General features: G+C 68.8%; 50 protein-coding genes and 1 tRNA gene. 2 read left to right on the top strand and 49 right to left on the bottom strand.

The features are described 5' to 3' along the window. The 49 genes from P696_RS0123875 to P696_RS0123630 all read right to left on the bottom strand — a co-directional run. The coding region (locus tag P696_RS0123875) for a preprotein translocase subunit SecY (RefSeq protein ID WP_425394164.1) at window positions 1-392 on the bottom strand (392 nt) is incomplete at its 3' end. A 189-nt stretch (window positions 393-581) separates the two neighbouring features. After that, on the bottom strand, window positions 582-1043 hold the full coding sequence (gene rplO / locus P696_RS0123870; RefSeq protein ID WP_026414319.1) for a 50S ribosomal protein L15: 462 nt from the start codon (window positions 1041-1043) through the stop codon (window positions 582-584). A gap of 1 nt (window position 1044) precedes the next feature. After that, window positions 1045-1227, bottom strand: coding sequence for a 50S ribosomal protein L30 (gene rpmD, locus P696_RS0123865; RefSeq protein ID WP_026414318.1), 183 nt, complete (start codon window positions 1225-1227; stop codon window positions 1045-1047). Next, entirely contained in the window at window positions 1224-1847 is a 624-nt protein-coding gene (gene rpsE, locus P696_RS0123860) for a 30S ribosomal protein S5 (RefSeq protein WP_026414317.1), read from the bottom strand. The genes rpmD and rpsE overlap by 4 nt, the downstream gene beginning before the upstream one ends. Before the next feature lie 34 nt (window positions 1848-1881). Continuing rightward, window positions 1882-2268, bottom strand: a complete 387-nt coding sequence (gene rplR / locus P696_RS0123855; RefSeq protein WP_026414316.1) for a 50S ribosomal protein L18 — start codon at window positions 2266-2268, stop codon at window positions 1882-1884. Window positions 2269-2270: 2 nt separating this feature from the next. Beyond that, window positions 2271-2807: a 50S ribosomal protein L6 gene (gene rplF / locus P696_RS0123850; protein ID WP_026414315.1), complete on the bottom strand. Its 537-nt coding sequence runs from the start codon at window positions 2805-2807 to the stop codon at window positions 2271-2273. Between the two features lie 17 nt (window positions 2808-2824). Next, the gene (gene rpsH, locus P696_RS0123845; RefSeq protein ID WP_026414314.1) at window positions 2825-3223 is read right to left on the bottom strand and encodes a 30S ribosomal protein S8; all 399 of its coding nucleotides are present in this window, start codon (window positions 3221-3223) and stop codon (window positions 2825-2827) included. A 127-nt stretch (window positions 3224-3350) separates the two neighbouring features. Continuing rightward, on the bottom strand, window positions 3351-3536 hold the full coding sequence (locus P696_RS0123840) for a type Z 30S ribosomal protein S14 (protein WP_018657585.1): 186 nt from the start codon (window positions 3534-3536) through the stop codon (window positions 3351-3353). 2 nt (window positions 3537-3538) lie between these two features. Beyond that, window positions 3539-4114 carry a 50S ribosomal protein L5 gene (gene rplE, locus P696_RS0123835; RefSeq protein ID WP_026414313.1) on the bottom strand — a complete coding sequence of 192 codons (576 nt, stop codon included), beginning with the start codon at window positions 4112-4114 and terminating at the stop codon, window positions 3539-3541. Between the two features lies 1 nt (window position 4115). After that, window positions 4116-4424 (bottom strand): 50S ribosomal protein L24, encoded by a 309-nt coding sequence (gene rplX / locus P696_RS0123830; RefSeq protein ID WP_026414312.1) that lies wholly within the window; start codon window positions 4422-4424, stop codon window positions 4116-4118. Beyond that, a complete protein-coding gene (gene rplN / locus P696_RS0123825) occupies window positions 4424-4792 on the bottom strand; it encodes a 50S ribosomal protein L14 (RefSeq protein WP_026414311.1) in 369 nt (122 codons plus the stop codon). Before rplN ends, rplX begins: the two co-directional genes overlap by 1 nt. A gap of 157 nt (window positions 4793-4949) precedes the next feature. Beyond that, entirely contained in the window at window positions 4950-5222 is a 273-nt protein-coding gene (gene rpsQ / locus P696_RS0123820; protein WP_026414310.1) for a 30S ribosomal protein S17, read from the bottom strand. After that, window positions 5222-5464: a 50S ribosomal protein L29 gene (gene rpmC / locus P696_RS0123815; protein ID WP_026414309.1), complete on the bottom strand. Its 243-nt coding sequence runs from the start codon at window positions 5462-5464 to the stop codon at window positions 5222-5224. Before rpmC ends, rpsQ begins: the two co-directional genes overlap by 1 nt. After that, window positions 5464-5883, bottom strand: a complete 420-nt coding sequence (gene rplP / locus P696_RS0123810) for a 50S ribosomal protein L16 (RefSeq protein ID WP_026414308.1) — start codon at window positions 5881-5883, stop codon at window positions 5464-5466. The genes rpmC and rplP overlap by 1 nt, the downstream gene beginning before the upstream one ends. 8 nt (window positions 5884-5891) lie before the next feature. After that, the gene (rpsC, locus tag P696_RS0123805; RefSeq protein ID WP_026414307.1) at window positions 5892-6746 is read right to left on the bottom strand and encodes a 30S ribosomal protein S3; all 855 of its coding nucleotides are present in this window, start codon (window positions 6744-6746) and stop codon (window positions 5892-5894) included. Continuing rightward, the gene (gene rplV, locus P696_RS0123800; RefSeq protein WP_026414306.1) at window positions 6746-7123 is read right to left on the bottom strand and encodes a 50S ribosomal protein L22; all 378 of its coding nucleotides are present in this window, start codon (window positions 7121-7123) and stop codon (window positions 6746-6748) included. Before rplV ends, rpsC begins: the two co-directional genes overlap by 1 nt. A gap of 29 nt (window positions 7124-7152) precedes the next feature. Beyond that, the gene (rpsS, locus tag P696_RS0123795; RefSeq protein WP_026414305.1) at window positions 7153-7434 is read right to left on the bottom strand and encodes a 30S ribosomal protein S19; all 282 of its coding nucleotides are present in this window, start codon (window positions 7432-7434) and stop codon (window positions 7153-7155) included. A 12-nt stretch (window positions 7435-7446) separates the two neighbouring features. Beyond that, complete coding sequence (gene rplB / locus P696_RS0123790) at window positions 7447-8280, bottom strand: 50S ribosomal protein L2 (protein WP_026414304.1); 834 nt, start codon at window positions 8278-8280, stop codon at window positions 7447-7449. 46 nt (window positions 8281-8326) lie between these two features. Further along, complete coding sequence (rplW, locus tag P696_RS0123785) at window positions 8327-8632, bottom strand: 50S ribosomal protein L23 (RefSeq protein ID WP_026414303.1); 306 nt, start codon at window positions 8630-8632, stop codon at window positions 8327-8329. An 11-nt stretch (window positions 8633-8643) separates the two neighbouring features. Continuing rightward, entirely contained in the window at window positions 8644-9243 is a 600-nt protein-coding gene (gene rplD / locus P696_RS0123780; protein WP_026414302.1) for a 50S ribosomal protein L4, read from the bottom strand. Then, window positions 9240-9890: a 50S ribosomal protein L3 gene (gene rplC / locus P696_RS0123775; RefSeq protein WP_026414301.1), complete on the bottom strand. Its 651-nt coding sequence runs from the start codon at window positions 9888-9890 to the stop codon at window positions 9240-9242. The genes rplD and rplC overlap by 4 nt, the downstream gene beginning before the upstream one ends. A 13-nt stretch (window positions 9891-9903) precedes the next feature. Then, window positions 9904-10212 carry a 30S ribosomal protein S10 gene (rpsJ, locus tag P696_RS0123770; protein WP_018657599.1) on the bottom strand — a complete coding sequence of 103 codons (309 nt, stop codon included), beginning with the start codon at window positions 10210-10212 and terminating at the stop codon, window positions 9904-9906. Between the two features lie 111 nt (window positions 10213-10323). Beyond that, window positions 10324-11517 carry an elongation factor Tu gene (gene tuf / locus P696_RS0123765; RefSeq protein WP_026414300.1) on the bottom strand — a complete coding sequence of 398 codons (1194 nt, stop codon included), beginning with the start codon at window positions 11515-11517 and terminating at the stop codon, window positions 10324-10326. Window positions 11518-11619: 102 nt separating this feature from the next. Next, the gene (fusA, locus tag P696_RS0123760; protein WP_425394163.1) at window positions 11620-13680 is read right to left on the bottom strand and encodes an elongation factor G; all 2061 of its coding nucleotides are present in this window, start codon (window positions 13678-13680) and stop codon (window positions 11620-11622) included. Between the two features lie 94 nt (window positions 13681-13774). Then, on the bottom strand, window positions 13775-14245 hold the full coding sequence (rpsG, locus tag P696_RS0123755) for a 30S ribosomal protein S7 (RefSeq protein WP_026414298.1): 471 nt from the start codon (window positions 14243-14245) through the stop codon (window positions 13775-13777). Beyond that, entirely contained in the window at window positions 14245-14619 is a 375-nt protein-coding gene (gene rpsL / locus P696_RS0123750) for a 30S ribosomal protein S12 (protein WP_019632621.1), read from the bottom strand. Before rpsL ends, rpsG begins: the two co-directional genes overlap by 1 nt. A 609-nt stretch (window positions 14620-15228) precedes the next feature. Continuing rightward, a complete protein-coding gene (locus P696_RS0123745) occupies window positions 15229-16938 on the bottom strand; it encodes a hypothetical protein (protein WP_026414297.1) in 1710 nt (569 codons plus the stop codon). Window positions 16939-17276: 338 nt separating this feature from the next. Further along, complete coding sequence (locus P696_RS0123740; RefSeq protein WP_026414296.1) at window positions 17277-21155, bottom strand: DNA-directed RNA polymerase subunit beta'; 3879 nt, start codon at window positions 21153-21155, stop codon at window positions 17277-17279. 21 nt (window positions 21156-21176) lie between these two features. Beyond that, on the bottom strand, window positions 21177-24653 hold the full coding sequence (gene rpoB, locus P696_RS0123735) for a DNA-directed RNA polymerase subunit beta (RefSeq protein WP_026414295.1): 3477 nt from the start codon (window positions 24651-24653) through the stop codon (window positions 21177-21179). A gap of 594 nt (window positions 24654-25247) precedes the next feature. After that, a complete protein-coding gene (locus P696_RS0123730; protein ID WP_026414294.1) occupies window positions 25248-26369 on the bottom strand; it encodes a hypothetical protein in 1122 nt (373 codons plus the stop codon). Next, complete coding sequence (locus P696_RS0123725) at window positions 26366-26896, bottom strand: hypothetical protein (protein ID WP_051468052.1); 531 nt, start codon at window positions 26894-26896, stop codon at window positions 26366-26368. Before P696_RS0123725 ends, P696_RS0123730 begins: the two co-directional genes overlap by 4 nt. Before the next feature lie 58 nt (window positions 26897-26954). Then, entirely contained in the window at window positions 26955-28397 is a 1443-nt protein-coding gene (locus P696_RS0123720) for an MCE family protein (protein ID WP_051468051.1), read from the bottom strand. Then, on the bottom strand, window positions 28394-29749 hold the full coding sequence (locus P696_RS0123715; RefSeq protein ID WP_026414291.1) for an MCE family protein: 1356 nt from the start codon (window positions 29747-29749) through the stop codon (window positions 28394-28396). Before P696_RS0123715 ends, P696_RS0123720 begins: the two co-directional genes overlap by 4 nt. Then, on the bottom strand, window positions 29746-31002 hold the full coding sequence (locus P696_RS0123710) for an MCE family protein (RefSeq protein WP_026414290.1): 1257 nt from the start codon (window positions 31000-31002) through the stop codon (window positions 29746-29748). Before P696_RS0123710 ends, P696_RS0123715 begins: the two co-directional genes overlap by 4 nt. Window positions 31003-31026: 24 nt before the next feature. Continuing rightward, a complete protein-coding gene (locus P696_RS0123705) occupies window positions 31027-32091 on the bottom strand; it encodes an MCE family protein (RefSeq protein ID WP_026414289.1) in 1065 nt (354 codons plus the stop codon). Beyond that, window positions 32092-33129 (bottom strand): MCE family protein, encoded by a 1038-nt coding sequence (locus P696_RS47595; RefSeq protein WP_034486354.1) that lies wholly within the window; start codon window positions 33127-33129, stop codon window positions 32092-32094. It lies immediately after the preceding gene. Then, window positions 33126-34484, bottom strand: coding sequence for an MCE family protein (locus P696_RS0123695; protein WP_051468049.1), 1359 nt, complete (start codon window positions 34482-34484; stop codon window positions 33126-33128). The genes P696_RS47595 and P696_RS0123695 overlap by 4 nt, the downstream gene beginning before the upstream one ends. A gap of 7 nt (window positions 34485-34491) precedes the next feature. Then, on the bottom strand, window positions 34492-35340 hold the full coding sequence (locus tag P696_RS0123690) for an MlaE family ABC transporter permease (RefSeq protein WP_026414287.1): 849 nt from the start codon (window positions 35338-35340) through the stop codon (window positions 34492-34494). Window positions 35341-35342: 2 nt separating this feature from the next. Continuing rightward, entirely contained in the window at window positions 35343-36239 is an 897-nt protein-coding gene (locus tag P696_RS0123685) for an MlaE family ABC transporter permease (RefSeq protein WP_245627780.1), read from the bottom strand. Further along, window positions 36239-37318 carry an ABC transporter ATP-binding protein gene (locus tag P696_RS0123680; protein ID WP_026414285.1) on the bottom strand — a complete coding sequence of 360 codons (1080 nt, stop codon included), beginning with the start codon at window positions 37316-37318 and terminating at the stop codon, window positions 36239-36241. The genes P696_RS0123685 and P696_RS0123680 overlap by 1 nt, the downstream gene beginning before the upstream one ends. Window positions 37319-37919: 601 nt before the next feature. Further along, window positions 37920-38306 (bottom strand): 50S ribosomal protein L7/L12, encoded by a 387-nt coding sequence (rplL, locus tag P696_RS0123675; RefSeq protein WP_026414284.1) that lies wholly within the window; start codon window positions 38304-38306, stop codon window positions 37920-37922. A 71-nt stretch (window positions 38307-38377) separates the two neighbouring features. After that, on the bottom strand, window positions 38378-38980 hold the full coding sequence (rplJ, locus tag P696_RS0123670; protein WP_026414283.1) for a 50S ribosomal protein L10: 603 nt from the start codon (window positions 38978-38980) through the stop codon (window positions 38378-38380). A gap of 306 nt (window positions 38981-39286) precedes the next feature. Beyond that, entirely contained in the window at window positions 39287-40174 is an 888-nt protein-coding gene (locus P696_RS0123665) for an SCO4651 family lipoprotein (RefSeq protein WP_026414282.1), read from the bottom strand. Between the two features lie 297 nt (window positions 40175-40471). After that, a complete protein-coding gene (locus P696_RS47590) occupies window positions 40472-41332 on the bottom strand; it encodes an SCO4651 family lipoprotein (protein ID WP_034486350.1) in 861 nt (286 codons plus the stop codon). Window positions 41333-41589: 257 nt separating this feature from the next. Then, entirely contained in the window at window positions 41590-42312 is a 723-nt protein-coding gene (rplA, locus tag P696_RS0123655) for a 50S ribosomal protein L1 (RefSeq protein ID WP_026414281.1), read from the bottom strand. Window positions 42313-42474: 162 nt separating this feature from the next. Continuing rightward, window positions 42475-42903, bottom strand: a complete 429-nt coding sequence (gene rplK, locus P696_RS0123650) for a 50S ribosomal protein L11 (RefSeq protein WP_026414280.1) — start codon at window positions 42901-42903, stop codon at window positions 42475-42477. A gap of 471 nt (window positions 42904-43374) precedes the next feature. After that, window positions 43375-44232, bottom strand: a complete 858-nt coding sequence (nusG, locus tag P696_RS0123640; RefSeq protein ID WP_026414279.1) for a transcription termination/antitermination protein NusG — start codon at window positions 44230-44232, stop codon at window positions 43375-43377. 173 nt (window positions 44233-44405) lie between these two features. Further along, complete coding sequence (gene secE, locus P696_RS0123635; RefSeq protein WP_026414278.1) at window positions 44406-44654, bottom strand: preprotein translocase subunit SecE; 249 nt, start codon at window positions 44652-44654, stop codon at window positions 44406-44408. Between the two features lie 102 nt (window positions 44655-44756). After that, window positions 44757-44829: transfer RNA gene (locus tag P696_RS0123630), tRNA-Trp, on the bottom strand. A gap of 242 nt (window positions 44830-45071) precedes the next feature. Between P696_RS0123630 and P696_RS0123625 the strand changes: the two genes are divergently transcribed. Further along, entirely contained in the window at window positions 45072-46283 is a 1212-nt protein-coding gene (locus P696_RS0123625) for a pyridoxal phosphate-dependent aminotransferase (RefSeq protein ID WP_026414277.1), read from the top strand. 306 nt (window positions 46284-46589) lie between these two features. Next, window positions 46590-47660, top strand: a complete 1071-nt coding sequence (locus P696_RS0123620) for an adenosine deaminase (protein ID WP_051468048.1) — start codon at window positions 46590-46592, stop codon at window positions 47658-47660. Window positions 47661-48198 lie beyond the last annotated feature (538 nt).

The following is a 48198-nucleotide window of genomic DNA, read 5'->3' as shown; positions in this document are numbered from 1 at the left end:
CCGGTGCCCTGCAGGATCGCCAGACCCACCGTCAGGTACCGCGTGTACTGCGTGATCTTCGTCGTCCCCGCCTGGCCCTCCTTCTTCAGGGCCTCCAGCCGGGGAATCACCACCGTCAACAACTGCAGAATGATCGACGCGGTGATGTAGGGCATGATGCCCAGCGCGAACACCGACAGCTTCAGCAACGCGCCGCCGGAGAACAGATCCACCAGACCGTAGAGCTGGTTGGACTTCTTGGCCGCGTCGGCCGTCTGCTTGAGCACCTCCACGTTCACGTTCGGAGTCGGCAGATTCTGGCCGATCCGGAACACCACGATCATCAGAAGCGTGAAGAACAGCTTCTTACGCAGATCGGGCGTTCTGAAGGCCCGAGCGAACGCGGTCAGCACCATTCCTCCTGCGGAGCTTGCGGAAAATCAGCCCATGGGCAACAACGGCGGGGGGCCTGACGCGCGAACGTCGGCCACCACCGCCGGGGAGACTCTAACAGCAGATGAGACCGGGGCCGGTCCCCACGCGGCGGGCCCACCGGCCCGGACACGTGGTGGACTCTGGCCCCGGTCTCACGGGTGTCGATCTCAGAGCTGCTCGGCGGTACCGCCGGCGGCCGCGATCTTCTCCTTGGCCGCACCGGAGAAGGCGTGCACCTTCACCTGGACGGCGACGGAGATCTCACCGGTGCCGAGGATCTTCACCGGACGGCCGGAGCGCACCGCGCCCTTGGCCGCCAGGTCCTCGGCGGTCACCTCTCCACCCTCGGGGTAGAGGGCGGTGAGCTTGTCCAGGTTCACGACCTGGAACTCGACCCGGTTGGGGTTCTTGAAGCCCTTGAGCTTCGGAATCCGGCGGATCAGGGGCATCTGACCGCCCTCGAACCCGACCGGAACGGTGTTACGGGCCTTGGTGCCCTTGGTGCCGCGGCCTGCGGTCTTGCCCTTGGACGCCTCGCCGCGACCCTTGCGGGTCTTCGCGCGGTTGGCGCCGGGGGCCGGACGCAGGTCGTGCACCTTGAGCGGGGTGCCCTCGGTGGCGTCGGCCATGTCAGTCGACCTCCTCGACGGAGACCAGGTGGTCAACCGTCCGGATCATGCCACGAACCTGCTGGGAGTCCTCACGGACGACCGACTGGCCGATCTTCTTGAGGCCCAGCGTCCGCAGCGTGTCACGCTGGTTCTGCTTCTCGCTGATCACAGACTTGGTCTGCGTGATCTTCAGCTGGCTCATGACGCGGTGGCCTCCGTCCGGGCCTCGGACCCGGCGGCCCGAGCCCGCAGCATGGCGGCCGGCGCCACGTCCTCGATCGGCAGGCCGCGCTTGGCCGCGATCTCCTCGGGACGCTTGAGCTGCTTCAGACCGTCCACGGTGGCGTGAACGATGTTGATCGCGTTGTCGGTGCCGAGCGACTTGCTCAGCACGTCGTGGATGCCGGCGCACTCCAGGACGGCGCGCACCGGGCCACCCGCGATCACACCGGTACCGGGGGACGCGGGACGCAGCAGGACGACACCCGCGGCGGCCTCACCCTGGACGGTGTGAGGGATGGTGCCCTGGATCCGCGGCACCTTGAAGAAGTGCTTCTTGGCCTCTTCGACGCCCTTGGCGATCGCCGCGGGCACCTCCTTGGCCTTGCCGTACCCGACGCCGACGGTGCCGTTGCCGTCACCGACGATCACCAGGGCGGTGAAGCTGAAGCGCCGTCCACCCTTGACGACCTTGGCGACACGGTTGATCGCCACGACCTTCTCGATGTACGACTGGCCCTTGTCGGCGCCACCGCGACGGTCATCGCGGCGGCCGTCGCGACGGTCGCCACCCTGACCGCCACCACGCCTCTGCGCTGCCATCAGTGGTTCCTCTTCTCGTTGGTCGTGAGAGCCATCAGAGCTTCAGGCCCCCCTCACGAGCGCCGTCCGCGACGGCGGCGACGCGACCGTGGTACTTGTTGCCGCCACGGTCGAAGACCACAGCGGTCACTCCGGCGGCCTGCGCGCGCTCGGCGAGCAGCTCGCCGACCTTGCGGGACTTCGCCGTCTTGTCGCCGTCGGAGGCGCGCAGGTCGGCCTCCATCGTCGACGCCCAGGCCACGGTGTGGCCCTTGGAGTCGTCGATGACCTGAGCGAACATGTGCTGGTTGGAGCGCGTCACGACAAGGCGGGGACGCTCGGCGGTGCCGAGGACCTTCTTGCGGACCCGCAGGTGCCGCCGCTTGCGGGCCAGCGCACGCTTCGACGTGGCCTTGCCGGCCAGGTGCTTCGTGCCTGCCATGACTACTTACCAGCCTTTCCGACCTTGCGGCGGATCTGCTCGCCTTCGTACCGCACACCCTTGCCCTTGTACGGGTCGGGCTTGCGCAGCTTACGAATGTTGGCGGCGACCTCGCCGACCTTCTGCTTGTCGATGCCCTCGACGACCAGCTGGGTCGGCTTCTCCACCGTGAAGGTGATGCCTTCCGGCGGCTCGACCGTGATCGGGTGGCTGTACCCGAGCGAGAACTCCAGGTTCTTGCCCTTGGCCACCACGCGGTAACCGACGCCCTGGATGACCAGGGTCTTCTTGTACCCCTCGGTGACGCCGACCACCATGTTGTTGATCAGCGACCGCGTCAGGCCGTGCAGCGCGCGAACAGTGTTGATGTCGTTCGGCCGGGACACGGTCAGCTGACCGTCCTCCAGCGCGACCTCGATCGGCTCCGCGACGGTCAGCGACAGGGCACCCTTCGGGCCCTTGACCGAGACATCACGACCGTCGACGTTCACCTCGACGCCACCGGGCACGGTGATGGGGAGACGTCCAATGCGAGACATTCTTCGAATCCTCCCCTCTACCAGACGTAGGCGAGGACTTCGCCGCCCACGCCGCGCTTGCCCGCCTGCCGGTCGGTCATGAGGCCGGAGGACGTCGAGATGATCGCGACGCCCAGGCCGCCCAGGACCTTGGGCAGGTTGTCCTTCTTCGCGTACACCCGGAGACCGGGCTTGGAAACGCGCTTGATGCCGGCGATCGAACGCTCACGGGTCGGACCGAACTTCAGCTCGACCAGGAGCTTCTTGCCCACCTCGGCGTCCTCGACGCTCCAGCCGGAGATGTAGCCCTCCTGCTGGAGGATCTCGGCGATGTGGGCCTTGATCTTCGAGTACGGCATCGACACCGAGTCGTGGTACGCCGAGTTAGCGTTCCGCAGACGCGTCAGCATGTCTGCGATCGGGTCGGTCATCGTCATGGCCTACTGGCCCTCCCTCGCCACGGTTTCCATCCGCCCGGCCCGCTCGCGGGCGGGACGGATGGACCTTTGGCGCGGTCATGGGCACCTTCGTCAGATGCCCGGTGGTTATTACAGGCTGGGCTGTTTACCAGCTCGACTTCGTGATGCCCGGCAGCTCGCCCCGGTGCGCCATCTCGCGGAAGCAGACGCGGCACAGGCCGAACTTGCGGTACACGGAACGCGGACGGCCGCAGCGCGAGCAGCGGGTGTACGCGCGCACGCCGAACTTGGGCTTCCGAGCCGCCTTGGCGATCAGGCTCTTCTTCGCCATGCTCAGTTCTCCTTGAACGGGAAGCCCAGGAGCTTCAGCAGCGCCCGGCCCTCGTCATCGGTCTTGGCGGTGGTCACCACGGTGATGTCCATGCCGCGGACGCGGTCGATCTTGTCCGGGTCCACCTCGTGGAACATGACCTGCTCGGTCAGACCGAAGGTGTAGTTCCCGTTGCCGTCGAACTGCTTCGGCGACAGGCCGCGGAAGTCGCGGATACGGGGCAGCGCGGTGGCGAGCAGCCGGTCCAGGAACTCCCACATGCGGTCGCCGCGCATCGTGACGTGCGCGCCGATCGGCATGCCCTCACGCAGCTTGAACTGCGCGATGGACTTCTTGGCCCGGTTGACGGCCGGCTTCTGGCCGGTGATCGCGGCCAGGTCGCGGACGGCGCCCTCGATCAGCTTGGCGTCCTTGGCGGCGTCGCCGACACCCATGTTGACGACGATCTTCGTCAGGCCCGGCACCAGCATGATGTTGCTGTAGCCGAACTGCTCCTGCATGCCCTTGACGATCTCGTCGCGGTAGCGGAGCTTCAGACGCGGCTGCGGGACGGGACGCTCGGTAACGGTCTCGGTCATCTCAGATCTCCTTGCCGCTACGGCGCGAGATCCGGACCTTGGTGCCGTCCTCGTTGACGCGGTAGCCCACCCGGACGGGCTTGCCGTCCTCGGCCAGGGCCACGTTGCTCACGTGGAGCGGCGCCTCGACGGTCACGCGGCCGCTTTCCTTGCCAGCTCGCTGCGCGTCGGCCTTGATGTTCTTCGTGATGAGGTTGACGCCCTCGACGACGACGCGCTCCTCACGCGGAATGACACGGATGACCTTGCCGGTCGCACCCTTGTCCTTGCCGGCGATGACGACGACCTCGTCGCCCTTCCTGATCTTCATCACAGCACCTCCGGCGCGAGCGAGATGATGCGCATGAACTTCTTCTCGCGCAGTTCACGGCCGACCGGGCCGAAGATGCGGGTGCCACGGGGGTCGCCGCCGTCCTTGATCAGGACGGCCGCGTTCTCGTCGAAGCGGATGTAGGAGCCGTCCGGGCGCCGGCGCTCCTTGCGGGTGCGCACGACGACCGCCTTGACGACGTCACCCTTCTTCACGCCCGCGCCGGGAAGGGCGTCCTTCACCGTCGCGACAATGACGTCGCCGACTCCCGCGTAGCGCCGACCCGAGCCACCGAGAACGCGGATGCAAAGGATCTCCTTCGCACCCGTGTTGTCGGCGACCTTGAGTCGCGACTCCTGCTGGATCACGTCAACTCCATTTCGTCACACCGGTTCTCCACAGAGCCTCGCTCGTGGAGCCTGGCGGAACCTTCACTGGTCTCCCCCCGAACGCGGGCCCTCTCGGGGAGGGCCCGCCCACGGGGAGTCTGTCGGGAGGCGCCCCGGATGGGGCGGAGCTCCCTGGTTACTTGGCCTTCTCGAGGATCTCCACCACGCGCCAGCGCTTGGTCGCCGACAGCGGGCGGGTCTCCATCAGGCGGACGCGGTCGCCGATGCCACACTCGTTGGCCTCGTCGTGCGCCTTGTAGTTCTTCGTGCGGCGGATGACCTTGTGGTACTTCGCGTGCTTGACGCGGTCCTCGACGGACACGACCACGGTCTTGTCCATCTTGTCGGAGACCACGAGGCCCTCGAGCACCTTGCGGGTGGTGCCGCGCGCTTCGGTCTGCTCAGCCATTACTTCTCGCCCTCCGCGGCGTCGTCGGCAACCGTGACGATGCCGAGCTCGCGCTCGCGCATGACGGTGTAGATGCGGGCGATCTCCTGCTTCACCGTACGCAGACGCCCGTGGCTCTCAAGCTGGCCGGTCGCGGCCTGGAAGCGGAGGTTGAAGAGCTCCTCCTTCGCCTCCTTCAGCTTGGTGACCAGCACGTCCTCAGGCTCGGTCCGCAGGTCGTCGGCGGTAAGACCCTTGGCCATCAGGACTCACCACCCTCTCGCTTCACGATCTTGCACTTCATGGGCAGCTTGTGGATCGCGCGGGTGAGCGCCTCCCGAGCGATCTGCTCGTTCGGGTAGGAGAGCTCGAACATCACGCGGCCCGGCTTGATGTTGGCCACCCACCACTCGACCGAGCCCTTACCGGAACCCATGCGGGTCTCGGCGGGCTTCTTGGTCAGCGGGCGGTCCGGGAAGATGTTGATCCAGACCTTGCCGCCACGCTTGATGTGACGGGTCATGGCGATACGCGCGGCCTCGATCTGCCGGTTGGTCACGTACGCGCTCTCGACGGCCTGGATGCCGTACTCACCGAAGGTGACCTTGGTGCCGCCCTTGGCCATGCCCCGGCGCTTCGGGTGGTGCTGCTTGCGGTGCTTGACCTTACGAGGGATCAGCATCGGTCGGTTCAGCTCCCCTCACCAGTCGGAGCAGCCTCAGAGGCGGGGGCCTGCTGCTCGGTGTTCTGCTGCTGACGCGGCGCGCGGTCTCCGCCGCCGCCCTGGCCGCCACGGCCGCCACGACCGCCACGGCCGCCACCGCCGCCGCCGCCGCGACGCTCACGGCGCTCGCCGCCACGACCGCCGCCGCCGCCCGCGGCGCGCTGCTGCGCGGCCTGGGCCTCGCGCTCGGCGCGGGTCTGGGCGGCCTCGCCCTTGTAGATCCACACCTTGACGCCGATGCGGCCGAAGGTCGTCCGGGCCTCGTAGAAGCCGTAGTCGATGTCGGCGCGCAGCGTGTGCAGCGGGACCTGGCCCTCGCGGTAGAACTCCGACCGCGACATCTCGGCGCCGCCGAGACGACCGGAGCACTGCACCTTGATGCCCTTGGCGCCGGACTTCATGGCCGACTGGATCGCCTTGCGCATCGCGCGGCGGAACGCCACGCGGGAGCTCAGCTGCTCGGCCACGCCCTGCGCGACGAGCTGGGCGTCGATCTCGGGGTTCTTGACCTCGAGGATGTTCAGCCGGACCTGCTTGCCGGTGAGCTTCTCCAGGTCGCCACGGAGACGCTCGGCCTCGGCGCCACGCCGGCCGATCACGATGCCCGGACGCGCGGTGTGAATGTTCACCTCGACGCGGTCACGGGTGCGCTCGATCTCGACCTTGGAGATGCCCGCCCGGTCCATGCCCTTGGAGAGCATGCGCCGGATCTGGACGTCCTCCTTGACGTAGTCCTTGTAGAGCTTGTCGGCGAACCACACGGACTTGTGGTCGGTGGTGATGCCGAGCCGGAACCCGTGCGGGTTGATCTTCTGACCCACTACCGGGCCCTCCTCGTCTTCTTACCGCCGGCCGCAGCGACCTCGTCACGCGGGGCGACGACCACCGTGATGTGGCTCGTGCGCTTGTTGATGCGGTAAGCCCGACCCTGGGCGCGGGGGCGGAAACGCTTGAGCGTCGGCCCCTCGTCCACGTACGCGTGGCTCACGACCAGCGTCTCGGTGTCGAGCTTGAAGTTGTGCTCGGCGTTGGCGATGGCACTCGCGAGCACCTTGCCCACGGGCTCACTCGCCGCCTGAGGGGCGAACCGCAGCACCTGCTGCGCCTCCGCGGCAGGCAGGCCGCGGATGAGGTCCACCACGCGCCGAGCCTTCATGGGCGTGACACGGATGAACCGTGCCTGGGCCCTGGCTTCCATCGCTGTTCCTCTCTCCTACAGATTCCTGCTCAGCCGCGACGGCTGCGGCGGTCTTCCTTGACGTGGCTGCGGAACGTGCGCGTCGGCGAGAACTCGCCGAGCTTGTGTCCCACCATGGCGTCCGTGATGAACACCGGGACGTGCTTGCGGCCGTCGTGCACGGCGATCGTGTGACCGATCATGTCCGGCACGATCATGGAGCGCCGCGACCACGTCTTGATGACGTTCTTCGTCCCCTTCTCGTTCTGGGCGTCCACCTTCTTGATCAGGTGGTCGTCCACGAAGGGGCCCTTCTTAAGGCTACGTGGCATTGCGAGCGACTCCTACCGCTTCTTCTTGCTGCGACGACGGACGATAAGACGGTCGCTGGACTTGTTCGCCTTGCGAGTCCGGCCTTCCTTCTTACCGTTCGGGTTGACCGGGTGGCGGCCACCGGAGGTCTTACCCTCACCACCACCGTGCGGGTGGTCGATCGGGTTCATGGCGACACCGCGGACGGTCGGGCGCTTGCCCTTCCACCGCATACGGCCGGCCTTACCCCAGTTGATGTTGGACTGTTCGGCGTTGCCGACCTCGCCCACCGTGGCGCGGCAGCGGACGTCCACCATGCGCATTTCGCCGGACGGCATACGCAGCGTGGCGTACCTGCCCTCCTTGGCGAGCAGCTGGACGCCGGCACCCGCGGACCGGGCGATCTTCGCGCCGCCACCGGGCTTCAGCTCGATGGCGTGGATGACCGTACCGGTCGGGATGTTGCGAAGCGGCAGGCAGTTGCCGGGCTTGATGTCCGACCCGGGGCCGTTCTCGACCCGGTCGCCCTGCTTGAGCCCCTGCGGCGCGAGGATGTAACGCTTCTCACCGTCGGCGTAGTGCAGCAGCGCGATACGAGCGGTGCGGTTCGGGTCGTACTCGATGTGAGCGACCTTCGCCGGGACGCCGTCCTTGTCGTGCCGGCGGAAGTCGATCAGCCGGTACGCGCGCTTGTGGCCGCCGCCCTGGTGCCGGGTGGTGATGCGGCCGTGGTTGTTACGGCCGCCCTTCTTCGGGAGAGGACGCAGCAGCGACTTCTCCGGCTCGGTGCGCGTGATCTCGACGAAGTCGGCCACGCTGGAGCCGCGACGACCCGGGGTCGTCGGCTTGTATTTACGGATGCCCATCTTTTTCGTGCAATCCCTTAGTTCACGCTTCGGGGCTCGGACCTCGTCAGGAGGTCTGTCCGCCGAAGATGTCGATCGGCTGCTCGCCCTCGGCCAGGCTCACGATCGCGCGCTTGGTGCCCTTGCGCTGGCCGTAGCCGAAGCGGGTCCGCTTGCGCTTCCCCGGACGGTTGATCGTGTTGACGCCGGCCACCTTGCGGTCGAAGATCGCCTCGACGGCCTGCTTGATCTGCGTCTTGTTGGCGTCCGGGCGGACGATGAAGGTGTACTTACCCTCGTCGAGCAGCCCGTAGCTCTTCTCCGAGACGACCGGCGCGAGGATGATGTCGCGGGGGTCAGAGATCTTGTTCATGTCTGCCCTCGTTACTTCGCGGCGCGCGCAAGGAACGACTCGTACGCCTTCTGGGTGAAGACCACGTCGTCGTTCACGAGCACGTCGTAGGTGTTGAGCTGGTCGTCGACGATGACGTGCACGCTCGGCTCGTTGCGCAGCGACTTCCAGGTGATCTCGTCCTCACGGTCGAGAACCAGGAGCACGCGCTTGGCCTCGGTCACGCCGCGCAGGGCGGCGAGCGCCGTCTTCGTCTTCGGGGCGTCGCCCTCGATGAGGCTGTCGACGACGTGCACCCGGCCGAAGCGGGCGCGGTCCGACAGCGCGCCGCGGAGCGCGGCGGCCTTCATCTTCTTGGGCGTCTTCTGCGAGTAGTCGCGCGGCTGCGGGCCGTGGACGATGCCACCACCGGCGAACTGCGGCGCACGGGTCGAACCCTGGCGCGCGCGGCCGGTGCCCTTCTGCCGGTACGGCTTCTTGCCACCGCCGGAGACGTCGCCCCGGGTCTTGGTGGCGTGCGTGCCCTGCCGAGCCGCCGCGAGCTGCGCGACGACGACCTGGTGGATCAGCGGAACGCTGGTCTTCCGGTCGAAGATCTCGGCGGGCAGGTCGATGTCGAGCTTGGAGGTCACTTGCCCGTCCCCTTCACTGCGTCGCGGACCAGGACCACGCCGCCGTTGGGACCGGGGACCGCGCCCTTGATGAGGAGCAGGCCCTTCTCCGCGTCGATCGCGTGGACGGTCAGGTTCTGGACGGTGGTACGGGCGTTGCCGTGCCGTCCCGCCATGCGGAGGCCCTTGAAGACACGACCAGGGGTCGCGCAGCCACCGATCGAACCCGGCGAGCGGTGCTTGCGCTGGGTACCGTGCGAGGCGCCGAGGCCCTTGAAGCCGTGGCGCTTCATGACACCCGCGGTGCCCTTGCCCTTGCTCGTGCCGGTCACGTCGATCTTCTGGCCGGCCTCGAAGACGCTGGCGGTGATCTCCTGGCCGAGTTCGTACTCGGCGGCGTCGTCCACGCGCAGCTCGACCAGGTAGCGGCGCGGCGTGACGCCGGCCTTCTCGAAGTGGCCCGTGCGCGGCTTGTTGACCTTGCGCGGGTCGATCTGGCCGAAGCCGATCTGAACGGCGGTGTAGCCGTCCTTCTCCTGGTCCTTGAGCTGGGTGACCACGCACGGCCCGGCCTGGACGACGGTCACCGGAACGATCCGGCCCTCATCGTCGAAGACCTGGGTCATGCCGAGCTTCTCGCCCAGGACGCCCTTCCTCTGCGTACTCATTTTGGTGCGTCCCTCAGAGCTTGATCTCGATGTCAACGCCGGCCGGGAGGTCGAGTCGCATCAGCGAGTCGACCGTCTTGGGCGTCGGGTCGATGATGTCGATCAACCGCTTGTGCGTGCGCATCTCGAAGTGCTCGCGGCTGTCCTTGTACTTGTGCGGCGAGCGGATGACGCAGTACACGTTCTTCTCGGTCGGCAGCGGCACCGGGCCCGCGACCTTGGCGCCCGTCCGCGTCACCGTCTCAACGATCTTCTTCGCGGAGGTGTCGATGACCTCGTGGTCGTAGGCCTTGAGCCGGATGCGGATCTTCTGTCCCGCCATGGTGGCCTCGGTGTCCTTTGCTGGTAGTGCCGCTGTTGCTTCGTCAGTCGTGGAACGGCGGGCCGACATGGCGTTCCAGGCCAGTGGTCAGCCCGCCGAACTACGAGAGTGTTACTTGAGAACCTTGGTGACGCGACCCGCGCCGACCGTCCGGCCACCCTCACGGATGGCGAACTTCAGGCCCTCCTCCATGGCGACGGGCTGGATCAGCTCGACGCGCATCTCGGTGTTGTCGCCCGGCATGACCATCTCGGTGCCCTCGGGGAGGTACACGACGCCGGTCACGTCCGTGGTACGGAAGTAGAACTGCGGGCGGTAGTTGTTGAAGAACGGCGTGTGGCGGCCGCCCTCGTCCTTGGACAGGATGTAGACCTGAGCCTCGAACTCGGTGTGCGGGGTGTTGGTGCCCGGCTTGATGACACACTGGCCGCGCTCGACGTCCTCGCGCTTGATGCCACGGAGCAGGAGGCCGACGTTGTCGCCCGCCTGGCCCTGGTCGAGCAGCTTGCGGAACATCTCGACACCGGTGACCGTCGTCTTGGACGAGGTCTCCTTGATGCCGATGATCTCGACTTCCTCGTTCACGTTGACCACACCGCGCTCGATGCGGCCGGTGACGACGGTGCCACGGCCGGTGATCGAGAAGACGTCCTCGATCGGCATCAGGAACGGCTTCTCGGTGTCACGCACGGGCTCGGGAACGTTCTCGTCCACCGCGGTCATGAGCTCGAGGATGGACTCGGCCCACTTCTCGTCGCCCTGCAGCGCCTGGAAGGCGGAGACGCGGACCACCGGGACGTCGTCGCCCGGGAACTCGTACTCCGACAGCAGCTCGCGGACCTCGAGCTCGACGAGCTCCAGGATCTCCTCGTCGTCCACCATGTCGCACTTGTTCAGCGCGACGACGATGTAGGGAACGCCGACCTGGCGGGCCAGGAGCACGTGCTCCTTGGTCTGCGGCATCGGGCCGTCGGTGGCGGCGACCACCAGGATGGCGCCGTCCATCTGCGCCGCACCGGTGATCATGTTCTTGATGTAGTCGGCGTGACCCGGGCAGTCGACGTGCGCGTAGTGGCGCGACTCGGTCTGGTACTCGACGTGCGCGATCGAGATGGTGATACCGCGCTCGCGCTCCTCCGGCGCCTTGTCGATGTCCTCGAACGGCGTGAAGGGGTTGATGTCCGGGTACTTGTCGTGGAGCACCTTGGTGATCGCCGCGGTAAGCGTGGTCTTACCGTGGTCGATGTGCCCAATGGTGCCGATGTTCACGTGCGGCTTGGTCCGCTCGAACTTGGCCTTCGCCACTGGTTGCTCCTTGTTGCGATCCTCGGCCTGCTGGAGGCCGCTTCGTGTGCTGGCTGGGTGACTGTGCTGGCTCGACGACCGTCGCCGGGCCGGGGGCTACTGCTACTCGCCCCGGGCCTTGGCGATGATCTCCTCCGCGACGTTCTTGGGAACCTCGGCGTAGGAGTCGAACTGCATGGTGAAAACAGCCCGGCCCTGGGTCTTGCTGCGCAGATCACCCACGTAGCCGAACATCTCCGAGAGGGGCACGAGCGCCTTGATGACCCGCAGCCCCGCGCGCTCGTCCATGGACTGGACCTGACCGCGCCGGGAGTTGATGTCGCCGATGACGTCGCCCATGTTGTCCTCGGGCGTGCTGACCTCGACGGCCATCAGCGGCTCGAGGATGGTCGCCCCGGCCTTGCGGGCGGCCTCCTTGAACGCCATGGATCCGGCGATCTTGAACGCCATTTCCGAGGAGTCCACCTCGTGGTAGGCACCGTCGAGAAGGGTGACCTTCACGCCCACCATCGGGTAGCCGGCGAGAACACCGAACTCGGCGGCCTCCTGGCAGCCCGCGTCGACCGACGGGATGTACTCCCGCGGGATGCGGCCACCGGTGACCTTGTTCTCGAACTCGTAGCCGTCGTTGCCCTCGCCCGCCGGCTCCAGGTTGATGATCACGCGACCGAACTGACCGGAACCACCGGTCTGCTTCTTGTGCGTGTACTCGACCTTCTCGACCTTCCGCGTGATGGTCTCGCGGTAGGCGACCTGGGGCTTGCCGACGTTGGCGTCGACCTTGAACTCCCGCTTCATGCGGTCGACCAGGATCTCCAGGTGGAGCTCGCCCATGCCGGAGATGACCGTCTGGCCGGTCTCCTCGTCCGTGCGGACCTGGAAGGAGGGGTCCTCCTCCGCGAGCCGCTGGATGGCGGTGCCGAGCTTCTGCTGGTCGGCCTTGGTCTTCGGCTCGATCGCCACGTGGATGACCGGCGCCGGGAAGTTCATCGACTCGAGGACGACGGGGTCCTTCTCGTCGCAGAGGGTCTCGCCGGTGGTGGTCTGCTTCAGACCCATGACGGCGACGATGTCGCCGGCGCCCACCTGGCTGATCTCCTCACGCTTGTTGGCGTGCATCCGGTAGATCTTGCCGATCCGCTCCTTGCGCTCCTTGACGGAGTTCAGGACCGAGGAACCGGCCTCCAGCACGCCCGAGTAGACGCGGATGAAGGTCAGCTTGCCCAGGTGCGGGTCGGACGCGATCTTGAACGCCAGAGCGGAGAAGGGCTCCTCCTCGTCGGCGTTCCGGTGGATCACCTTCTCCTCGTCGCGCACGCCGTGGCCGTCCACGCCGCCGTCGTCCAGCGGCGAGGGCAGGTAGCGCACGATGGCGTCGAGCAGCGGCTGCACGCCCTTGTTCTTGAAGGCGGTTCCGGTCAGGACCGGGAACAGGTTGCCCGCGATCGTGGCGCGGCGGACGCCGGCGTGGATCTGCTCCACGGTGGGCTCGACGCCCTCCAGGTAGAGCTCCATGATCTCGTCGTCGCCCTCGGCGAGGGTCTCGATCAGCTTGTCGTGCCACTCCTGGGCGGCCTCGGCATGCGTGTCGGGAATCTCGACGGTGTCGTACATCTCGCCGAGCTTGGCGTCCTCGTTCCAGACCAGGGCCTTCATCGTGACCAGGTCGACGACGCCCTTGAAGTCCGCCTCGGCGCCGATCGGGAGCTGCATGACCAGCGGGGTCGCGTTCAGGCGGTCCGTGATCATGTCGACGCAGCGGTGGAACTCCGCGCCGACCCGGTCGAGCTTGTTGACGAAGCAGATGCGCGGGACGCCGTAGCGGTCCGCCTGGCGCCACACGGTCTCGGACTGCGGCTCGACACCGGCGACACCGTCGAACACCGCGACGGCACCGTCCAGGACGCGCAGCGACCTCTCCACCTCGATGGTGAAGTCGACGTGCCCCGGAGTGTCGATGATGTTGATGGTGTGCTTGACGTCCTCGACCGGCCAGGTGCAGGTGGTGGCCGCGGAGGTGATGGTGATGCCCCGCTCCTGCTCCTGCTCCATCCAGTCCATCGTGGCCGCGCCGTCGTGGACCTCACCGATCTTGTAGCTGATGCCCGTGTAGTACAGGATCCGCTCGGTGGTGGTGGTCTTGCCGGCGTCGATGTGGGCCATGATGCCGATGTTGCGGACCTTGGAGAGGTCTACACCGGTTTTGGTAGCCACTTTCGTCCTCGCTGCGTCTCGTCGTAAACCTGGATCCGCCGGATTACCAGCGGTAGTGGGCGAAGGCCTTGTTGGACTCCGCCATCTTGTGCGTGTCCTCGCGCTTCTTGACGGACGCGCCGAGGCCGTTGGAGGCGTCGAGCAGCTCGTTCATCAGGCGCTCGGTCATGGTGGTCTCGCGACGCTGCCGGGAGTAGAGCACCAGCCAGCGCAGCGCGAGGGTCGTGGAGCGGGCGGGCCGGACCTCGACCGGGACCTGGTAGGTCGCGCCACCGACACGGCGGGAGCGGACCTCCAGGGTCGGCTTGACGTTGTCCAGCGCGCGCTTGAGCGTGACGACCGGGTCGTTGCCGGTCTTCTCGCGCGCACCCTCCAGGGCGTCGTAGACGATGCTCTGCGCGATGGAGCGCTTGCCGTCCAGCAGAACCTTGTTGATCAGCGCGGTGACCAGCGGCGAGTTGTACACCGGGTCGGCGATGAGCTGGCGCTTGCCAGCAGGGCCCTTGCGCGGCATTAGCTCTTCTCCTTCTTGGCGCCGTAGCGGCTGCGCGCCTGCTTGCGGTTGCGGACGCCCTGGGTGTCCAGCGAACCGCGAATGATCTTGTACCGAACGCCCGGGAGGTCCTTCACTCGGCCGCCGCGCACGAGCACGATCGAGTGCTCCTGCAGGTTGTGACCGACACCGGGGATGTAGGCCGTGACCTCAATCCCGCTGGTCAGCCGGACACGGGCGACCTTGCGAAGCGCAGAGTTCGGCTTCTTTGGCGTCGTCGTGTAGACGCGCGTGCAGACACCCCTGCGCTGGGGGCTGCCCTTCAGCGCCGGCGTCTTGTTCTTGGTCACCTTGTCCTGGCGGCCCTTTCGGACCAGCTGCTGGATCGTGGGCACCGCGTCTCCGTCTTCCTCGTACCGAGCCGGTAAGTCTTGTTCTGCCTGAGTCCCGTATGGACGAGACCCGTCATCACCACCTCGTTGGAGGCTGTGACCTGCCGGTTTCCCGACCTCTCCGACCCACGCGGTCGGGCGTGTCGCATCCTGCTCACCCAAAGATGACCGTGATCCGACACGAGACCGCCCGGCCCACTACATGGGCCGAAACAAGCCGGGGAGTTTGCTGCGGCACTGGGCCGCCCTGTCAAATCGCAGGGACCTGCCGACGCGCACGCAGATTGGCCCGCACACAGCGGGCACAAGCCAAGAGGTTACCGACCACTACGCGAAAGGTCAAAGCGAACGGTCCACTATCGCGAGCGACCCCTCCGGCGCAAGCTCGCGAGGCCCCTACAGGCCATCTTCCCGTAGTCACAACGGTCGAACGCCGACGGGATGTTCCGGTCATGTGACGCAAATCCCGTCGGCGTTCCGGTCTCACCGTCCCCGGTGGCCGGGCCCGGGTCAAGGAACCCAGTCCGGACCTTTGCGTGTTGCAGCCGCGCGACCCGCTCCGGCCCCCCGGCCCGGCTCCGGCCCCTGACCCGGCTCCGGTTCGGGCTCTGGTCAGAGGACGAACGCCACGACCAGGGCGACGATGACGATCACCGCGACGGCCGCGCCACCGACGATGAGCCAGAGCTGCTTGTTGCCCTTCTCGCCGCCCTGCTGAGCGGACGCCTGCTGGTAGCCGGGGTACGCCTCGCCGCCCTGGGCGGGCTGACCGTACTGCTGCTGGCCACCGAACTGGCCACCGCCCTGGGCCTGGCCGTACGCCGCCGTGGGCTGACCGAACTGGCCCTGCTCGCCGTACTGGTTCTGCTGCCCCTGACCCGGCTGGGCCTGGCCGAACTGCCCCTGGTCCTGCTGGCCGTACGGCTGCTGGCCGCCCTGACCGAACTGCCCCTGCTCGCCGTACTGGCTCTGCTGACCGTACTGGCCCTGCTGGGCGCCCTGACCGTACTGACCCTGGCCTTGGCCCTGGTCCTGCTGGCCGTAGGGCTGCTGGCCGTACTGCCCCTGCTGAGCGGGCGCGCCCCACTGCTGACGTCCGACGTCCATGCGGGTCGCGTCGCCCAGGCCCTCGCCCTGCTGGCCGGGCTGCCCCTGCGGCTGGCCCTGCGCGGACGGGTCGAACGCCTGGGTGGGCAGACCGTCCTCGGCCTGCGGGCGGTCGCCGCCGAACCCGGACGGTCCGGACGGCGAGGAGGCCTCGTAGCCCGCGACGGGCGTGCCGAGGCCCTTGTCCGGCGGCGGGACCATCATGGTGCGCTCGTGGTCGCCGCCCTGCTGACCACCCTGCTGACCGGGCTGCGGGGTGGCCCACGGCTCCGGGCCGTCGGGCGCGGCCGGGGCCTGCCACGGCTCGGCGGGACGCCGCTCCGGACCCGAGGCCACCGGGACGTCCGGCCCGGGCGACCACGCGACGGTCGCCTGGTCGTCCACCTTCGGGGTCTTGCGGTCGGGCTCGGCGGACACCGGGGACGTCACGGCGGGGCCGGGGACGATGAGCGTCCGGTCCTCGCCCTGGGGCGTGGCGGGCGGCTCGGCGGCCGGGGCCTTCGGCTCCGCGGGGGGCGCGAACGGCTCACCGGCGGGCGGGTAGGCGGAGCCCTGCGGCGGGGCGTACGGGTCCGGCGCGCCGAACGGCTGCTGGCCGGGCTGTCCGTACTGACCGGCGTCGGGCTGCTGGCCGTAGGGCTGCTGCGGGTAGCCGGGCTCCCCCGCCTGCGACGGCCCCGGCTGCGGCTGGCCGCCGAAGCCCTGCGGAGGGGCCGGGGGCTGGCCATAAGGATCCTGCGGGGCGCCGTAGCCCTGCTGCTCGTGCGGCTGCTGCCCGAAGGGCGGCGGGCCGGGCTGGTTGCCGTAGGGCTGCTGGTCACCCGGCTGGGCGGGCGGTGCGCCGAAGCCGCCCTGGGGGGCCGCGGGCGGAGCGCCGTACCCGCCGGGCGCGCCCTGCGGCTCGTGCGGCGGGGTGGGGGGCTGCTGGCCGAGGGCCGGCATCGGCTCGATCATCGTCGGCGGAGCGGCCGGCGGCGCGGGCCGTTCGGGCTGGGCCGGTGCGGGGGGCTGCGGAGCGGACGGCCGACCGCCGCCGGCACCGCCGAGCTGCGGCGCTCCGAACACGACCGTGCGGTCGCCCATCGGGCGCGCGGGCGGCTCGGCGCCCTTGCCGTCCTCACTGGAACCGGCCGCCCGGCTCTCCGCGCCCCCGGACTTCTCGTCGTCCCGGGGCGACGGCCACTGCGGTCCCTGCGCGCCGTCGTTATCGGTCATCGTCAGGCTCCTTCGGGCGGATATTCCCACGTGAGGGGGGTCCCCACGATGTGACGCATCGGCTCAAGCCTGCCCCGATCTCCGGGGGAATCGCAAATCATCACCCGGTTCGACGCCCCTGTCCGCCCGCCCGTTCCAGCCCGCGACGTCCCGTCCGGCCCGAAACCGACGCCGATGGCGTGGCCGTTATGGAACGTCCGGGTACGTGTGGGACGGCCGGGCGGGAGGCGCATCCAGGAGCTGTGACGTGAAAGAACGGGCAAGCGGCCGGGACGGGGAGGTGCGAGAACGGGAAAGGGCCCCCGCCGGAGCGGGGGCCCTTCACCTGCTGGCTACGGTCAGCGGTTGTACTGACCGAAGTCGTACTCCTCCAGCGGGACGGCCTCGCCGGAACCCTGCCCGAACGAGTAGTCCGCACCGTCGTCGTAGGACCCGACGGAGTAGACCGCGGCCTTCGCCTCCTCGGTCGGCTCGACCCGGACGTTGCGGTACTGCGGCATGCCGGTACCGGCCGGGATGAGCTTGCCGATGATGACGTTCTCCTTGAGGCCGAGCAGCGGGTCGCTCTTGGCGTGCATGGCAGCCTCGGTGAGAACCCGGGTCGTCTCCTGGAAGGACGCCGCCGACAGCCACGACTCGGTCGCGAGCGACGCCTTGGTGATGCCCATGAGGACCGGACGGCCCGCCGCGGGCTTGCCGCCCTCGGCGACCACCGAACGGTTGGTCTCCTCGAACATCGGCCGCTCGACCAGGTCGCCCGGCAGCAGGTCGGTGTCACCCGACTCGAGGATGTTCACCCGCTTGAGCATCTGGCGGACGATGATCTCGATGTGCTTGTCGTGGATCGACACACCCTGCGACCGGTACACCTCCTGGACCTCGTGGACCAGGTGGAGCTGCACCGCGCGCGGGCCGAGGATGCGCAGCACCTCGTGCGGGTTCTGCGCACCGACGATGAGCTGCTGGCCGACGACCACGTGGGCGCCCTCGAAGACGCCGTCCGACAGCCGGGCCCGCATCGGGACCTGGTAGGCGATCTCGTCGGTGCCGTCGTCCGGCACCACGACGATCTTCCGGGTCTTCTCGGTCTCGTCGATCTTGATCCGGCCGGCGACCTCGGAGATCGGGGCCACACCCTTGGGGATGCGGGCCTCGAAGAGCTCCTGGACACGCGGCAGACCGTGGGTGATGTCACCACCCGCGACACCACCGGTGTGGAAGGTGCGCATGGTCAGCTGCGTACCGGGCTCACCGATGGACTGGGCGGCGATGATGCCGACGGCCTCGCCGACGTCCACCCGCTTGCCGGTGGCGAGCGAGCGGCCGTAGCACGCGGCGCAGACACCGATCTTGGCCTCGCAGACGAGCGCGGAACGGGTCCGCACCTCCTCCACGCCGGCCTCGACCAGGCGGGTGATCACCGTGTCGGACAGGTCGGTGTCGGCCGGGAAGATGACCGTCCCGTCCACCGTCACGTCCTCGGCGATCGTCCGGCCGACCAGGCTGGTCTCGGACTGCACCGGCTTGCTCAGGGTGCCGTCCGCGGCGCGGTCGGCGACCCGGAACGCGATCGTGCGGTCGGTGCCGCAGTCGATCTCGCGGACGATCACGTCCTGCGCGACGTCCACCAGACGACGGGTCAGGTAACCCGAGTCGGCGGTCCGCAGCGCGGTGTCGGCCAGACCCTTGCGGGCGCCGTGCGTCGAGATGAAGTACTCGACGACCGACAGGCCCTCACGGAAGGACGACTTGATCGGACGCGGGATCGTCTCACCCTTCGGGTTCGACACCAGACCACGCATGCCGGCGATCTGCCGCAGCTGGAGCGGGTTACCGCGGGCGCCCGACTGGATCATCATCCAGATCGGGTTGTCCTTCGGGAACGCCTTCTCCATGTCGGCGGCGACCTCGGCCGTGGCCTTGTTCCAGATCCCGATGAGCTCCTGCTTGCGCTCCTCGTCGGTGATCAGGCCGCGGTTGTACTCGCGCTGGACCTTGGCGTCGTCGCGCTCGTGCTGGGTCAGGATCTCCGCCTTGTTCGGCGGCGTGATGACGTCCTCGATCGAGATGGTCACACCGGACCGGGTGGCCCAGTGGAACCCGGTGCTCTTGAGGGCGTCCAGAGCGTCGGCGACCTCGACCTTGGGGTAGGTCTCGGCCAGCTCGTTCACGATCGCGGAGAGCTGCTTCTTGCCGATCTCGGCGTCGACGAACGGGAAGTCCGACGGCAGCGTCTCGTTGAACAGCGCACGGCCGAGCGTGGTCTCCAGCCGGTAGGCCTGACCGGGCTCGTACCCCTCGGGGGCGACCCACTCGCGCGGCGGCGGGACGTCCTTGAAGCGCAGCTGGACACGGGCCTGCAGGTCCAGCTCACGCCGGTCGTAGGCCATGATCGCCTCGGCGATCGAGCCGAACGCCCGGCCCTCGCCGGCCGCGCCGTCCTTCTGCGTCGTCAGCCAGTACAGGCCGATGACCATGTCCTGGGTGGGCATGGTGACGGGCTTGCCGTCCGACGGCTTCAGGATGTTGTTGGTCGACAGCATCAGGATCCGCGCCTCGGCCTGCGCCTCGGCGGACAGCGGCAGGTGCACCGCCATCTGGTCGCCGTCGAAGTCGGCGTTGAACGCCGTGCAGACGAGCGGGTGGATCTGGATGGCCTTGCCCTCGACCAGCTGCGGCTCGAACGCCTGGATGCCGAGGCGGTGCAGCGTCGGCGCGCGGTTCAGCAGCACCGGGTGCTCGGTGATGACCTCTTCGAGGACGTCCCACACGACCGACTTGGCGCGCTCGACCATCCGCTTGGCGGACTTGATGTTCTGCGCGTGGTTGAGGTCGACCAGCCGCTTCATGACGAACGGCTTGAACAGCTCCAGCGCCATCTGCTTGGGCAGACCGCACTGGTGCAGGCGCAGCTGCGGGCCGACGACGATGACCGAACGGCCCGAGTAGTCGACGCGCTTGCCCAGCAGGTTCTGGCGGAACCGGCCCTGCTTGCCCTTCAGCATGTCGCTGAGGGACTTCAGGGGACGGTTGCCCGGACCCGTGACCGGACGGCCGCGGCGGCCGTTGTCGAACAGCGCGTCGACGGCCTCCTGCAGCATCCGCTTCTCGTTGTTCACGATGATCTCGGGCGCGCCGAGGTCGAGCAGACGCTTGAGCCGGTTGTTCCGGTTGATCACGCGGCGGTACAGGTCGTTCAGGTCGGAGGTCGCGAAGCGGCCACCGTCCAGCTGGACCATCGGACGCAGGTCCGGCGGGATCACCGGGATGCAGTCCAGCACCATGCCGAGCGGGCTGTTGCGGGTGTTCAGGAACGCCGAGACGACCTTCAGCCGCTTCAGCGCGCGGGCCTTCTTCTGGCCCTTGCCGGTGCGGATGATCTCGCGCAGCTTCTCGGCCTCGGCGTCGAGGTCGAAGTTCTGGAGCCGGGCCTGGATGGCCGCGGCGCCCATGCCGCCCTCGAAGTACTTGCCGAACCGGTCGCGCATCTCGCGGTAGAGCATCTCGTCGCCCTCGAGGTCCTGGACCTTGAGGTTCTTGAAGCGGCTCCACACCTCGTCGAGGCGGTCCAGCTCACGCTGGGCGCGGTCGCGCAGCTGCTTCATCTCGCGCTCGGCGCTGTCACGCACCTTGCGCTTCTGGTCGGCCTTGGCCCCGGCCCCCTCCAGCTCCGCCAGGTCGGCCTCCAGCTTCTGCTGGCGGGCCTCCACCTGGGCGTCGCGGGCCTGCTCGACCTGCTGGCGCTCGACCGAGATGTGGGCCTCGAGCGTGGGCAGGTCGCGGTCACGCCGCTCCGCGTCCACGCTGGTGATCATGTAGGCCGCGAAGTAGATGATCTTCTCGAGGTCCTTGGGCGCCAGGTCCAGCAGGTAGCCCAGCCGGGACGGCACGCCCTTGAAGTACCAGATGTGCGTGACGGGCGCGGCCAGCTCGATGTGGCCCATCCGCTCACGGCGCACCTTGGCACGGGTCACCTCGACGCCGCAGCGCTCACAGATGATGCCCTTGAACCGGACGCGCTTGTACTTGCCGCAGTAGCACTCCCAGTCGCGGGTAGGACCGAAGATCTTCTCGCAGAAGAGCCCGTCCTTCTCCGGCTTCAGGGTCCGGTAGTTGATGGTCTCCGGCTTCTTCACCTCGCCGTGCGACCACTGGCGGATGTCGTCGGCGGTCGCGAGGCCGATGCGAAGCTCGTCGAAGAAGTTGACGTCAAGCAACTTGATTCCCCTTGAGTTTGATCAGACCTCGTCGACGCTCATCGCGCCCTCATTGGGGCGACGGGAGAGGTCGATGCCGAGCTCTTCCGCGGCGCGGAAGACGTCCTCGTCCGTGTCCCGCATCTCGATGGACATGCCGTCGCTCGAAAGCACCTCGACGTTGAGGCAGAGCGACTGCATCTCCTTGATGAGGACCTTGAAGGACTCGGGGATGCCGGGCTCGGGGATGTTCTCGCCCTTGACGATGGCCTCGTACACCTTCACGCGGCCGAGGACGTCGTCGGACTTGATGGTGAGCAGCTCCTGCAGGGCGTAGGCGGCGCCGTACGCCTCCAGGGCCCACACCTCCATCTCACCGAAGCGCTGGCCACCGAACTGCGCCTTACCACCCAGCGGCTGCTGGGTGATCATCGAGTACGGGCCGGTGGAACGCGCGTGGATCTTGTCGTCCACCAGGTGCAGCAGCTTCAGGATGTAGGTGTAGCCGACCGCGATCGGGTCGCGGTACGGCTCGCCGGTGCGGCCGTCGAAGAGCTTCGCCTTGCCGCCCGGGCCGACCATGCGGTTGCCGTCCCGGTTGGGCAGGGTCGAGGAGATCAGGCCGGTGACGTCGTCCTCGCGGGCGCCGTCGAACACCGGGGTGGCCGCGCGGGTCCAGGGCTCGGCCTCGTCCGCGCCGATCTCCCTGAGCTCGCGCTTCCACTCGGCGTCGTCGCCCTCGACCTTCCAGCCCTGGCTGGCGACCCAGCCGAGGTGGGACTCGAGGACCTGGCCGACGTTCATACGGCCGGGGACGCCCAGCGGGTTCAGCACGATGTCGACGGGCGTGCCGTCCTCCAGGAACGGCATGTCCTCGACGGGCAGCACCTTGGAGATGACGCCCTTGTTCCCGTGCCGGCCGGCCAGCTTGTCGCCGTCGGTGATCTTGCGCTTCTGGGCCACGTAGACGCGGACCAGCTCGTTCACGCCCGGCGGGAGCTCGTCGCCCTCGTCGCGGGAGAACACCCGGACGCCGATGACCTTGCCCTGCTCGCCGTGCGGCACCTTCAGCGAGGTGTCGCGGACCTCGCGCGCCTTCTCACCGAAGATCGCGCGCAGCAGCCGCTCCTCCGGGGTCAGCTCGGTCTCGCCCTTCGGCGTGACCTTGCCGACCAGGATGTCGCCGGGGACGACGTCCGCGCCGATGCGGATGATCCCGCGCTCGTCCAGGTCCGCCAGGACCTCCTCGGAGACGTTCGGGATGTCCCGGGTGATCTCCTCGGGGCCGAGCTTGGTGTCCCGGGCGTCGACCTCGTGCTCCTCGATGTGGATCGAGGACAGGACGTCGTCCTGCACGAGGCGCTGCGACAGGATGATCGCGTCCTCGTAGTTGTGGCCCTCCCACGGCATGTACGCCACGAGGAGGTTCTTGCCGAGCGCCATCTCACCGGTGTCGGTGCAGGGGCCGTCGGCGACGACCTGACCGACCTCGACGCGCTGGCCCTCGAGCACGATCGGCTTCTGGTTGAAGCAGGTGCCCTGGTTGGACCGCTTGAACTTGGACACCCGGTAGGTGTTGCGGGTGCCGTCGTCGTTCATGACGGTCACGTAGTCGGCGGAGACCTCCTCGACCACGCCGGCCTTGTCGGCGACGATGACGTCGCCGGCGTCCACGGCCGCGCGGTACTCCATGCCCGTGCCGACCAGCGGGGCCTCGCTGCGGAGCAGCGGCACCGACTGGCGCTGCATGTTGGAGCCCATGAGCGCGCGGTTGGCGTCGTCGTGCTCCAGGAACGGGATCATCGCGGTCGCGACCGAGGTCATCTGGCGCGCCGAGACGTCCATGTACTGGACGTCCTGCGGCGGGATCAGCTCGATCTCGCCGCCCTTCTTGCGAATCAGGACCTGGTTCTCGGTGAACCGGCCGTCATCGTCCAGCAGCGAGTTCGCCTGGGCGACGACGAAGCGGTCCTCCTCGTCGGCGGTGAGGTAGTCGATCTGCTCGGTGACCTGGCCGTCGACGACCTTGCGGTACGGCGTCTCGACGAACCCGAACGGGTTCACCCGGCCGTAGGCGGCGAGCGAGCCGATCAGGCCGATGTTCGGGCCTTCCGGCGTCTCGATCGGGCAGGCGCGGCCGTAGTGCGACGGGTGGACGTCGCGGACCTCCATGCCCGCGCGCTCACGGGACAGACCGCCCGGACCCAGCGCGTTCAGGCGGCGCTTGTGGGTCAGGCCCGCGAGCGGGTTGGTCTGGTCCATGAACTGCGAGAGCTGGCTGGTGCCGAAGAACTCCTTGATGGAGGCGACGACCGGCCGGATGTTGATCAGGGTCTGCGGCGTGATCGCCTCGACGTCCTGGGTGGTCATCCGCTCGCGGACGACCCGCTCCATGCGCGCCAGGCCCAGGCGGACCTGGTTCTGGATCAGCTCGCCGACGGTGCGCAGGCGACGGTTGCCGAAGTGGTCGATGTCGTCGACCTCGATCGGCACGGACGCGCCGCCGAGCGACGCCTCCTCCTCACCCGCGTGCAGGCGGACGAGGTACTCGATCGTCCCGACGATGTCGTCCTCGGTCAGCGTGCCCTGGTTGGTCTCCAGCTCCAGCCCGAGCTTCTTGTTGACCTTGTAGCGGCCCACCTTGGCCAGGTCGTAGCGCTTCGGGTTGAAGTACAGGTTCTCCAGCAGGGTCTGCGCCGACTCCTTCGTCGGCGGCTCGCCCGGACGCAGCTTGCGGTAGATGTCCAGCAGCGCGTCGTCCTGGCCGGAGGTGTGGTCCTTCTCCAGGGTGATGTTGATCGACTCGTAGGAGCCGAAGCGCTCGCGGATGCGGGCCTCGTCCCAGCCGAGCGCCTTCAGCAGCACCGTGACGGGCTGCTTGCGCTTGCGGTCGATGCGCACGCCGACGTTGTCGCGCTTGTCGATCTCGAACTCGAGCCAGGCGCCGCGGCTGGGGATGACCCGGCAGCCGTAGATGTCCTTGTCGCTGGCCTTGTCGAGCGCGCGGTCGAAGTAGACGCCGGGCGAGCGGACGAGCTGGGACACGACGACCCGCTCGGTGCCGTTGATGATGAAGGTGCCCTTGGAGGTCATGAGCGGGAAGTCGCCCATGAACACCGTCTGGCTCTTGATCTCACCGGTGGTGTTGTTGATGAACTCCGCCGTGACGAACATGGGGGCGGAGTAGGTCATGTCCTTGTCCTTGCACTCCTCGGCGGAGTACTTGGGCGGCTCGAACCGGTGGTCGCGGAACGAGAGTGACATGGTCCCGGAGAAGTCCTCGATGGGACTGATCTCTTCAAAGATCTCTTCGAGGCCCGACTGCGTCGGGACGCTCTTACTACCGGCCTTCTGGGCCGCCTCGACCCGGGCCTTCCACCTCTCATTACCCAGCAGCCAGTCAAAGGAGTTGGTCTGAAGGGCAAGGAGGTCCGGGACTTCGAGCGGCTCCTTGATGCGCGCGAAGGAGACGCGGTTCGGACCGGTTGCGGTATTCGAGGCGTTGCGCGAGGCTGCCAAGAGGTGGTCCTTCCGAGGGCTCGCGGCGTAACTGACGACACGCACGCCAGACGATCCAGATGCGAGACCGGCACGATGAGGTCCAAAACGGACCGTGGCAGGAGTGCTCTCGCACTGGAAAAGTCAGAGGGCAGCGCAAAGGGGCAGTGTAGTCGACAACCACACCGCTCGCAACTCCAGCGCCGCAGTATGCATCACAGTCGCCTGCGAGCATCGCTCTTCCCGCCCGACTAGTCAAGAGCGCACTTGGACTTTTCGGGCTCTGACCTGCAGTGAGGAAGGCCATAGTTTAGAGCCCTCCCGGCGGCCTCCCGGCAGGCGCGGCGCGACGGCGTGCCGAAACGCGTCGAGCGACCGTCCCGGGAGGGGAGGTCGCTCGACATGACGGGCGGTCGCGGGGCCAGGTTCCGGGCGGGTCGCGGAGCAATTTCGGGACTGCTCGCAGGCCCGCCCCCGACCCCGAGCTCCGGCGCCCCGGGCCCCTTGGGAGGCCAACCCGGGGGGCGGCCGAGGCCGGTCCGGAGGTCGGCTGGCGCCGGGTCCGGCTGTCGATCCGGGCGTCGGTCCCTGGGACGGGGTGCCGGGGCGGGCGGCTCAGAGCATCTGGAGGTCCGAGACCAGCCACTGGCCCTTGGTCCTCTTCATGACCATGCGCAGCGTGTACTGGTTCGGGGTGCGGGACGCGGTGGCCTGCTTGGCGGTCGTCTGGTCCAGGTAGACCAGGGCGATCGCCCTGTCGCCGTCCACGCTCTCCACGGCGGTCTTCACTGCCTGCCCCTGGACCACCGCCTGCTGCTGCTGGGCGCTGCTCTTGACCTGCGCGATCTGCTGGTCGAACTGGGTCTTGAAGTTGCCGGTGGTGTGGCCCGCGGCGCGCTTCAGGTCCGAGTCGATCGTCCGGTAGTCGTAGGACGAGATGTCCTCGGCCGCCTGGGTCGCGGCGAACTGGACCTGCTTGGTCTGCTTGTCGCCGCCGCCGGGGACCTTGGACGCCCCGTACAGGAAGCCGCAGAGGGCGGCCACGAGTGCGATGTTCACCGCGATCAGGGCCCAGACCGTCCCGCTGACCGAGGCGAGGAAGCCCCCCGTCCGGCGGGACTTCTCGGCCTTCGTCCTCTCGACCTTCGCCTTCTTGGGCTCGGCCTGGGGGACGTCGTCGGTCTCGTCGTCCACGGCGATGATCTCGGCTCGGGAGGCGCGCTTCCGCTTCCTCTTGCCGTCCGGCATCTCACCGTCCGCCTTCTCGGCGTCCGCGTTGTCGGTGCCGGACTCCTCGTCCGACGCCGGGGCGTCCTCGTTCTCGTCCTTGGGCGCTTCGGCCTTCTCGGCGTCCGCGTTCTCGGCGGGCTCGCCCTTGGCGGGTGAGGGCGTGTCGGCGATCGTCTTGGACGCGTCGGACGTCTCGCCGTCCTCGTCCGGAGTGTCGTCGATCTCCGTGTCGTCGGCTTCGCCGGTCTCCAGGGCGGTTTCCGCGACGGTTTCCGCGTCCTCATCCGCACCGTCGGCGTCCTTGGCCGGCTTGGTGTCCGTGCGGGCCTCAGCGGGCTTCTCCGGCGTTTCCGGGGCGTCCCCGGCATTTGCGGCCTGCTCCGCCTCCCGTTCGGCCTCCTCGGCCTCTCGGGCGGCCTCCTCGGCCATCCGGCGGGCGATCTCGGCCTTGAGCTTGGCCTCCTGCGCCCGGCGGGCCCTCTCCTCGGCGTTGATGTCGGTCGTCACGGGACCATCCCCATCTTCGACACGAGCCACTTGCCCTTGACCTTGGTCATGTCCATCGCGAACCGGTAGTACCGCGGCTGGCCGTTCGGCACCTTCGGGCTGGTCGTCGTCGCGGAGATCGAGACCAGCACCTCGGCCGAGTCCCCGTCCAGGGACACGACGCCCGCGCGGACCTGCTGGACCGACGAGGTGGACTGGGACTTGGTCGCGATGTCGGCGATCTGCTTGGCCTGCGTGGCCCACTGGGCCTTGATGTCGCCGGTCATCCCGCTGGTGACCCGCTGGACGCCCTGCTGGACGGTCCGGTAGTCGATGCTCGCGAGGTTCACCCCCGTCTGCCGCGCCGACTGCAGGACGTCCTTGCGGTCGCCCGAGTCGCCGTCCGCCGACCAGTACCGGACGCCCGCGAACGCCGTCGCCACAGCGAGGGCGGCGGCGAGCACACCCAGGACGATCGCGGCGATCGGAACGCCGCCACCGCCCCTCGACGCCGCGGCGTCGACCGCGTCGGTCGCGCCGTACTTCATCGCGTCGTCTCCTTCATCGCGTTGTGAGGGGTTCGCTCCGGGGCCCGGGCCGTGACGGTCACTTCCCGCCCATGAGGGGGCCGAGCAGGAGCATCTTCCAGGAGGCGTCCCCGAGGAGGCGCTGCTGTCCTCCGGTGTTCCCGAGGCCGTAGCGGCGGCCGTCCGGTCCGTAGACCACACCGGTCGAAGGATCGTACCCGGCCAGTTCCACGGTGCCGTTGGCGACCGGGACGTTGATGCCGGTCAGCTGCCCCATCGGGCCCGGCGCCGCGTCGGAGCCCGCCGCGGTGGACTTCCCGTCCTTGCCCTTCTTCCCGGACGCGTCGCCCGCCGGGAAGCCCGCGCCGGACGTCGCGCCCGGCGGGACCTTCGGCGTCGGCTCGAGGGCGTCCTTCGGGAAGTTCCGCGCGCCGCGCACGTCGGTGGGGGCGTTGTGCGCCGCCTTGCACCCGGTGTTCAGGTCGGGCATGCGGTCCCGGGTGTCCTGGGGCCAGCGGTGCGGGGTCTTCTCGTAGCCCGTGGTGCAGGGCGGCGGCGAGTCGATGTTGAGGGCGAGGCCGAGGTGCTGGGTGCCGTCGCCCGGCATGACGGTGAACACGCCCGCCAGCGTGACCGGGTAGAGGATCATCAGGGACCGCAGCCCGGCCTTCCGGGAGGCGATGATCTGCCCGGTGGTGGTCAGGTTGGCCAGCACCACCGGCAGGGTGGGGGCCAGGTCCTTGATGGTGCCGTCCGCCTGGGTGATCGCGCCGGGGGCGGCGGCGATGTCGTCCCGGATCGCGCCGTCGTTGTCCCGGAGCGCGGCGCTCAGGCTGTTGAGGTTCCGGGCGAAGCCGCGGATGTTGGCGCCCTCGGCGGCCTGCGTGTCGAGGACGACCCGGCTGTTGTCGAGCAGGGCCTTGGTGTCCGGGTAGGCCTTGTTCGCCGTCTTCAGGATCCGGTCGGTGTCGTCGAGGATCTTCTGGAGGTCGGTGGAGGTCCCGGAGAACGCCTTGTCCAGTTCGTCCACGATCGTGCCGAGGTTCTTCGGGTCGACCGAGCCGACGAGCTGGTCGACGTTGCGGAGCAGCTCCTCGGTCGACACCGGCAGCTTGGTCAGCTGGCGCGGGATCGTGTACGGGCTGCCCTGGTCGAGGTAGGGGCCGCCCTCGCGGCTCGGCTCCAGGTCGATGTACTGCTCGCCGACGGCCGACCGGTTCGCGACGACGGCGGACGTGCCCTCGCGCGGGATCCGGTGGCCCTTGTCGAGCAGCAGCTTGACCTTGATGCCGTCCTGGGTGAGCTGGATCGGCCCGACGCGTCCGACCGGGACGCCTCGGTAGGTGACCTCGGCGTTGGTGAACACGCCGCCGGAGTCGCTCAGGTCGACGTAGGCGAAATACTGGCGGCCGAGCGCCTTCTTCCCGATCCCGATGTAGTTCACCGACACGATCGTGATGCCGATGACCGTGATCAGGGCGAAGGCGATGAGCTGGATCTTGACGCCGCGTTTGAGGATCACGACAGCCCCCCGGTCATCAGCGTGTGCAGGTCGCTCGGTCCCTGGAGCGCCTTGGGCTTCGGCTTTCCGGTCTGCCCGGTCTTGCCACCGTTCTGGCCGGTCCTGCCGGGGTTCCCGCCGTTCTGGCCCGTCTGCCCGCCGAGGCCGGGCAGGCCGCCGGTGGACGGCAGCTGCGGCAGGATGCCGAGCGGCGTCCGCGGCAGCGTCACGTTCGGGACCTTCAGCATCGACCGCATCTGCTGGCCGCCCGCCAGGCCCTCCAGGTCGGTGCCGCCCAGCAGGTTGTGGGCGATGGACTGGAAGTCCAGGTCGAGCGTCAGGCGGATGTTGCCGTAGTCGCCCCGGATGACGTTGCCGAACGTCGGCGGGAACGGGTAGCTCAGCAGCATCTCCAGGTTGCGCGGCAGGTTGCTTCCCGCCTTGTTGAGATTGCGCAGCAGCGGGTCGAGCGTCTTCAGGTTGGCGAGCAGGTCGTCCCGCGACCGGTTCACCACGCTGGTGGTCGTCCGGCTGAGCTTGTCCAGCGCGACCAGCATCTCGGTGAGGTCGGCCCGGTTGTCCTTCAGGACGGTGATCGCCGGGCCGGTGGTGTCGATCGTGGTCCTGATCGTCTTGCGCTCGGCGGCCAGCTTGGTGGTCAGCCGGTCGAGCGAGTCCAGGGCCTTGGTGATCGCCGAACGGTTCCGGTCGAGGGTCCCGACGAAGGTGTCGATCCGTCCCAGCACCGACCGGATGGTGGCCTCGCGGCCGCTCATCGCGGCGTTCAGCTCCCGGGTGATCGTGGTGACCTGCTCCAGTCCGCCGCCGTTGAGCAGCAGCGACATGGCCGACAGGACCTCCTCGATCTCGGTGGACCGGGTGGTGCGCGACAGCGGGATCACCGCGCCCGCGCTCAGCTGCCCGCGGGCCGGCTCGCCGACCGGCGGCGGGTCCAGCTCGACGAATTTCTCGCCGAGCAGGGACGTCTGGCCGATCCGGGCGTAGGCGTTCTCGGGCAGCCTCACGTCCGAGCGGATCTTGAGGGTGACGACGGCGTGCCAGCCCTGCTGCCCGCCGCCGAGCTTGATGTCGTCGACCTTGCCGACCGACACGTCGTTGACCTTGACCACCGACTGCGGGACGAGGTCGAGCACGTTGCCGAACTCGGCCTTGATCGTCCGCGGGTGGGGGCCGAGGTCGGGACCGCCGGGCAGCGGGATCGAGTCGACGCCGCGGAACGAGCAGCCCGACAGGGCCGTCGCGCCGGCGAGGGCCACCACGCCCACGCGGACGGGCGTCCGGGCGAGGGACGCCGATCCGGCGGCGCGGAGCGTCCCGCGGCCGAGGGGGAACCGGAACGACCGGCGGGTCATCGGGTACCTCCCGGCAGCAGGGCGGTGAAGTCGCGCTTGGTCGTGGACGGCTTGGCGGTCTTGCCGTTCTTGCTCGTCCTGCCCTTGGTCGCCGGGCGCTCCTCACCGGGGCCGTAGGCGTCCGGCGGGATCGGGACCGGGTCGTAGTGCGTGGTCAGCGCGGTGATCCAGGACAGGTCGAGGCTGAGGCCGGTGAGGGCCTTGCCGATGCCGTTGTAGGGCCGGACGAAGTCCAGGCACTGCTTGGGCGGCGTGCCGACCGAGTAGGCCAGCGAGCACACCCAGTCGGCCAGGTCGTGGAACTGGCGCAGGTCGGCCCGGTTGTGGATGGTGCCGCTGATCGGGTCGTACGCGCGCGCCAGGTTGTTGATGGCCAGCGACGCGGTCGTCAGCAGCTCGGCCAGGGAGTCCTTGTCCTTGACCAGGGTGCCGGTGACCTGGGCGAGCTGCCGGACGTTGGTCGACAGCCCGTCCCGGTTCTCCTTCAGGAACTGCTGGACGTTCCGCAGCGTCGGCCCGAGCGTGCGCAGCGCGGCGGTGAGTTCGTCCTTCTCCCCCGCGAGCTGCCCGGACACCGAGTTCAGGTGCCCGGTCAGGGACCGCACCTGGTCGTCGTTCTGGCGCAGCGTGTCGGTGATCACCCTGAGGTTGGCGATCGTCTTGGCCACGTCCTCGCGGTCCTGGCTGAGCGTGCTCAGCGCCTTGGACGAGTCGTGAATGGTCGCGTTGACGTCGTCGCCGGTGCCCCGGAGGGTGTCGGCGCCGACCTGGAGCAGCCGGGACAGCGCGCCGTCCTTGTTCGCCCCCTGCGGCCCGAGCGCCTTGCTGAGGTCGCTCAGGCTGGAGCCGACCTCGTCCACCTCGACCGGCACCTGGGTGCGGGCGGTGGTGAGGGTCGTCCGGTCCGGCAGCGTGGCGCCGCCCTTGTAGACGGGGGTGAGCTGGACGTACCGGTCGGCGACGAGGGTCTGGTTGACGATGACCGCGAAGGCGTCGTTCGGCACCTTGTACTTGGCGTCGTAGGTCATCTCGACCTTCACCGCCGGGCCGACGGGCTGGACCTTGGTCACCTTGCCGACCGGGATGCCGAGGATCCGCACGTCCGCGCCCTTGTACAGGCCGACGCTGCGGGTGAAGTACGCCGTCACGTGCTTCTGCTTCGGCTCGCGCAGCAGCAGCACGACCGCGGCCGCCACGACGGCGAGGGCGAGCACCGCCCCGCCGATGCGGAGGATCAGTCCTGAGTTACGCACGGTGGTGTACCTGCCTGATCGCGATCACGGGAGGAACGGCAGCGGGTTGTTCTTGCCGCCGCCCGACTGGCCGTTGCCCTGCTGTCCGGTCCCCTGCCGTCCGGTGTTGCCGGTGCCGGACGGTGGGTTCTGGATGGAGGCCGGGATCGGGAGCAGGTTCTGGATGTAGCTGTCGAACCAGCGCCCGGTGCCCGTGACGTCGGTGAACTGCCGCGCGTACGGGGTGAACAACTTGATGATCTTGTCCAGGTTGTCCTGGTTCCGGACGAGTAGCGCCGTGACGTTCCTCAAGTTGTCCAGCATCGGCCTGAGCTGCGCCCGGTTCTCCCGGATCAGGGCGTTGACCTGCTCCGAGAGCGCCACGGTGTTCACCAGCAGCTGGTGGATCACCGCCCGCCGCGCCTGCACCGCCGCCAGCACCTTGTCGCCGTCCTGGACGAGCTTGGCGAAGTCCTGGTTGCGGTCGGCGAGGATCTGGGAGACGTTCTTGGCCTTGCCCGCCAGCTCGTGCAGCTGGTCGTCGCGCGAGGCGACGGTCTTGGACAGCCGCTGGAGTCCCTGGAGCGACGCGCGCACCTCGGGCCCGGAGTTCTTGAACGTGTCGGCCAGGACGTTGAACGACTTGGCGACCTGCGCGTGGTCGATCTGGCTGATCTGCTGGCTGAGCTGGCTGATCGCCGGGACGACCTCGAACGGCGTCGCCGTCCGCTCGACCGGGATGTTCTTCCCGAGCCGGCCCGACCCGCGCGGGTCCAGGGCCAGGAAGTGCGAGCCGAGCAGCGTCTTGATCTTGATCTCGGCGCGCGTCTGGTCGCCCAGCCGGACCCCGTCGTTCACCCGGAAGGTGACCTTGACGTGGTCGCCCTGCAGCGACAGCGACTCGACCTTGCCGACCTTGACGCCCGCGATCCGCACCTCCTCGCCCGACTTGAGGCCGGCGGCCTCGGCGAACGAGGCGGTGTGGGTCTTGCCGCCCACGACGAACGGGATGCTGTCCAGGTTCATCGCGACGACCAGCGCGGTGATGATCACGGCGAACGCGGTGAGCCCGATGGGGACCGGATTGCGCTCCCGGAAGGGGATCCTCATCTACTTGCACCTCGCGTTCTCGTTCACGATCGCCGGGGTCTGGTAGACCGGACCGCCCGGCAGCCGCACCCGCGCGTCGAGGCCGCAGATGTACATGTTGAACCACGAGCCGTAGGACGAGATGTTCACCAGCCGCTGCAGCCGCAGCGGGCTGCGCTGGAACAGCGTGTTCAGCGCGTCCTGGTTCTGGTCGAACGTGGACGCGAGCTGACGCAGCCCGGCGATGTCGTTCCTCAGGTCCGGCCGCGCGTCCTTCAGCAGGTCGGCGGTGGTGCCGGTGAGGCCGTTGATGGCGTCCACCGACTGGAAGATCGCCTCCCGGTCGTTCGACAGGCCGCTGACCAGCGAGCGCAGGTCGCCGACGACCTGCTCCACCTGCCGGTGCCGGTCGTCGATCGTCCCGAGGACGCCGTTCAGGTTGGTGATCACGTCACCGATGACGCGGTCCCGGTCGGCGATCGTGTTGGTCAGCGACGCGACATGGGTGAGCAGGCTGTTCACCGTGCCGCCCTCACCCTGGAGGGTCTGCACGATCTCGAACGACAGCTTGTTGACCTCCTGCGGCTCCAGCGCCTTGAACAGCGGCCGGAACCCGTTGAACAGGACGGTCAGGTCGAGGGCCGGGTGGGTCTGCGCCACCGGGATCGTCCCGCCCGGACGCAGCGTCTGCCCGACCGTGCCCGGCCCCTCGGTCAGCGACAGGTACCGCTGCCCCATGAGGTTCCGGTACCGGACGTTGACCTGCGTGGACGACGGCAGTCCGGCGGCGAACACGCCGCCCTTCTCGACCGAGAAGGTGACCTCGGCCTGGTTGGCCCTGGTCAGCCTGATCTTCTCGACCTGGCCGACCCGGACGCCCGCGACCCGGACGTCGTCCTTGTCGAGCAGGCCGGTGACGTCGGTGAACAGCGCCTTGTAGCTGCGCTTGTCGGCGAACCGCAGGTTGCTGATCGTCATCGCCAGCACGCCGGTGGCCAGCGAGGTGAGCACCACGAAGATCACCAGCTTGATGCCGGCGGAGAGCGTCCTGCCTCTCATCGGACGTTCACCACCGATCCCTGCATGAGCGGGCCCCACCACAGCTGAACGGCGTCGGTGACCTGGTCCGCGGGGGTGCGGGTGGCCGGGCCGACGATGCTCTTGATCTTGTCCTTCTCACTCATGGCGCCCGGGTCCACGAAGACGTCCGACACGGCCCGGCCGCGCCCGCCGGCGTTCGCCGGATCGGGGTTCTTCCACCACAGGTCGTCCTCTGTGCCGTCCCGCGCGAGGTAGTCCGGGAACGGGACCTTCGGGTTCGGCAGGTTGTAGCAGCGGGGGCCGCGCCGGTCCTTGGCCTCGGGGAGGTCCAGCGGGTACTTGTACGCCGGGCGCGGCTTCACGATCTCGATCGTGAGGTTGAAGGTCGTGCCGCCGTTGCCGCCGGCGACCCGCTCCATCTCGGGCTTGATCTTCTCGAAGGTGTTGAACACGCACGGCAGCGACGGCGAGTAGTACGACAGCAGCTCGAGGCCGGGACGGTTCGCCACGTTGAAGCCGATGATCTTCGGGCCGTTGTCCCGCATGAACCGGTCGCCGTCGCGGGCGAACCCGGTGACCATCGGGATCAGGTCCTCGATCTGCCGCTTCTTGTCGGTGATCGTCTTGCTGGTGACGTTGATGTTGCGCAGCGCCTGCATGAGGTCGGGCGTGGCGTCCGCGTAGATCTCCGACGTCGCCGACAGCGCGTTCAGGTCGTGCACGAGGGTGCCGAGCTGCGGGTTCACCTTCGCCAGCAGCGAGTCGGCCTGCTCCAGGTCGCGGCCGATCTGGTCGCCGCGGCCCTGGAGCGCCGTCGCCAGCGCGTTCAGCGTCGTGTTCAGCTTCTCCGGACGGACGGCCTGGAGCAGTGGAAGCAGCTTGTCGAGCACCTGGTCGATCTCGACCGCGGCCTGCGACCGGTCCTGCTGGATGACCTGGCCGTGCTTCAGCCCGAGCGGGCCCGCCTGCGCCGGGATCTCCAGGTCGACGTACTTCTCGCCGAACAGCGTCTTCGGCAGCAGCCGCGCCTGAACGTTGGCCGGGACGAGCTTGGCCTTGTCGGGGTCGAGCGCCAGGTCGAGGGTCGCGCCGTTCTCGGTGGCGCGGGTGCCGCGCACCTCGCCGACGATCAGGCCGCGAACCTTCACGTCCGAGTGCGGCAGCAGCTGCAGCCCGGCGCGCGCGCCCTCGACCTTCACCTTCAGGACGGGGGTGAACGCCTTCTCGTAGAAGCCGATGGTGAGCGCGACCAGCATGACGATCACGACGATCATCGAGAGGCCGAGCAGCCGGTACTGCGTGCGCTGGCTCAGTCCGGTGCGGCGCGGCGGCCCGACGGCGGGGGCGGGGGCGGGGGGTGGGGGGGTGGTCATCGCCCTGTCACCCCGCGATCCGGACGTTCATGCTGGAACCCCAGATGGCCATGCCGAGCATCAGGTCGGCCACGTTGATCACGACGATGCTGGTGCGGACCGCGCGGCCGACCGCGACGCCGACGCCCGCGGGACCGCCGCTGGCGTTGTAGCCGTAGTAGCAGTGGATCAGCATCACCAGGACCGAGAAGATGATGACCTTGCCGAACGACCACAAGATGTCGTTCGGTGGTAGGAACAGATGGAAGTAGTGGTCGTAGGTGCCGGTCGACTGCCCGTAGAACAGCGTGACCACGATCCGGGTCGCGCCGTAGGACGCCAGCAGGCCCACCACGTACAGCGGGATCACCGCGACCATCCCCGCGATCATGCGGGTGGTCACCAGGAACGGCATCGACGGGACGGCCATGACCTCCAGCGCGTCGATCTCGTCCGAGATCCGCATCGCGCCGAGCTGCGCGGTGAACCCGCAGCCGACCGTCGCCGACAACGCCAGCGCCGACACCAGCGGCGCGATCTCACGGGTGTTGAAGTAGGACGCGACGAAACCGGTGAAGGCCGAGACGCCGATCGTGTTCAGCGAGTTGAAGCCCTGCAGGCCGACCTGCGAACCGGTGAAGAACGTCATGAACCCGACGATCACCACCGAGCCGCCGATCACCGCGAGCCCGCCGGTGCCGAGCGACACCTCGGCGAGCAGCCGCAGCACCTCGGTGCGGTAGCGGCGCAGCACCCGGAACGTCCAGGCGAACGCCCGGACATAGAACGACATCTGGTGACCGAAGTCGTCCAGCCGCGACAGCGGCGCGTTGACGGCGGTCCTGACGGCCCTTCCCGTCCTTCCTTGGGCGGCCATGCTCACATGCCCTTCGACGGGACGAACTGGAAGTACAGCGTGGAGATGATGAAGTTCTCCACGAAGAGCAGCATGAAGGTGATGACGACGGTCTGGTTGACCGCGTCGCCCACGCCCTTCGGGCCGCCCTTGGCGTTCAGGCCCTTGTATGCCGCGACGAGCCCGGCGGTGATGCCGAACACGAACGCCTTGAACTCGGCCTGCAGCAGGTCGGGCAGCTGCGCGATGGCGTTGAACGACGCCAGGTACGCGCCCGGCGTGCCGTTCTGCAGCATCACGTTGAACACGTAGCCGCCGATGAGGCCGACGACCGACACCAGGCCGTTGAGGAACAGCGCGATGAACGCGCAGGCGAACATGCGCGGGACGACCAGGCGGTGCAGGGGGTTGATGCCCAGCACCTCCATCGCGTCGATCTCCTCACGGATCTTCCGCGAGCCGATGTCGGCGCACATCGCCGACCCGGCCGCGCCCGCGACCAGCAGCGAGGTCACCAGCGGGCTGGCCTCGCGGACGATCGCGACCACCGCGGTCGCGCCCGTGTAGGACTGCGCGCCCAGCTGCCGGATCAGCCCGCCGACCTGCAGCGACAGGATGCCGCCGAACGGGATCGCGACCAGCATCGTCGGGATGACGGTCACGCTGACGATGAACCAGGACTGCTCGATGAACTCGCGCCACTGGAACGGCCACTTGAAGATCGCCCGGAACGTGTCGAGACACAGGGCGAAGAAGCGGCCGGGTTCCTTGACGGCGACGTTCACCGCGCCGTCGGAGACCTTGCGGAGCGCGGCGGCGCCGCCTCCTCCTCCCCCGGCGCGGCGCGCGCGCCGGGAGGTCGAACGACCCGAGGGGGACGATCCCCCGATGCCCCCCGGGGTGATGCTCTCGTTCGTCATCAGTACGCGGCACCGCCCGGTCCGGGCGCGGGCGGCGGGAAGCCGGGGCCGCCGGGCGGAGTGACGCCCGCCCCGCCCGCGGCCTGCCCGGCCTGCATCGACGCGACGTACCGCGGCCACTCGTCCACCCAGTTGCGGCCGAGCTCGTCGATGAACGAGCCGGGCGGCGGGGTGACGCCGTGCGCCGCGCACCACGCCCCGGGCGCGTGCTGGCCGCGCCGGACCAGGCCGTTGCTCGGCATCTGCTGCGGCGGGATCGGCGGCAGCTTGCCGGAGTCGAGGCCCATCTTGGCCTCGGCCTCCAGCTCGGAGGCGTCCTTCTCCTCCGACATGCCGATCGGGCCGACCTTGCTGGCGTTGAGGAACTGCCGGACGACCGGCTCCTCGCTGGACAGCAGCATCTCGCGCGGCCCGAACATCGCCAGGTGCCGCTGGTACAGCAGGCCGATGTTGTCCGGGACGGTGCGCGCGGTGTTGATGTCGTGGGTGACGATCAGGAAGGTGCAGTCGAGCTGCGCGCTCAGGTCGATGAACACCTGGTTCAGGAACGCGGTGCGGACCGGGTCGAGGCCGGAGTCGGGCTCGTCCACCAGGAGGATCTCGGGGTCGAGCACCAGCGCGCGGGCGAGCCCGGCGCGCTTCTTCATGCCGCCGGAGATCTCGCCGGGCAGCTTGCCCTCGGCGCCCATCAGGCCGACCAGGTCCATCTTCTCAAGGACGATCCGCCTGACCTCGGCCTCGGTCTTGCGGGTGTGCTCGCGCAGCGGGAAGGCGATGTTGTCGAACAGGTTCATCGACCCGAACAGGGCGCCGTCCTGGAACAGCACGCCGAACAGCTTGCGGGTCTCGTAGAGCTGGTGCTCGGGGAGGTAGGGCAGGTCGCGGTCGCCGATGTAGATGTGGCCGCGGTCGGGTTTCAACAGCCCCACCAGCGACTTCAGGAAGACCGACTTGCCCGTGCCGGAGGGGCCCAGCAGGACGGAGATCTCTCCTGCGGGGATGCTCAGCGACACGTCCTGCCAGATGACCTGGCGGCCGAAGGACTTGGTCAGCCCCTCGACTCTGATTTCGACGCCCACTCGTCACCTTTCGTCCAGGCCGGGGGAATCCGGAACCAATGAGCGAGTAGCACTCAGGCGGGGTGCGGTCCCGTGCCGCCGCGCCGCGGACGGGATCGCCGTGCAGTTGTCGTTGTCCGTTTGCCGCCGGCTCACCGGGGTCGCCGCCCTGACATCCGCCGTGACATCAGGTGCCGGACCGGTTACTACCGTCCGGTAGCTGTGGCGGGTGCCACTACCGTAGCGGTCCGCGCCCGAAATGGAAGGGGCACGAGCCCGCAACTGCAACGAAAGGCGACGTCGTAAGACAATCGTTACTTACATCGCGGGTGACACTACTGCTCCAAGAACCAGCACTTCAAGGCGGGTATCAGAGGAATCTTCGGGAAACTTTCGTCCCCCCTGACCCTCGAGACGCTACGCGGCGTGCGAGAGCCCGCACAACCGGTGCGCTCACCTGTGGACAACTTCGTCCCCCCTGGCCACTCACATCGTGCGCACACGAGCCAAGCCCCCTGTCCGGGCTGTCCCCGGGCCGAAAAGCGGCGAGGCGGCCGTCCCACCGATGTGGGACGACCGCCTCGCGCGGCAAGACGCTCTGAGATGAGAGTCTTGAAGGGTCTTACTTGACCGAGACCGTGGCGCCGGCCTTCTCGAGGGCCTCCTTGGCCTTCTCGGCGGTCTCCTTGTTGACCTTCTCCAGCAGCGGCTTCGGCGCGCCGTCGACCAGGTCCTTGGCCTCCTTGAGGCCGAGCGAGGTCAGGCCGCGCACCTCCTTGATGACCTGGATCTTCTTGTCGCCGGCAGCCTCGAGGATGACGTCGAACTCGTCCTGCTCCTCGGCCTCGGCGGCACCGCCGGTGGCGGCCGGGGCGGCGACGGCGACGGCGGCCGGGGCGGCGGCCTTGACGTCGAAGGTCTCCTCGAACAGCTTCACGAAGCCGGAGAGCTCGAGCAGGGTCATTTCCTTGAAAGCGTCGAGCAGCTCTTCGGTGCTGAGCTTCGCCATGATGTTTCCTCCGCTATGGCTTGGTACGGGTGTGGTCAGTGATGACCGCGGGTCTCAGTCCGGACGGACCGTTACTCGGCGGACGCCTCGTCGGCAGCAGCCTCGGCCGGAGCCTCGGCGGCGGCGTCGGCGGCCGGAACCTCGGCCGTCTCGCCGGCCTGCTCGCGCTTGGCGCGCAGCGCCTCCGCGAGCTGTGCCGTCTTGGTCGGCAGCGCGTTGAACAGGGCCGCGGCGTTGGCCATGGACGCCTGCATCGCGCCAGCGAGCTTGGCGAGGAGAACCTCGCGGGACTCCAGGTCCGCGAGCTGGGCGATCTCGGAGGCGTCCATCGACTTGCCGTCGACGAAGCCACCCTTGATCACCAGCAGCGGGTTCGCCTTGGCGAAGTCACGCAGGCCCTTGGCGGCCTGGACCACGTCGCCCTGGACGAACGCGATGGCGGACGGGCCCTCAAGAAGCTTCTTGAAGTCCTCGTCCACACCGGCGTCGCCAGCGGCGATCTTGGTCAGCGTGTTCTTCACCACGGAGAACTTCGCGTTCTCTCCGAGGTTGGTGCGCAGCTCCTTGAGCTGGGCGACCGTGAGCCCGCGGTACTCGGTCAGCACGGCGCCGTTCGAGCTCTCGAAGTCGTTCTTGAGCTCGGCGATCGCCGTGGCCTTCTCGGCCTTAGCCATGTGGCCTCCTTCCGATTACCTTGGGTGGGAAGCCGCCGGGGCGAAGAAAGCAGAAACGCCCCGGCGTAGGCGCACGGGGCGTCGGGCACGACCACGGGAAAGTCATGCGGGAAGCTCTCGTTTCACCTACGCGGGCCGCTCGTCCTCCGACGGATCGGAGGCCGAGTCCTTCGGCCGTTCGCTGTGCGGACACAGGAACGGCGACCGGCGGTCTTCGGCAGAGCACACGATACGTGCCGAAGACCGCCGGTGCCAAATCGCGCGGGTGACCGCCCCGGCGGCCCGGAAGGCCGCGGGGCCGGCGGGTCAGGCCCCGGGGGTGCCGCCGAGGCCGGGCAGCTTCGGCATCCTGCCGACCTGGGAGGCGGGCGGCGCGGTGACCGTGACGGGGGCGTTCCAGTCGGAGTAGGTGACCGTGGTGTTCATCTTCGTGGACGCGCCCTCCGGCGACCTGACCACGACCTTCGCCGGAAGCTGCTTCCCGTCCACCCACAGTTCGAACGCGAGCGACTGGACGCCGAGCTTCTGGAAGCTCTTCATCTGCTGCTGCCGCGTCGCGGCGGGCAGCTTCGCGGACATCTCCTGGACCGAGACCGTGCCCTGGTAGTGCGTGGTCTGGACGCCGTTCACCGTCTCCTTGCCGACCTCCCGGACGTCCTTGGAGGCGGTGAACATCCTGGTCTGGTCGGCCGGGTCGGCCTGCTTCTGCTGCTCGATCAGCTGGTCGAAGCTCTGCCCGGCCGCGGCGCCCATATCGGAGGAGGACAGCTTCAGCCACGGCTTGCCGTGCGACAGCTGCGCGAACGCCGCCGACTTCATGTACATGGTCCGGCCGACCATGATCATCTCCATGCCGCCCTGGCCGGCCATGCTCCTGCCGCCCATGCTCATCGAGTCGATGGTCATCCGGAACGCCGGCTCGGGGCGCATCTTCGACGCCATCCGCATGTGCATGGTGACCGGCTTGCCCACGCTGGGCACCGTGACCTCGGTCTGGACCTCGGCCTTGACGGTCTCCACCTTCGCGGTCTTCTCGGACGACTTGCGCACCATGTCCGCCGCGGCGAGCACCACGCCCTTGCCACCGCCGGACGCGCCCGTGCCCTTGTCGCCTCCGGAGTCACCGAGGCACCCGGTCAGAGAGAGGACCAGTCCCGCCGAGACGGCGGATCCGGCGACGACACGACGCTTCATGACCAAGCTCCCTTTCGATGATCCCCACCAGCCGCGGGGATCGCGCACTATACGGGAGATCACCGACAGCGGCGTCATCGGCCCGACGTGCGCACACCCGCCCAGGCCCGGGCCGGAACGCTCACACACCCGGCCGGGCCCACGCCCCGGACGCACCCGACCCACCGATCACGGAGGAGCTATCTGGCACGCTCGACACAGTGCCTTCGAGAGCCTGCTGCGGACATGAACAAGCGGCCGCGCGCAAGTGATCATGCGTGCGGCCGCCTCCGATCACGCGGACCGGCTCGGTACGGGTCAGTTGTGCTTGCCGAACAGGCCCTGCAGCGAGAAGTCGCCCACCTGGTCCGACGGCGGCGGGCTGACCTTGAAGGACTTGCCGTAGTCGCGGTACAGGACGGTCACCGTGCCACCGTCACCGCCCGGCGTGGAGCCCTTGGTGACCATCTTGCGCGGCAGGTTGGACGAGTCGACCCACAGGTCGAAGTTCATCTTCTGGTTGGAGTTCGCGGCCCGGGACAGCCACTTCTGGGCGTCCGCGCGCTGCTCGGCGGTCAGCTGCTGCAGCGCCTCCTTCACCGTCACGGTGCCCTGGTAGTGCGTGGTCTGCACGCCGTCCACGGACTCGCCGCCGACCTTGCGCACGTCCTTGGACGCGGTGAACATCTTGGTCTGCTCGGCCGGGTCGACCTGCTGGATCTGGTCGATGACGCCGCGCAGGTCCATCCCGGACTGCTGCTGGGCCTGGGCCACGCCGATCTTCACCCACGGCTTGCCGCCGACGAACTGGCTGAACTGCTGCGGCACCTTGGCGTACAGGGTCTCCCCGGTGAAGATCGCCTGCCCGCTCAGCCCGGACAGGCCCTGCCCGCCCTTGGAGACGTTGTCGAGGGTGGCGTTGAACTGGAGCGTCGGGCGGAGCCGGAACTGCCCGGTCGCGTGCACCGAGCCGCCCTTGGCGGAGTCGGTGACGGTGAGGTCGGCCTTGAACGTGTCGGCCTTCCCCGTCTTCTCGGACGCCTTGATCACGGCGTCGGCCGCGGTGAGCTTGATGTCACCGGTGGTTCCGCCCTTGGTTCCCGTCCCGCCACACCCCGACAGGAGAAGGACGGCACCGACGGAGGTCGCGCCGGCGGCCACGGCGATTCGGCGCTTCATGAAAGGTGCCTCCTAGGTCTCACTGCTTGATGACCTTCAGTCTGCGCGGGCGCACGGCGCTCCGCATCCCCCGGTGGTACGAACACCTGACCCTCCGGTACGACCATGGGCGTACCCCGGGAGGACATGAGGCGTCACTTCCGTCCCACAAAGCGAAAAGGACGCCCCCGGTGTCCGGGGACGTCCAATTCGGCACGCTGGGCGCGCCGGGCGGTCCGTCAGGCGGTTCCGCCCGGCGTCTCCGCCGTGCGGTTCCGTCAGGCGGCGGAACCCTCGAGCTCGGCGGTGAGGTTGCGGACCACGTTCGGGTCGACCTGGATGGCCGGGCCCATCGAGGTGGTCAGCGCGGCCTTCTTCACGTACCGGCCCTTGGCGGCGGACGGCTTGAGCCGCATGATCTCCTCGATCGCGGCGGCGTAGTTCTCCACCAGCTGGGTCTCGGAGAAGGAGGCCTTGCCGATGATGAAGTGCAGGTTCGCGTGCCGGTCGACACGGAACTCGATCTTGCCGCCCTTGATGTCGGTCACGGCCTTCGCCACGTCCATGGTGACGGTGCCGGTCTTCGGGTTCGGCATCAGGCCACGCGGGCCGAGCACGCGGCCCAGGCGGCCGACCTTGCCCATCTGGTCCGGGGTCGCGACGACCGCGTCGAAGTCCAGGAAGCCGCCCTGGATCCGCTCGATCAGGTCGTCCGAGCCGACGATGTCGGCGCCGGCCTCGCGGGCCTCGTCCGCCTTGGCGCCACCGGCGAAGACCAGCACGCGGGCGGTCTTACCGGTGCCGTGCGGCAGGTTGACGGTGCCGCGGACCATCTGGTCGGCCTTGCGCGGGTCGACGCCCAGGCGCAGGGCGACCTCGACGGTCGCGTCGAACTTGGTGGCCGTGGTCTCCTTGGCCAGCTTCACAGCGGCGGCCGGGGAGTAGAGACGGTCCTTCTCGATCTTCTCCAGAGCGGCGCGGTACGCCTTGCTGCGCTTCATGTTCCCTCCTCAGGGGATCGTGGTGCGGGCCTCGCAGCGGCCCTTCCACTGTCTTCCGTGACGTCCGCGCGAGGCGGACGGTCGGCCGCCCACCGGGAAGGTGGACGGCCGGAACCCGCGGTCGGCGGGCGGTGGCGCCCGCGCGGGGCGGGCGCCGGGGCGTTACTCGACCTCGATGCCCATGGAGCGGGCGGTGCCGGCGACGATCTTCTCGGCGGCGTCCAGGTCGTTGGCGTTCAGGTCGGGCATCTTGGTGGTCGCGATCTCGCGGATCTGGTCGCGGGTCACCTTGCCGACCTTGGTCTTGTGCGGCTCGCCCGAGCCCTTCTCGATGCCCGCGGCCTTCAGGATCAGCTGCGCGGCCGGCGGGGTCTTGGTGACGAAGGTGAACGAGCGGTCCTCGTAGATCGTGATCTCGACCGGGATCACGTTGCCGCGCTGGGCCTCCGTGGCAGCGTTGTACTGCTTGCAGAAGTCCATGATGTTGACGCCGTGCGGACCGAGCGCGGTACCGACGGGCGGCGCGGGGGTCGCGGCGCCGGCCTGCAGCTGGACCTTGACGATCGCGGCGATCTTCTTCTTGGGAGGCATGTGCCCTCCTCTGTCCCGTTTCGCGGTGGCTTCGACTCCCGTGGGCACGGGCAACACGACGGCCGGGACGAGCCCGCCGTGTAGAAGCCGGGAAAGGCGGCTCCGGCATCCCGCGGAACCGCGGGGCCGGCGCGGAGGTCGTGCGACCCGTCCGCGTCGTTCGGAGCCTTCCCCGCCGAGGCGGGGCCGACCAGCAAGTCTAGGCGATCCGGCGGAGCGGCTCGTCCAGCGGGACGCGAATCCACCGCCCGGCGCGCGACCACCACGTCCGAATCCGGACGAACGCCACGCCCGAGGCGACGCCCACCCCACGAGGACGAGCGGCCGACGCCCCTCAGATCAGCCCTGAGCGGTCGCCGGACGACGCGTCCGCGCAGGGAGAACACAACGCGTCCGCGCAGGGAGAACAGGGCGGAAAACGCGGAACGCCCCCGCGCCGGACGGCGGCGGGAGCGTTCGCGGCGAACCTCGTCAGATCTTGGAGACCTGGTTGAAGGAGAGCTCCACCGGGGTCTCGCGACCGAAGATCGAGACCAGCACCTTGAGCTTCTGCTGCTCGATGTTGATCTCGTTGACCGTGGCCGGGAGGGTGGCGAACGGGCCGTCCATGACGGTGACCGACTCGCCGACCGAGAAGTCCACGGTGCTGGCGATCTTGGCGGTCTCCTTGGCCTTGGTCTCCGGGGTCTCCTCCGGCTCCGGGGCCAGCAGCTTGGCGACCTCGTCCAGGCTCAGCGGGGACGGCTTGTTCGACAGGCCGACGAACCCGGTCACGCCCGGCGTGTTGCGGACCGCGGCCCACGACTCGTCGGTCAGCTCCATCCGGACCAGGATGTAGCCCGGCAGGACCTTCTCGTTGACCTTCTGCCGCTTGCCGCTCTTGATCTCGGTGACCTCGTGCTGAGGAACCTCGATCTGGAAGATGTAGTCCTCCATGTTGAGCGTCTGGGTGCGGGTCTCGATGTTGGTCTTGACCCGGTTCTCGTACCCCGCGTAGGAGTGCACGACGTACCAGTCGCCCGGCTGGAGCCGGAGCTGCATCTTGAAGTCGGCGTACGGGTCGGCCGGCGGCTCGACCGGAGCCTCGTCGGCGTCCTCGCCGTCCTCGTCGCCGCCCTGCTCGGCCTCGGCCTGCTCGGCGCCCGCCTCGGCGGCCTCGTTCCCGGCCTCCGTGACGTCGCCCTCCGCGGCGGCGTCCTCGGCCGCCGGGACGTCCGCGGCGCCGTCGGCGGGCGCGGCGGCCGCGTCTTCCGTCGGCTCGGCCGCGTCAGCCGCAGCGGACTGGGCCTCTTCGATGGCCTCGTCGTTGGGCTGTGAGGACTCGGACACGGTGCTGATCCTTCTTCTCTCGGTCTGGCTTGGCTGGAGTTTTCCGGCGGTGTACCGGACGCGGGGGGCTGGTCGACTCTGTTCTGCTGACGCGGACCGCGGAGGCGGTGCCGGAGGTCACGCCTCCGGCGGAGGGGGCACGCGGCGGGCGTGCGCCCCGCGGTCGGCGCGGATCAGCCGAAGAGCCAGAACACGCCCTTCTGCAGACCCCAGTCGATGCCCGCGACGAGCGCGACCATGACCAGAACGAAGACCAGGGAGACCGTGGTGTAGGTGATCAGCTCACGGCGCGTCGGCCAGATGACCTTGCGCAGCTCGGCGATCACTTGGCGTACGAAGAGCGGGGGCGTCGTCCGCTTCGGCGCGGAGTTCGACTTGCCCTCGTCCTTGGCCGCGGCCTCGCCGCGCGTCTCAGTCGCCATTGTGCCGCCGTTCACCTCATAGGTCGTGTTCAACCACGTCGTGGTTGTTCGCGCGGACCCCGGCAGCCCGTGGCCGCGCGGGGAAGCGCGCACCGCACCTCGCAGGGCAGGAGGGACTCGAACCCCCAACCGCCGGTTTTGGAGACCGGAGCTCTACCAATTGAGCCACTGCCCTTCAACGCCTCCCAGGGGAGACACCGTTCCTCGCGGATCGGTTCGTGCCGGTCCCAAGCTTACGGCTTGTGCGGACAGGGCCGTATCCCGGTGACGCGTCACTAGGCTGTGGAGTCTACGGCCCCGAACGCCCTCCCGTCGAACCGGAAACGGAAAACCGCCCCCGGCATGTCTCTCCGACCAGCCACAACGGCTGCGGATATCTCGCTGAAGTCATGGCCGGGCCTCGGTAACGTTACGGACATGAGCACTGAGCGTCCCCGCATCTCCAGGCGCATCGCCGCCATCTCCGAGTCCGCCACGCTGGCCGTCGACGCCAAGGCCAAGGCGCTGAAGGCGGCGGGCCGTCCGGTCATCGGGTTCGGCGCCGGCGAGCCCGACTTCCCGACGCCCGACTACATCGTCGAGGCGGCCGTGACCGCGTGCCGCGTCCCGCGGTTCCACAAGTACACCCCCGCCGGCGGCCTGCCGGAGCTGCGCGAGGCGATCGCCGAGAAGACGCTGCGCGACTCCGGCCTCCAGGTGGACGCCGCCCAGGTGCTCGTGACCAACGGCGGCAAGCAGGCCGTCTACGAGGCGTTCGCGACGCTGCTCGACCCGGGCGACGAGGTCATCGTCCCGACCCCCTACTGGACGACCTACCCCGAGTCGATCAAGCTCGCCGGCGGCGTCCCGGTGGACGTGGTGGCGGACGAGACCACCGGCTACCGGGTCAGCGTGGAGCAGCTCGAGGCCGCCCGCACCGAGCGGACCAAGGTGCTGCTGTTCGTCTCGCCGTCCAACCCGACCGGCGCGGTCTACTCGCGGGACGAGATCGAGGCGATCGGCCGCTGGGCGGCCGAGCACGGGCTCTGGGTCATCACCGACGAGATCTACGAGCACCTGGTGTACGGGGACGCCGAGTTCCACTCGATGCCGGTGGTCGTGCCCGAGCTCGCCGACCGGACGCTGGTGCTCAACGGCGTCGCCAAGACCTACGCGATGACCGGCTGGCGGGTGGGCTGGATGATCGGCCCGAAGGACGTGGTGAAGGCCGCCGCGAACCTGCAGTCGCACGCCACGTCCAACGTCGCGAACGTCTCGCAGGCCGCCGCGCTCGCCGCCGTGACCGGCGACCTGTCGGCCGTCGCGGAGATGCGCAGGGCGTTCGACCGCCGCCGCCAGACCATGGGCCGGATGCTCAACGAGATCCCCGGGGTCGTCTGCCCCGAGCCCGAGGGCGCGTTCTACGCCTACCCGTCGGTCAAGGAGCTGATCGGCAAGGAGATCCGCGGCAAGCGCCCGCAGTCCTCGGTCGAGCTGGCCGCCCTGATCCTGGAGGAGGCCGAGGTCGCGCTCGTCCCCGGTGAGGCTTTCGGCACACCCGGCTACTTCCGTCTCTCCTACGCCCTCGGCGACGACGACCTCGTCGAAGGCGTCTCCCGGGTCGCCAAGCTCCTCAACGAGGCCCACTGACCCGATTCACCGAGCCCCGGCCCCGCTTTTCGGGCCGGGGCTTTCCCCTTCCCCGAGCACGACCGTCCAAGGTGATTTTCCACACACCGCGACCGCGCTCGGGCACTTGGTTCCGCTTCTTCCGCCGACACTCCGAATCTCCGCTTGACCCTGTCCTGTGGGGATATCGGCACCCGTGGGCGTCGCCGCGCACCGACAAAAGGATCATGTGGCGGATGGCCGCAACGGGTCATGACGGGTAGTCCGGACTGATGGTCCTGGTGAGCCGCGGGTTCCACATCGGCTCGGATCCGGCAACATTGGCACATGGAGGCCCCTACCACGTCCGTCGCGTCCCCACTGCTCGAGACCCCGCGCCCGCGCCCGGTGGCGACGCTCCCCAAGGCCCACCTGCATCTGCACTTCACCGGCTCGATGCGTCACTCGACCCTGGTGGAGCTCGCCGCCAAGTACGGCGTGCACCTGCCGGACGCCCTCGTGGAGGACTGGCCGCCCCGGCTCCGCGCCACCGACGAGCGCGGCTGGTTCCGGTTCCAGCGCCTCTACGACATCGCCCGGTCCGTCCTGCAGTCCCCGGACGACCTGCGTCGACTGCTCCGCGAGACCGCCGAGGACGAGGCCGCCGAGGGATCGGGCTGGCTGGAGATCCAGGTCGACCCGAGCGGCTACGCGGCCCGCTTCGGCGGTCTCACCCCCACCGTCGAACTGGTCCTGTCGGCCGCCCGCGAGGCGGAGAAGGCCACGGGCGTCGGCATCGGCGTGATCATCGCCGCGAACCGCACCCGACACCCCCTGGACGCCAAGACCCTCGCCCGTCTGGCGGCCCGCTACGTCGGTCAGGGCGTCGTCGGCTTCGGCCTCTCCAACGACGAACGCCGAGGCCGCGCCTACGACTTCGACGGCGCCTTCCGCATCGCCAAGCGCGCGGGCCTCCTGTCCGTCCCGCACGGCGGCGAGCTCCTCGGCCCGACCAGCATCCGCGAATGCCTGGACACCCTCGAAGCCGACCGCATCGGCCACGGCGTCCGCGCCGTCGAGGACCCCCGCCTCCTCGCCCGCATCGCCGACCGCGGCGTCGCCCTCGAGGTCTGCCCCGCCTCCAACGTGAGCCTCGGCGTCGCGTCCACCCCGTCCGACGTCCCCCTCCGCACCCTCTACGAGGCGGGCGCCCACCTCGCCCTCGGCGCCGACGACCCCCTCCTCTTCGGCTCCCGCCTGGCCCGCCAGTACGAGCTCGCCCGCGAAGTCCACGCCTTCACCGACCCCGAACTCGCCGACCTGGCCCGCCACTCCATCCAGGCCTCCGCCGCCCCCACCCCCCTCCGCACCCGCCTCCTGAACCAAATCGACACCTGGCTGGCCACCACCCCCGAATAACCCCCCAACCCACCAGCGCCTCCTTCCCCCAACACAACGCCCGTCCAACCGACCAACACCCCCACCCGCCCCCTCCCCAGAAGGCGCCCCCGCTCCCGGCACCGTCCCTCCTGCCGCAAGCGGTCCAGAATGACCCGCCAGTCCCAGGGTTCAAACCCGCCACCACAAGCCACCCCGTGCGCATCGCCTGCCCTCACGCATAGACACACCCGCGCAGTACCTGAGCGAAATCACCCACCACGCACGCCGAGCCCACCACCAAGCCCAGATCCCCCGAAGGCCGAGCCGCACGAGGAGGCCCAAACCGCCGAGGGTCCGAGGCCCGCAGGGCCGCAGGGGCCGCAGGGGCCGCACCGATGTTGAGCCGCACGCGGTCGAACCACGCGGAGGGGACCACGCGGAGGGGACCACGCGGAGGGGACCACGCGGAGGGGACCACAGGGGAACCACGTGGAGGGTGAACCACGTGGAGGGTGAACCACGTGGAGGGTGAACCACGTGGAGGGTGAACCACGTGGAGGGTGAACCACGTGGAGGG

The organism is Actinomadura oligospora ATCC 43269 (assembly GCF_000518265.1).
GTDB classification, from domain to species: domain Bacteria; phylum Actinomycetota; class Actinomycetes; order Streptosporangiales; family Streptosporangiaceae; genus Spirillospora; species Spirillospora oligospora.
Note: the sequence above shows the minus strand (reverse complement) of the source record. Positions and strands in the feature narration are given on the sequence as shown.

Bases quoted from the DNA above. Each gene is read 5' to 3' on its own strand.
- rplO (WP_026414319.1), bottom strand. From the start codon at position 1,043: ATGGCCGACGCCACCGAGGGCACCCCGCTCAAGGTGCACGACCTGCGT.
- rpmD (WP_026414318.1), bottom strand. From the start codon at position 1,227: ATGAGCCAGCTGAAGATCACGCAGACCAAGTCTGTGATCAGCGAGAAG.
- rpsE (WP_026414317.1), bottom strand. From the start codon at position 1,847: ATGGCAGCGCAGAGGCGTGGTGGCGGTCAGGGTGGCGACCGTCGCGAC.
- rplR (WP_026414316.1), bottom strand. From the start codon at position 2,268: ATGGCAGGCACGAAGCACCTGGCCGGCAAGGCCACGTCGAAGCGTGCG.
- rplF (WP_026414315.1), bottom strand. From the start codon at position 2,807: ATGTCTCGCATTGGACGTCTCCCCATCACCGTGCCCGGTGGCGTCGAG.
- rpsH (WP_026414314.1), bottom strand. From the start codon at position 3,223: ATGACGATGACCGACCCGATCGCAGACATGCTGACGCGTCTGCGGAAC.
- P696_RS0123840 (WP_018657585.1), bottom strand. From the start codon at position 3,536: ATGGCGAAGAAGAGCCTGATCGCCAAGGCGGCTCGGAAGCCCAAGTTC.
- rplE (WP_026414313.1), bottom strand. From the start codon at position 4,114: ATGACCGAGACCGTTACCGAGCGTCCCGTCCCGCAGCCGCGTCTGAAG.
- rplX (WP_026414312.1), bottom strand. From the start codon at position 4,424: ATGAAGATCAGGAAGGGCGACGAGGTCGTCGTCATCGCCGGCAAGGAC.
- rpsQ (WP_026414310.1), bottom strand. From the start codon at position 5,222: ATGGCTGAGCAGACCGAAGCGCGCGGCACCACCCGCAAGGTGCTCGAG.
- rpmC (WP_026414309.1), bottom strand. From the start codon at position 5,464: ATGGCCAAGGGTCTTACCGCCGACGACCTGCGGACCGAGCCTGAGGAC.
- rplP (WP_026414308.1), bottom strand. From the start codon at position 5,883: ATGCTGATCCCTCGTAAGGTCAAGCACCGCAAGCAGCACCACCCGAAG.
- rplV (WP_026414306.1), bottom strand. From the start codon at position 7,123: ATGGAAGCCAGGGCCCAGGCACGGTTCATCCGTGTCACGCCCATGAAG.
- rpsS (WP_026414305.1), bottom strand. From the start codon at position 7,434: ATGCCACGTAGCCTTAAGAAGGGCCCCTTCGTGGACGACCACCTGATC.
- rplB (WP_026414304.1), bottom strand. From the start codon at position 8,280: ATGGGCATCCGTAAATACAAGCCGACGACCCCGGGTCGTCGCGGCTCC.
- rplW (WP_026414303.1), bottom strand. From the start codon at position 8,632: ATGAACAAGATCTCTGACCCCCGCGACATCATCCTCGCGCCGGTCGTC.
- rplC (WP_026414301.1), bottom strand. From the start codon at position 9,890: ATGAGTACGCAGAGGAAGGGCGTCCTGGGCGAGAAGCTCGGCATGACC.
- rpsJ (WP_018657599.1), bottom strand. From the start codon at position 10,212: ATGGCGGGACAGAAGATCCGCATCCGGCTCAAGGCCTACGACCACGAG.
- fusA (WP_425394163.1), bottom strand. From the start codon at position 13,680: ATGGCCCACATCGACGCCGGCAAGACCACCACCACCGAGCGGATCCTG.
- rpsG (WP_026414298.1), bottom strand. From the start codon at position 14,245: ATGCCGCGCAAGGGCCCTGCTGGCAAGCGCCAGCTCATCGCCGACCCG.
- P696_RS0123745 (WP_026414297.1), bottom strand. From the start codon at position 16,938: ATGACCGATAACGACGGCGCGCAGGGACCGCAGTGGCCGTCGCCCCGG.
- P696_RS0123725 (WP_051468052.1), bottom strand. From the start codon at position 26,896: ATGAAGTACGGCGCGACCGACGCGGTCGACGCCGCGGCGTCGAGGGGC.
- P696_RS0123715 (WP_026414291.1), bottom strand. From the start codon at position 29,749: ATGACCCGCCGGTCGTTCCGGTTCCCCCTCGGCCGCGGGACGCTCCGC.
- P696_RS0123705 (WP_026414289.1), bottom strand. From the start codon at position 32,091: ATGAGGATCCCCTTCCGGGAGCGCAATCCGGTCCCCATCGGGCTCACC.
- P696_RS47595 (WP_034486354.1), bottom strand. From the start codon at position 33,129: ATGAGAGGCAGGACGCTCTCCGCCGGCATCAAGCTGGTGATCTTCGTG.
- P696_RS0123695 (WP_051468049.1), bottom strand. From the start codon at position 34,484: ATGACCACCCCCCCACCCCCCGCCCCCGCCCCCGCCGTCGGGCCGCCG.
- P696_RS0123690 (WP_026414287.1), bottom strand. From the start codon at position 35,340: ATGGCCGCCCAAGGAAGGACGGGAAGGGCCGTCAGGACCGCCGTCAAC.
- P696_RS0123685 (WP_245627780.1), bottom strand. From the start codon at position 36,239: ATGACGAACGAGAGCATCACCCCGGGGGGCATCGGGGGATCGTCCCCC.
- rplL (WP_026414284.1), bottom strand. From the start codon at position 38,306: ATGGCGAAGCTCAGCACCGAAGAGCTGCTCGACGCTTTCAAGGAAATG.
- rplJ (WP_026414283.1), bottom strand. From the start codon at position 38,980: ATGGCTAAGGCCGAGAAGGCCACGGCGATCGCCGAGCTCAAGAACGAC.
- P696_RS0123665 (WP_026414282.1), bottom strand. From the start codon at position 40,174: ATGAAGCGTCGTGTCGTCGCCGGATCCGCCGTCTCGGCGGGACTGGTC.
- P696_RS47590 (WP_034486350.1), bottom strand. From the start codon at position 41,332: ATGAAGCGCCGAATCGCCGTGGCCGCCGGCGCGACCTCCGTCGGTGCC.
- rplA (WP_026414281.1), bottom strand. From the start codon at position 42,312: ATGAAGCGCAGCAAGGCGTACCGCGCCGCTCTGGAGAAGATCGAGAAG.
- rplK (WP_026414280.1), bottom strand. From the start codon at position 42,903: ATGCCTCCCAAGAAGAAGATCGCCGCGATCGTCAAGGTCCAGCTGCAG.
- secE (WP_026414278.1), bottom strand. From the start codon at position 44,654: ATGGCGACTGAGACGCGCGGCGAGGCCGCGGCCAAGGACGAGGGCAAG.
- P696_RS0123625 (WP_026414277.1), top strand. From the start codon at position 45,072: ATGAGCACTGAGCGTCCCCGCATCTCCAGGCGCATCGCCGCCATCTCC.
- P696_RS0123620 (WP_051468048.1), top strand. From the start codon at position 46,590: ATGGAGGCCCCTACCACGTCCGTCGCGTCCCCACTGCTCGAGACCCCG.